Genomic DNA, 57,671 nt, shown 5'->3' with positions numbered 1-57,671 from the left:
CGTTGCTTAGAAGCTTCACAGCTTTCTTTTTCTCGATTGTCCAGTAGTTGTCAAACTCATCGGCGATGAGGTCGGAATCGCGTACCAATGGTAAATTTTCTTCAATAAAGCGTTCAATGAGTTCTTTTTTGCTTCGTAACTCGCTGTTGGATGCTAGTATGTCGGAAATGGTTTTCTTTTGTTGCGCCTGGTCTTTTGGTTTCTTTGTGCTTGTTAGCTTGGCTAATAAAGTCAAAATGTACGCTACATTGATTTCATCGCGGCGTATGAGTTCTACTTCAAAGTCGATGTCGTTTAAAATGGAAACTTTTTCTTTTTTTTGTTTTACATCGTCGCGAATGTCTAAATATTTGGTTTGATAGTCGGCAAATTCCTGTTCGGTAATGTCCAAATCGTCAAAGCTGAATTCAGTAAACGTTGACAATACGTTTTTGAGTCGTATTAACTGTCGAAAGGTTTTTACAAACTCCAATATTTCGGTTTCCGATGGCAATTCGTTTACACTGTCCACCGTTGGTGCTATTTCTTTGAGTTTGTCAATCGCTTCGGTAAATTTTTCCGTGTAATCTTCATACGGTTGCATGATGATTTCTTCAATGGCTTCTTTGTTTGAAAATAGCGTAATGGCTTCGTCGGTAGCATCTTTTAGGTTTCTGAAACAAACGACGTTTCCTTGCGATTTTACCTCGTCCAATATTCGATTGGTACGCGAAAACGCTTGTATCAATCCATGATAACGCAAGTTTTTATCAACATAAATCGTATTTAAGTGTTTGGAATCAAAACCCGTTAAAAACATGTTTACAACTAACAATATGTCAACGTCTTGATGTTTTACACGTTGTCCGATGTCTTTATAGTACGAATAGAATTGCAATGTATCGTAATTGGTTTGAAACATATCGTTATAGTCGTCAATAAAGCTTTCTAACTTTTCGCGCGTGTGTGAATATACGGGCGTTGGTTCTTTTACGACTTTAAAATCGTCGTAATCTTCATCGGGAATATATCCTTTTGCATCTTCGGGCAATTCATTGGCGCGATACGAAAATATCGTCGCTACGTTTAACTCGTGTTTGCCTTGTTCTTTTTTGGTTTTAAAGAGTTTATAGTATTCAATTAAGGTTTCCACACTCGATACGCAAAAGATGGCTGTAAACTTCTTATTGTGCGTTTTACGGCTATGATTGGCAATGATATATTCTACAATAGTGTCGAGTCGTTGCGGTGCTTCCATGACTTCCACTTTGTCAATACTATCTACATCAATGTCTATGATGTCGTTTTCGTCTTTGCTTTTAAAGGTGCTGATGTATTCAATGGAAAATTTTAATACGTTTTTGTCGCGGATGGCATCGGTAATGACGTATTTGTGTAAGCATTTATCAAATAAATCTTTGGTGGTGCGTTTTCCTAAGTCATTTTTTACAGAATTGTCCGCAAATATCGGCGTTCCTGTAAAGCCAAATAGTTGCGAGTTTTCAAAGAATGCTTTGATACGATTGTGCGTTTCTCCAAATTGGCTTCGGTGGCATTCGTCAAATATAAATACAATGCGCTCTTTTTTAAGTCGCTCCATCTTTGCCAAATACTTTTGTTTGTAGATAGCGGTATTGAGTTTTTGTATCGTGGTTACGATGAGTTTTGTATCGTCGGAAAATTGTTTGACTAAGTTGTTGGTATTGTTTGTTGCGTCGATACTTCCCTCGCTAAAACTGTTAAACTCTTTGATGGTTTGGTAATCCAAATCTTTTCTGTCTACTACAAAAACTACTTTTAGTACCTCGTCTAAGTTTGTGAGTATTTGTGCGGCTTTAAACGATGTGAGCGTTTTCCCCGAACCTGTCGTATGCCATATATAGCCAAATTTGGTACTGTTTTTAACCCTTTCTACGATGGCTTCGGTGGCGTAATATTGATACGGACGCAAAACCATCATAATTTTTGAGGTGTTGAGAACCATATATTTGGTAATCATTTTTGACAAATGACACGGTTCTAAAAATAAGTTTGCAAACTCGTTGAGTTGCGTGATGATTTTATTTTCTTTGTCCGCCCAATAAAAGGTTTGTTTGAATGTGAGTGCGCCAATAGGATTGTTAGCGTAGTATTTGGTATTTACGCCGTTACTGATGATAAATAACTGAATGAATTGAAATAAGCCTTTTCCCGAACTATATGAATGTCTTTTGTAACGTACGGTTTGGTTAAACGCTTCTTTGAGTTCCAAACCGCGCTTTTTGAGTTCTATTTGTACCAATGGCAACCCGTTGATTAAGATGGTTACATCATAACGGTTTTCGTATTTGCCTGTCATGGTGACTTGATGCGTGACTTGGTATTGATTTTTGCACCAATGCAATTGGTTAATGAGTTCCAAATAGCCTGTACTACCATCGTCTTTGGTGTAACTTAGTTTTTCGCGTAGGGTTTTGGCTTTTTCGTAAATGTTTCCTTTTGACAACACGTTGAGTACTTGCTTAAACTCATTTGCCGACAATGTACAGTTGTTATGCTTTTCTAATTGCGTACGCAAATTGGCTATGAGGTCGGCTTCGTCTTTGATGGTTACTTTGGTATAGCCCGTTTCCGTGAGTTGCTGAACTAAGTTTTCTTCTAAAATGTATTCGGGTTGTGTGGTCATTTATACTTACTTATTTTGTATTTTATACTAATAAATATTTTTCATGTGCCTTCACAAATTCTATAATTTGCTCTACAACACTGTTAGCAATAGCTTCCATATTTGAACGATTACTCAATGTTTTTAATAAAGCTAAATCCGATAAGTTAAGTTCTTCATCATTGTAAGTTAGCGCTTTATAGTGTAGCCACCATTTATTTAAACGGTTGAAAGTTTCTTCCCTTTTAAAATTAGGGTTGTCAGAATAAATTCCAACATATAGTATTCCATTTTTATTTCCATAGCCGCTAAAACTTTCTACAGCAAACCATGTTGCATTTTTAGCACATGTAGGCTCATTAAACCAAATACTTGCATAAGTTTGATTGATGTCTTTTGGTCGTTTTAAGCTGTAATTAGGAAACTTAGGCACGAGAAGTTCATAAACTTTAACCCTAAAATCATTTTTAATTTTTCTAATGACCTGTTGATAGGTAGTTGCAATTTGTGAAGCTTCTTCTAAATGTTCAACAATTGCTACTTTTAATTCTTTGTCTTGCTGATTTCCCAAAGTATGTGTGATTTTTTGAATTAGAATTTTGTATTGCTTGATACTTTCACGAACAATTGGCTGATCGTACGCCAATGCTTGACAGGTTTCTAACCATTGAATGATTTCTTGTTGATAACCAATTACATAAAAATCTTTGTTCATTATTAGCTTGCCTTTGCTTTCTTTATTAGGTTCGTCACCATACTTGGAAAGATAAATGACCTTATTCTTTTGTGTATTGTAATTGTAATACCGAATCACCTGATTTTTTTGGTCACCTGCATCTATTTTGTTTTCTATGGAAATAGAATTACCCTTAGCATCTTTTAGTAAAATATCAATACGTCCGCCCGTTTTATTTTTGGTATCAATAGTTCCAATATGATATTCAACAATTACCGTTGTATTTTCTACATCTAAATAATTTTCAAAAATATCTTTTGGTAATATATCTATAAACGCTTGTAAAAATGTAGTTCCTAGTAAGTGTGTGCCGTTTGGATTCAACAATTCAGCAAGAAAAGCAGAATGTGTACGGACTTCATTGGTCGTAAGACTTAAAATATCATATATATTAAACAACTCACCTTTAGCTTTTGTCAGCTCTCTATGGTGTGCAATAATGGTTTTTACCTTTTGTAAAAGTTGTTTATGTTGGGTTGTTGGTATGGTAGTTTCTTTTTTAGTCATTTTACACAAACATCTGCTGCAACAACCCTTTTTTAAACTGTTGCGTGTTTTCTATTTGGATGGCTACTAAGGCTATTTTGTTGTCAATAGCCGATAAAAAGGTAGCGATTTTGGTTTGCTCTTTTAAAGATGGTATTTGTATTTTTTCTTTTGAATAATCTTTAAAATAGATGTGTGGAATTGTACTTCCAATGATATATTTCGTAAAATTAATATTGTTCAATAATGAATATATAAAGTAAAGATTAGCGTTTACTTTAGGTTTGATAACATCTAAAGTACCTAATACAGATGATTCTGCATCACAAAGTAATGTTCTTCCAACACCTGCGCCGTCTTTTACAATAGAAATATAAGGTTGTTCTTGTAAGTAGAAATCTATTTTTTTAATAAAACCAGATGCACCATAAATTTTATAGTTTCCTGTATTCTCTTCTATAGAGTTTGCAGAAATATTAGATGATTCTTTTACAGCAATATCTCCCAAACGTTTTTCTTCCCAATCTGCAAAGCTGCTACCATCATCATCAGTAAAACGCAATTGCTGACTAAAGATTTGTTGCATGACACCTTTTTTGTATTGCTCCAAACGTTCTTTTTTTTGTTGTAATAAGTTGAGTTTGGTATCTACAGACGAAAGAAAGGACGCTATTTTTTTTTGTTCTTTTAGGGATGGAATATGAAGTTTAATTTTTCCTAATCTACTTGTTGCAAGTCCTAATACTTTTGTTCCCTGTGCTATCTTCATTACTTGTTTTCGCACATTCCAATTTTGAAGCATAAAACCTGAAAAACCAATTATCATTTTATGTTTGTTTGGTCTTGCATGAAATGTATGTAAACCTGAAATTACTTTCTCATTATTTAGATTTACTACCTCGATTGTTTTACCAATATCGTTGTAATCTTCGGAAGCATCAGCAATTAATAAATCTCCATTTTTCAGATAACTTTCTTCTTTTATCTTAGTTAAATCAACATCAGAATCAATAAAAGGAACTAATTCATTTGTAATATCAAAAAGCGTCGAAAATTTAGTATGAATATCTCCATAATGTATATTTTTTACTTCTCCTTTTTCATAATTTAGTTTATCTCTCGACAATGAATTCGTTGAATAAAAAGAATAAATTTCATTATACTTTTTTCTTTCCCAATCTTCCGTAAATTCTGAAAACCGTAACTGCGGTATTTTGTTAATATCTTTCTGCATCCTAAAACGGTGTTTTAATGTTCAGTTGTTGGCAAAAGTCTGCTATGGTGCTATCTACTTCGGCAATGTCCGTTTCAATGGCTTGTAAGGCATTGGCAACTTCGTTTAGGTCTATGGGTTCTTCTTCTTCAAAGGTATCTACATAGCGCGGTATGTTTAGGTTATAGTCGTTTTCTATAATCTCGTCCATCGTGGCTACATAGCTAAATTTATCTATCGTGGTACGTTCTCTAAATGTGTTTACAATTTTGTCTATATGTGCTTCTTGCAGTTTGTTTTTGTTGCCGTCTTTTTCAAATTCGTTACTCGCGTCAATAAAGAGTATGTTTTCGCTATGTACGCGGCATTTACTCAATACCAATATTGCCGTTGGGATGCTTGTACCGAAAAAGATATTCGGCGGTAAGCCAATGACCGCATCTAAATAGTTGAGGTTTTCAATTATGTATTGGCGTATGGTGGCTTCTGCCGAACCTCTAAACAACACCCCATGCGGCAATACGCACGCCATTGTGCCGTTTTCTGCCAATTGGTGTATCATGTGTTGCACAAAGGCAAAATCGGCTTTGCTCGTCGGTGCAAGTCGCCCGTATTGGCTAAAACGGTCATCGTTTTCATTCAGCGGATTGTTTTTCCCTTTCCACTTTGCCGAAAACGGCGGATTGGCTACAATGGCTTCAAAACGTTGTTCGGTGTGTTGTGGCTTTTCTAAGGTGTCTTCTTGGCGTATGTCAAACTGACGAAAATGCACATCGTGTAAAATCATGTTCATACGTGCCAAATTGTACGTCGTTCGGTTCAGTTCCTGCCCGTAAAATTCGCCAACCTCAACTTCACGCGCTACGCGTAATAATAGCGAGCCACTACCACACGTCGGATCGTACACATTTTTAAGTCGTTTTTTGCCTGTCGTGACAATTTGTGCCAATATTTTAGAAATTTGTTGCGGCGTGTAAAATTCGCCTGCCTTTTTGCCCGCGCCACTTGCAAATTGTGAAATTAAATATTCGTACGCATCGCCTAGTACATCGGCTTCGGTGTCTTCTAAGGCAAAATCTATTTTATCTAAGTGAAACAATACTTTTGCAATGAGTTTGTTTCGTGCGTCTACGCTTCTGCCTAATTTGGTACTGTTTAAGTCGAGGTCTTCAAAGAGTTTATTAAAATCGTCTTCGCTTTCCGTTCCCATCGTGCTTTGTTCGATACTGTTTAAGATGCTTTCTAAGTCTTCCAGTATAAAATTGCTTTCCACTTCGGTATTGGCATTTCCTTTTTTGGCGATGGCACTAAATAGTTCGTGAGGTGCTAAAAAGTAGCCTAATTGCAATAAGGACTCCTCTTTAATGGCTTCCAAATCGTCTTCATTGGTGACGAGCGCGTAATCTTTGATGTCTTCCGTTTCCAGTAGACTATTGGCGTATAAGTATTGCTTTTCAGATAGGTATTTGTAAAAGATAAACCCAAGTATATAATCACGAAATTCGTCGGCATCCATTTTGCCACGTAGTTCGTTGGCAATGTTCCATAGTTGGGTTTCGAGTAGTTTTTTTTGTTCTTCTGACATGTATATGAATTAGTAAGAATTTTAATATTTCCGAAAATACTAAATATTAGCGATTCGTACCTATTGGATTTTAAAAAACGTATTGCAATAGTACATTTTAGAAGTTGTTTGTTTTTACGGGAAACCTCATCTTTTAAAATAGATGGTCATATTTACGTATTGTTTTTTGCAATGCTACACAGCGTTGTATGTCATAGTATTGCATCCTTTCTTTGAGTTCTCGCAATCTTTTAAAGTGTTTGGTTTCCTTACCTTGATAGGTGCGTTTCCATTGCTTAAACGTACGTAAATAGGCTTCATGCGTTGTTATTTGTCTTTGGAAGTTAAAGTACATCGTGTTGTTGTACCAATCTTTAGCGGCTATTTGCGAATTGTAAAACAATCGTTGCCCGTAATGGTCTTTGTAATAGTCGCGATGTACAAATACATCATTTCCATACGCTGAATATAAAACCCGTGCGCGTTTTGCTGTTTTAGGACACTTAAAATATAGAATCCTTCCTTTGTTTAGATTGCTAGAAACTGAAACCAACTGTATTTTGTAATCGTGTTTTGTGGTAATTCCGTAACGGTCGGTTGTGGTGTACATTACGTGCAAGTATTTATCATTTTCAAACACTTTACTTTCAAAAGATATTGCGCCGCCGCGTTGCCAACTAATTGTGCCGCCTAAGTGCGCATTTTTTTTGATGCTACCATCTTTTAGCATGATGCGTAAATCTAATTTACACGCGCCTTCAGTGCTTTCTGCGGTGGTGGTTTTTCTTCCCATAATAACCTTAATCTTTAGGAGAACTTTTAAACATACTTTGTGTAATGAATAACGCTATATATTGATAGGTTAATTATTACACAATTTCACTTTTAGAAAGTCGGTTAATCGTTACACACTTTTGTATGATGCTTTCTCTTATTTGTTGTTTCAAATTCTTTGATTTGTGCTGTATCATTTCAGTTAATTTTTTCTTTTCTCTATATCTGTGATTTGATTGTAAATCGTCCATCCAGTAACTTGGATTTGCATACCTTAGAATGAGCCTTTTTTCGTGCTTTGTAAGGCTGTTTTTATCAATTGTTTTATCAAAGTACATAACCTCATCAAAACGTTTTAAAAGTTGGTCTTTTGCTTTGCTTAGTGTTGAGGTGTTTATATCTGCAAATGTTTTGATTCCGCATACTTTTAAGTCTTCCATTCTTTTATAATGCAATTCCACCCGCAAACTATGTGTTGGCATTCCGTATTGCAAAGACTTGTTGTATAGTTTTAATGTGTATCTATCGTGTGGTACACATGCGAAACTTCGATTGTATTTGTTTTCAAACATAGTACCGTTGTGATATAACAATCCTTTAATAAATTGATTCGGGTTAAAATCCAACGTTGTATTTACGCCAAACTCAATGTTTTGAAATATCATTTCATGCGGTTTACAACCTAGTAAAAATTGCAAATAATTTCTAATCTCAATAATATTGTCAATCGTAAATTGATTCCCGTTAAATCCTTTGTATGTGGATTTCTGCCTTTTGGTTAATTTATCGTAGTTCGGTGCTTTTATTCCGTGTATAGAATTCCACATTTTGTGGATGCTTCCCGAAAACTGAACAAAGCCGCTATCATATACTTTGATTTGGCAAAAGTGGTGTTTTGCTACTACGTATTTTTGATATTCGCCAGTAGTTTCAGAAATAACTCTATTGAAGTCTAAAAAGCTGTGTGTAGTCAGATAGTTAATATCTGCATTTTGGACTGCTATTTTTATATAGTCGATCACTTTTGAAGCTTGAAACATGGTGAGATTATTTCTTTTTATTTGCTAAAAAGTTGTCGGCTTCGGCTTCGATTTCGGCGGTGGTTTTGACTTTTCCCTCTTTAATCCAGTTGATAATACTAGACTTTAAAAACATTAACTTTCTGCCATGTTTAAAAAACGGAATTTTGTTTTTTTGAGTGTAAGTGTAAAGTGTAGGAATTGATAAGTTTAAAAGCTTTGAACATTCTTTAATAGTTAGAATTTGTTCCGAGTCTTTTTCGGGTGTTGTTTGATGCAGTAATAAGCTTTTTAGCTCGCTTATTTCATTTCGTAATGAAGTAAATTCCTTTTGTAAATCCATTATAACAAGTTTTAATCATTGAACTTGTTACAAATGAACTTAATAGTTATTACCTACTATTTCCTTGATTTACCAAAGGTAATTAGGTAACTATTTCTAGTAATACGTCTTTGTAGTTGTCGTTATATTTTGGTGAAAAATTATCAAATGTTTTTCCGTCTTTTCCAATATTAAAATCTTTGATTTCATTGTTACAAACTTCAGCTAAAATTTGTCTGTTATATTTACCGCTAATTATACCTTTCGTTTGTAGGTCTTTAATCCAATTGCAAACAACGCCTTTACTGCCTTTTTGTTTCCCTGTGAAATTCCAATTTTCATCTATTACAGGGTTTTCAACTTGATGTAGTGCATTGATGTATTTTTCGTAGTCGTTAACGGTAAAAATTTCTTTGAAAGTATACGCTTTTATTTCTTCTTTATTTGTTTTTTTGGGTTTATCTGTTGGGATACTTTGTTTTATTTCTTTAAGCTCTTTTTTGATAGATTTAAAATAACTCTTTTCATTTTCTAGCCATTTTTTTATTGTAGGTATATATTTTTTTTCTCCTAATTTAAATTCATCCAATAATGTTTTTTGCTTTAGTTCATGGGTTTTATTTTTTATATCTAATACAGTTTTATAAGCAAGGTCAATTCTTTTTTCTTTGATTAGTTTAGTAGTATCAACTAAACTTAATATCTCTTTTGTCTTTTTACCTAAGAATTCGATCAGTTCTTTTTCAGTAAATATTTTATAGAATCCCATTCCTAAATATCTATTTCCTTTTATTTTTTCTTTCATGATAGGAAATGACTTTGAAAAATGACTTTTCAAATTGCCAAATATTTCTAATTCAAAAGGAAAATACTTTAACCATTTTTGATAAATAGCAAATAGTCTATTAAAGTTAGTTTCTGTTTTTTTTGGATTGTAGCTTATTTGTTGATCTAAAAAAATCAAAAGTATTTGCTTTTTGTTTTTTGGTATCTCTTTAAATTCATTTTTTATAAAAGAATTTATTGAACTGTGATAAAATTGGTAGCCAATAGCAGGACTTCCTAAGCTCATTAAAACATATTCATAGTATTCTGTAATATCTTCATACCAATCATCATTATTTATGACATTTCGTATTTTAAAACGTGTAAATTGATCAGCTTTCATGACTCTTATTGGCATTTCTCCGTAGACTTTATTTTTATCAAAGCTGAAATTTTCAAAGTGCTTCATATGCATATCACAGCAAAAAGGAAACTTATCTAAGTATGTATTTAAGTTTTCAAATATTTCCGAATGCATAGCACAACAGTTAGGAAACTTTTCGGGATATTTATATCCGCTTGGTTCTGGAATCGAAAAAGGATGCATGATATAATCTTTTGCATTTATTTCTGAGAACGGTTTATTCATAATCAAAAATCCATTAAATTATTTGAAAACTCTTTTTTGGCTTCATCTTCAAAACCTGCAAAGTAATTTTTTGTAACATTCATGTTACTATGATTTAAAGCATCGCTTATAAACTCCATAGAAACGCCTTTTTGAATTGAAAGTGTTGCAAATGAATGTCGCGCCCAATACGTAGAAATATTAAACGTAAAGCCATTGTTTTTGGCTAATTTGTTAATATGTAGATTTACAAAGCTGGTAAAATTTTTAATTTTTCGTTTTTGTTCTGCTGCATCATCATCTATTAGAACTATTGGAAAAATGAATTGTTTTTTGGTTTTGGTTTTATGACCGTATTTTTTAATGATACCTTTTGCATACTTATTTAAAAATACTTCAGTTTCTTTTAGGTTTCCTTTCTTAGTATTTGTGGTTTTGGCTCTGAAATATTTGATAGTGTTATTAGTAAGATTTTCGTATCTTAATAAAGTAATATCTTTCATATTCATACCATAACAAGCGTAGCTGAAAAACCAAAAATCTTTTGCTTTTACCTGTTCGGGGGTTTGTGGCTCTGCATTAAAAAGAGCCGTTATTTGTTCTTTAGAAAGAGCCTTTTTACTTTTTGTAGTCGTTGGTATTTGATATTTTCCTTTCCCAAATGGATAAATTTCTTTCTTAATCTCGTTTTCTCGAATGGCATCATTAAAAATAGTACGTAAGGTTCGTAGATAAATAGAAACGGTGGTAGTGGTTCTATCTTTATCATTTATCATATACTTTTCGTACTTATTCAACCAATCAACGGTAATATCATAAAAAGTAAGATTTTTTAAAATGGTCTTTGTTTTCAGTTTAAGGAAAGCATCAAATGTTTTTAAAGCTAAATCGTAGTTACTCGCACTTGATAGTTGTTCATTTTCTTTAAACGCTTTTATTTTTTCTTTGTAGTGATGTTCAATATTTATGGAAGCATTTTTTGCCCTAAACATTTTCTTTTCAAAAGTTTCAAATGTAAAAGGGTTTAGGTTTTTTGCAATATCCTCTGCATTACTATGGATGCGCCTAACATGAAATTCAATTTCCTTTTTATTTCCGCGAAATTTTTTATCGGAATTAAAAATATCTTCAAAATCTTCAATACTTAAATCTACGCCAGTAGGGTAGAGTTTCTTTTTTTTCGTAATAGTTGAGTACACTCGAATTTTTACGGGGAAAAGATTATTTGTTTTTTTACTTGATTTTCTTTTATCTAAATAAATAGAAGTATTATACTGCATTACCCTGTCTATTAGTTAGTTATAAAGTTAAGAATTTGCACAAAATTTGCACAAAAATGTTATTAATAAACTACCAATATCTATTAACAACTATAAACTAAATCTTTGTAAAGTACTGTAAATACTAAGAAACTGATAATTGTAATAAATATTGATAGTCAAATAATTACGACTTCTAAGCAGACGGTCACAGGTTCGAATCCTGTCGCGATCACCAGAGCGGACAAATTAACATTTTTGTTTTTTGTCCGCTTTTATTTTTACTAAAACTTATTGATAACGAACGTGTTAATTCAAATACTGAATTTGCTTTTTGGGTTCGAACTATATCATTTTTTCGATTATATACGATTCTATTGTGAGTAGTGGATTCGAGTTAATATAAATTAATGCTAATTAACGTTTTAGCTTTTGTGGTACTTAGTATTTATTTTCCAATGAATCAATCTTTGCTTTAATATTAACTATTTCTTCTGGAATCCAATCAAAGGATGAATCTAATTCATATGCTTTCTGTTTCAATTTCAATGCCTCTTTATATTTTCCCAGTAGCAACATTAAATCTGCTTTTGAATCATAAGGATTTCCATTATTCGGTTCACATCTTATAAAATTGTCAAAAGCTTTTTCGGCTTTATCCAACTCATTGTTATTTATATAAGCATATCCTAAAATATTATATCCAGAACCGTAATTATTGTCTAGTTTTACTGATTGTTCACCTGCAATAATAGCCAATGATGGATTTTTTCTAAAAAGTAAAAAGCATATTGTATGGTGTAGATATTTATCGGATGGACATAATTTCGACAATTCAAACAATTTCTCTTCATTTTTATCATTTGGATGATTCAATCTATATTCTGTTGCATCAATTAATAGTTGTTCTTCTTTAGATGATAGATTCTTGTATTTTTTTGCAAGTTCATGATTATGCCTTTTTATTGAATCATTTGGCGAGTACATAGATATAAAATTGTACATTCTAACAAAACTGCTATCTAATTCAATTGCTTTTTCATAGTGTTCTATTGGGTTGCCATTTATTCCATTTTGAACTAAAAATCGTGCTTTTTCAAAATGCTCTTTTGCTTCTTTAGAAGATGTTGTAATTGGAATAACACCTGACTCATTTTCCTTATTTTTCATTTTGTCGTTTTTGCAAGAAAAAATTAGTGTGATAAAAATTAATATTGTTATTCTCATGTTCGTTTTTCGTTTTTTATTGTTATTAAGGTCTCGGCTATGAGTAGTTACGTGGTTTTGTGCAAAACTTAGTAAGTACACACCGAGTTGGAAATTCCGAAGGAATTTTCCAAATAAGCGAGTAGAAGTAATTACTTATAGCTATTGTTGTGGTTAGTCATTTTCTTTAGATTTAAAATAGTCCTCTATTATTTTCTTGCTTTTTTCAGAGATTTCTTCGTTGTCCGAAACAAACACTTCTTTTTCAAAGTATTTATAATGGTCAATAATCGTTAAAGAAGACGAGTCTTTATTATTTTTTTCTGTTTGTAATATTTTTTCTTCAATTTTTCCTTTTACAATTTGTTTTCCAGTTTTGAGTCCAAAAATCCCAAAAAAGGGTTTCAAAGTTCCATCACTAAAAGTATCTTTTTTAATGGTATTATCGGCATATTTATTTTCAATAATTACAGATAAAAGCCTCTCATCAACATTTTTAAAATTGCTGACATAGTTTTTTACGAATGCTATATTTTTACCCAAAATAATAGTGTCTGGAATTTCAAGTTCAAAAAAAGTGCTTGGTTCCATTTTTAGCTTTCCATTATTGTCAAAAACTAAACTTTGATTTTTGTAAATGGTGTCATTTCCTTTTGATTTCCATTCAATTTTTTCTTTTAGTGTTCCGTTTTCTCTGAAGTAAACCCACCAACCATCTCGCAACCCATTTTTTACGAGTCCTTTTTCTTTTATTAGACCATTTTTATAATAGTAAAAAAGTGTGTCAATTGGTTCTCCATTTTTAAAGAGCGACAATGATTTTAAATTCCCATTTAGATAATGTTCTCCTCCATAACCAGAAAAAGTAGAGTCGGTTTTAGAATCATCAAATTCCACTTTAACTAACTGCCCATTATATTCTTGAAAAATTTCTTTTTTTTCCGATTTGCAATTGAAAAGTAGTAGTAAAGTTAGTATGTATGTCAGTTTCTTCATAATTAACCACAACGGTTTGGCTAAACTGCGTTTTAATGCAGTTTAGGTTTTGTTGGTGGTAGTTTTTTTAAATCTAGTTTGTAATAAAGGTCGTCAATCGGATTATTCATAAAATCTGAAGGAAGTTGAGCTTTGTCAATTTTGAAAAATCCATTTTTGAGGTAGAAATTCTGGGCTGCTTTAAACTGTGTCATTGTCCCAAGAAATAGATTTTGAATTCCTTTTTCTTTTGACCAATTAATTGCAGTGGTAAGCAACAACTTTGATACTCCCAAATTTTCGCCTCTAAACTCTTTTTTAACAAACATGCTCTTTAAAATACCATTGTTCTGAGAAAGACTCACGATCCCAATAGTTCCCAGTAAAGAGCCATTATCTCTCGCTAACCATAGCTTATCAACAGTAATGGTCTTATGTGTTGAATCTGGAGATGATATAGGTTCGATAAACTCAATAGATATCTCCTTAATCAGAGAATTTATGTCTGATTGGTCGTTCTCAGAGTATTGATCAATCTTAATCATCTTCTGTTTTTTCAATTACCACCAACGTATGTATAACGGGAATTCTTATAAATATTATTATAATTAAACCTTTCTATTCATCAAAAAAAATAGTTAGTTTTAAAGCTACACTATTCTCATTCAAAGTCAAAGTTATCCAAAGGATTTTTTATGTTTTCAATACCAGTTTGTATAAGAGTTTCTAAAATTTCTGTGGTTTTTGAGTTTTGCTGTCTCAGTATATAACGTAAACTTATACCTTTTCCAATAAATGTATTTCAAAGCTATGTTTTTAGTGTGTGCGGAGTATTTTTTTAGTAATCCTAGCATTGAAGATATATTTATATCCTTTTCATCGTCAAGAAAAAATGAAAACAATATATGAATAAGAGATGACTCTAGAAAAGTACCTCTCAAAATCGCAATTAATTTTCCGTTAACTTCTTTAAGATTAAAAAAATAAGAAATTCAAACAGTGACTTTTCATGGCTAAACTATCTTATATAGGGATCAAATTAAGTTTTATTTATTACAATATTTCAAAATCGTTTTCTCGTTTTTCAGGAGCTAGAAAACCTACAGTTTAAATGTTAATTTATGTCTGTTTTTTCTTTCGTTATTTTATTTTCAGTATATTGTTTTTTATTAACATTAAAAATCATTTAATTATGAAAAAAAAGAATTTAAAATCATTAAAGCTTAACAAAGAATCTATTTGTGATTTGAATCAAATGAAAGGAGGAAAAGAAGCTGGCTCAGCAACAATTATTCCTTTCTGTTTTACCACATTATCCTGCGTATTGATTTGCGTAACAAAATTAGGATGTGATCAAGAATAACTGATTTCTTATATCATAGAACAAGCGATCTTCGGATCGCTTTTCTTTTACTAATATTTCTACATTTTTAGTGTAAGTTTATTTTTTTCGTACCAGAAATGGACGTGTCTATCTGCTTCAACTCATTCTTTTACTGTTTAGATGTTAATTACGGGGTTACCGTAGCTAGTTAGAATTCAGTATTTGTATTTTTTGCTTTTATTAATTTTAAAACCATTTAAACATGAAAAAAAGAGAACCACTGAAAAAATTATTAATTAAAAGAAAAACTGTTTCTAAATTTACTTCAACGACCTTAAAAGGAGGGGCTGGTTGTCCAGACGGCTATACAGGTTTATATCGAACATGTTCTTGTGCATGGGAATAATTAATTAAGGGCGATCTTTTAGATCGCTTTTTTTTCATAATACAACTTGGTTTTAATGTTAAATAATGAATTCATATAAAAAAATAATAATTGTTAAATTAAAATAGTTAATAAGTTTCATTTTGTAAGTACGTTATCTTTTTGGTGGTTAAAAAGTGTAAGAAAATGAGAAAATAATTTCATTTTTATACTAAAACAAGTAAAATGGTAACATTTTTTTCTTACATTTATATACAAGTAAAGTATAAAAAATCCTCTTTTTTTCTTTAATAATACTGTGTTGTTTTAACTAATAAAACAACCGCACATGAAACATTATTACTTCCTATTGTTTGTTTTTATAACAACATTGGGATGGAGTCAACATTCAAAATCTTTGCGACTCCATATTACCCACGATAATTTTGAAACTGATTTTAGAACAACACCTAAACCCTCGGAATCAAAAAAAAATCAACAGCAATACATAAACTTTAATCCAGTAATTTCATTTAGAGATAAAACAGATTATGTTGAGATTTTTAAAGAATTAGGAGATTTATCACAAGCTACCATTTTTACAGTATATAAAACGGATGATTCTATAAGAGAAAGAGAAATTTGGGGATTGTATGGAGAAGAGTCATTAATAACTTTAACAACTAAAATTGCCTCAAATACAGATTTGAATGCCTCTTACGAAGGAGGAAACAGTTTCGTTCCAATATTAAATACATATACACAACGATACAAGTCAAAAAATAAAGTGCCCTTTCAAACCAAGTCGAAAGCTGTGATTGGAAAATTTTCACTAAAAGAAGATACAGGTTTTCAAGGTACGATTGCAGAAATATTAGTATTTGATCGAGTGTTAAAAGGTAAAAAACGTCAAATAATAGAAACGTCATTGGCTCTTAAATATGGAATTACACTAGTAAATAATCAAAATTATATTTCTTCGGCAAAAACTGTTGTTTGGGACAATGAAGAAAACCAGCATTATAATTTTAATATAGCAGGAATCGGAAGAGATGATGCTATGAATCTCTACCAAAAACAGGCCTATGCAACAAGTCAGGAAAAACTTTTGGTATTAGGATTAGGGACAATTGAAAAAACGAATTCAGAAAACAATAATGAGTTGGGAGACCATAACTTCTTGATATGGGGAGACAATAACCAGCCACTAGCAATAGAGAGTTCTACTAAAAATCTTAATAGATTAGCACTGCTTCAGCGTAAATGGTTGATTGATGTTACTGGGGAAGAGATAAAAAACAAATCATTTACTCTTGAATTTGATGCTAATCAAGGATTCCAAAAAAGAACTACAAACGCTAAATATATTTTAGTAATTGATACTTCTGGGACAGGCGATTTTCTTCCAGAATATACTAAATATAAAATGTCAGATGAAATTACGGACGATGGAATTCTAAGATTCTCTAATGTTCAATGGGATACAGACAGTTCAGGAACAGATATTTTTTCGTTTGCAGAAATATTACCACTAACATTAGAAATTTTAGAAGGAAAACCTTTAAAATGTGAAGGTTTCAATAATGGAATTATCACTTATAAAACTTCTGGAGGAGCTTATCCATTGCGTTATGAACTTACTTCAACAAAATTAGGATATACAAAGCAATGGGAAAGTACCAAACAAGTTCATGAATCAGAAGTTATTGAAGGTCTAGAAGGAGGATTATACTCATTAAAAATTACTGATGCTTTAGGAACTATTGTAGAAGAATCATACCAAATAGAAAGTCCGACACCAATTGAAGTTAATTTAGGAGAAGATCGTCATCTTTCATTTGAAGGAACTGTGACTATAGATGCTTCTATATCTTCTGAAGAAGCGATAACCTATCAATGGACTTCTGATACAGGCTTTACAAGTAAAGAAGCACTCGTTACGGTGCAAAAACCAGGAACATATAAAGTAACCCTTACTTCAGAAAATGGCTGTACTGCTAGTGATGAAATCACAATTTTAGACAGCGTTATTGAAGAGTTCACACTATATCCAAACCATACAGATAACGGACGTTATGTTCATAAAATTCAATTAGCGACACCTCAAGATGTACATATCAAAATATTTGATATGTCTGGACGAATAGTAGCTACTATTGATGGGAAAAATAAAGCCATGTATGAGTTGCCTGGAAATATACAGCAAAACTCAGGAATCTACACTGTAGTTTTAGAAACTACTGGAGGAACAGCAACAAGAAAACTAGTTGTTGAATAATTAGTAAAAAACGCATCCAACCGTAATAACAATTCATTCTATCATGAAAATAAAAAATATACTAATTGTCATGAGTTTCATGTTGTTGCTTCATACAGTTTTAGCATCAGAAACTCCAATTAAAAACAATGATAATAAAGAACTTACGACTTATTATCCTTCTTCTTTAAAAGAAGGGCAAATAGGTGTTACAAAAGTGAAGCCTATAGACACACCAAGAGATAACGTATTTGAAATTGAATTAGATCAAAAACCATCACAAAATGATGAGGTTTGGTTAACCTACGAATTGTATGGAATAGAGGATCATACAGGGATTTCTAGAAGTATCAATAATCAATTATCTATTGGAGGGTTTCTAGTAAAAGAAAACTTGGTGTGGACCCAACAAAAAGAAAAGATTCAAGGAACTTGGTTGAATCAGGGAAGAAATATTATTCGTTTTACCTTACCAGAAAATGTAACATATAGTTATAAAATTAGAAACTTAGGAGTTTCTATCACAAAAAAAGAGGTAGAAACAGTAAGAGATATTGTAATCAATCAACCTGAATCTTTAAAATATTTTGATAAAGTTGGATATGTAAAAGGATATGTATCTGGTAAAAATAGTCATAAAGCAAAACTATACATAGGCGAAAAAGAAATTGCTACAAATGCTACAGAATTTGAAGCGCTGTTAAAAAAACAGCAAGATGGAGCGCAATGGAATGTCACACTTAAAGCTGTTTTTGAGGATGGAGAAACAATCTTTAAGACGATAAAATTTACCACTTTAGATAATGTTACAATTACAAATAATATTGACACGCACATAGCTAAAGGAGCATACAAACTATACCAACCTAACACATTATTTGAATTATCTTATCAAGGAGCCACTATAAAGGCAGATGGAAATGCATTGATTTCTCAAGAAAATATATCAATAAATGCATTAAGAACAGTAGATATTCCTGCTTTAGGTGGAGGAATGGTAAATGTAACCAAAAACAATAGTGGATATCGTTTTTTACCGCATGGAACAACGTTTTCGAATGAGGTAACAATAGCTATGGAGTATGATGTTACTAAAATACCTGATGGATATACAGTAGCAGATATTAAAACGTATTATTTTGATGAAGAATTAAAGAGGTGGATTGCCTTACCAAAAGAGTCTATCGAAAATGGCGTAATAATATCTAAAACGACTCATTTTACAGACATGATTACTGGAGTAATAAAAGTTCCAGAATCTCCTGAAACTACAGGATTTACTCCTACTTCTATAAAAGATATAAAAGCAGCCAATCCAGCAACAGGAGTTACGACTATTGAGCCTCCTTCTGCAAATAACATGGGAAGTGCAAACTTAGGGTATCCAATTAAAATTCCTGCTGGACGACAAGGAATTCAACCTGAACTAGGAATACAGTACAATAGTGAAGGAACAAATGACTGGCTAGGAATGGGGTGGAACATACAAATTCCATCTGTGCATATAGAAACCCGTTGGGGAGTTCCTAGGTATGATACGGCTATGGAAACGGAAACATATACGATGAATGGTGAGCAGTTGGCGCCTGTAGCACATAGAAATGCATTAGTAGCTAGAACCAGTGAAAAACAATTTTATCCAAGAGTAGAAGGAAGTTTTAATAGAATTATTAGACATGGAGATAATCCAACTAATTACTGGTGGGAAGTAACCAATAAATCTGGTGTTCGTTATTTTTATGGAGGAACTCCTTCATTAGGTATTGTTGACAATTCAGTATTAAAAGATAGTGAAGGTAACATTGCACATTGGGCATTGGTAGAAACCCGTGATTTGAATGAAAATTTTGTCAGATATCATTGTGTAAAAGTAGAAGATACTGGTGTACAGGGAGGAACGGTTGCTGGACATAATATTTATGTAGATAGAATTACATACACAGGACATGGAGAAACGGAAGGGAAATATGAAGTTTTATTTTCTAGAGATCGTGAATTAGGTGAAACCAAACGTACGGATATAACCATTAATGCACGATACGGTTTTAAACAAGTAACCGCAGATTTATTACGAAAAATAGAAGTGAAATTTAATGGGCAAAACATACGTAGTTATAAATTGAGCTATGTAGAAGGTGCTTTTTACAAAACGTTATTAGAAAAAATAGAAGAATTTGATGCTTCAGGACAATTATTTACAACACATGAGTTAGAATATTATGACGATGTAAAATCGAATGAAGGATATCAACCGTTGAGTACAGCTGAAAATTGGACACCACAATCTGACAATGTAAAAGGGAACTTTATAAATCCGATTAATTTATTCAATGATGATGCTTCTGCAATTGGAGCAAATAAATCAAGTGGAGCAGGAGCTGGACTAGCAGTAACAGCAGGTCCTTTTGATGGAAATCTATTCGCAAAAACCAATACTGCCGGAGTCTCTTTTGGATATGCAAGTTCAAAGAGTGAAGGTTTATTAGCTTTTGTAGATATTAATGGTGATGGTTTGCCAGATAAGGTTTTTAAAAATGGAAACAGTCTATTTTTTAGACCTAATACTTCAGGGCCTTTAGGTACAACTGTTTTTGGTGATTTAAAGCCAATAAATGGGGTTTCAAACTTTAGCAAAGGAAAAAGCAGTACTAATGATTTTGGAGTAGAATCACACTTTGGAATATTTGCAGGAGCACAATTTAGCACCTCAAAAAGTACTACATCTACATATTTTTCAGATGTAAATGGTGACCAGTTAGTTGATATTGTGAATGAAGGAGTTGTATACTTTAACCATATTGATGCCAATGGTAATCCTACATTTACCGCTTCTAGTGCAGATACACCAAGCCCTATAATAACCTCAGGTTCAATAGATCCAGCTATCGTAATTTCAAACCCATTAGAACTTGAAGAAAGTATCGATAAAAATCCTTTACACGATGTAATAAAAGTTTGGGAAGCTCCGTATACAGGAACAATATCTATTGATGCTCCAGTACGGTTAATAGCTCCTGCGAATCCTTCAGGAACAGCTGATGGAGTACGCTTAGCAATCCAAGTTGCCAATACAGAGTTATGGAACACGACAATAGCTGCGGATGATTTTAGTACACATACACCTACTGGTGTATCAGGGATTTCAATAAATCAAGGAGATAGAGTGTACTTCAGAGTGCAATCTGTTTTTGATGGAACTGATGATGAGGTACAATGGACGCCAATCATTACATATGCACAACATACGACATCAACCACAGATGCAAATGATTTAGGAGTGTACCAGTTTCATGCATCTGATGATTATATTGTAACTGCACCTATGGCAACAGGAATGCCAATTAATGGAACTATAAACATTGAAGGAACATTTACAAAACCCATTACTTCAGACGATGTGGTAGTAGAAATAATAAAAGAAGTTGGCGGAACACCTCAAGTGTTATGGCAGCAATCATACACTTGGAATGTTACTGCTAATCAGAATATTTCATTAAGTGAATCTGTATCACAAGGAGATAATATTTATTTCAGAATTAAAGCAGATACCAATATTAACTGGGCAGCTTTAAGTTGGATGCCAAGAATTTACTATACAGCATCTAGCGATCCTAATGTGACTCAAGTAACAAATGCGCAAGGAAATCCAATATTTGATTTTTATCCAACAGTAGAACACACATTCTATAATAAGTCATTGACACCTTCATTAGTTTGGACAGCCCCGCTAACAGAGTCTATTACTATAACTCCACAACTTACTCTACCACTTGGAAATACAGAAAATGGAGAGGTTATTTTTAGCATCAAAAAAACAAATGAACTCTTACACAAACAAACCATTCAAGTGACTAATGGAGTTGTAGGAACTATTGCAACTATACCACTTTCGGTAACTATGGATGATGAATTGTATTTTGAATATCATATAAGAACTACAAATTTAGCATCTTCTCTCACAACAGCAGATGTAGTGATTACTGCGACAACACCAGAAACCGTTGTCACAGGGTTACATACTACAATAAATACTGAGCTATTATTTGGAATGATGTATCGCCATTGGGGACAGTTTGCCTACAATGGTAATAGAGATCGAGCTACACAGCCTATTAATGAAAGTGATTTAGTATTTGATGACTCACTTACAAACCCACAAGAAATTGATTTAAGTGGAGCTATAGATGCAGATGATATGATGAATATGTATGATGCTCAAGGAGGAAACAATCCGTCAGAAAGTAAATTTATCTATATGATTCCGTATGCACAAGAACAAGCATACAAAGGATATGATGAGCTTACGTATGTCAAGAAACAAGTCATAAGTTCTTCAAGAATGGGAGAAGATGATATATTACCAGTAGTGCCTCTAGTTGATGATGTAGGAGGTCCAAGTGGAACTGGAGCTGTTGCCATAAAAAAAATTAGTAAATCTAAAAACACGAGTTTCTCTGTAGGAGTTGGTCCAGCGGGAGTTAGTTACAGTACAGGAAGCACAAGACAACTATATGATTACATCGACATGAATGGTGATAGCCATCCAGATATCGTTTCAGAAAACAAAATTCAATACACCTTACCAACAGGAGGATTAGAACCCAATGTTACCAATCATGGTTTTGGAGATGTACACCTTTCCGAGCATGAAGCATTCGGGTTTACACTAGGAGGAACATTCTTAAAATCAGGAGATCAAAATTCTAATCAAAAAGGAAAAGGTTCTAAATCTAGTGATGCTGAATCTGAATCGAGAAATGCTGCAGGAATAAGCGGAAACTTTAATACTAATAATGATAAGGTTGAATTTGCTTGGATGGATATCAATGGAGATGGTCTTCCAGACAGAGTATATACTGGAGGAGAAGTAGAATTGAATCTGGGATACAAATTTGCTCCAAGAGAACAATGGGGATACGTGGGTATTAGTGACGGAAAAGCATTGAGTTACGGAGCCGGATTAAATATCAACTTATTTAACTACAGTTTGTCGGTTGGTGTTGGGTTATCTAGAAGTGAAAATGAAGTTGAAAAAACACTACAAGACATTAACGGTGATGGTTTATTGGATTATATAGAAGATGCTTCTCCACTCAAGGTAGCAATTAATACAGGAAATGGTTTCGCGCCTCCTATTTTATGGGATGGTGCCAATAGTATCTCCGAAGGTGTATCTACTGGAGAATCTGCTAATGGGGCATTTACAGCATGTATTCCATTAGTTCCTCCAATAATAGTTGCCAAACTATGTTTCAACCCTTCTGCAAATATCTCACATGGTGTGAGCAGAGAAAAAGTTCAAATAACCGATGTAGATGGTGATGGATATCCAGATTTTATACAATCTGATAAAGACAACGATTTAACGGTAAAAAGATCTACAATAGCGCGTACAAATAAATTAAAACGAGTAAAAAGACCTTTAGGAGGAGTTTTTGCGTTGGACTACAATCGTATAGGAAACACTTACAATCAGCCTAGTAATGTATGGGCAATGAGTAAATTAGAAATTCATGATGGTTTTGAAGGAGATGGGGCTGATACAATGTTAAGTACATTTGAATATGAAGATGGGAAATATGATAGACATGAACGTAACTTTTATGGCTTTGCAAAAGTTAAAAACAATCAACATGACACCGAAAACAATAATCAAATATACAGAAGCGTAGTTCAAGAGTTTATCAACAACAACTACTATGAAAAAGGATTATTGAAACGAGAAGTGATGCAAGATGGAAACGAAAATCCATATACTGAAAGTATAAATACCTATGTGTTACAAGATGTGAGTTCAGGAACCATCTTACCGAATACGTACAAGCAAACAGATGACGGATTGGCTTTCCCTTCAAATACAGAAATGGTGAAAAACTTTTATGAAGGAGGAGCTACTGCAGAAAAAAGTACACGAATGCTCTATAACTATGATATTTTAGGTAATGTGACAGGATTTACAGATTTTGGAGATAATGGTACTGAAGACGATTTATCTGCCAATGTAACGTATCATAACATAACATCATCGTACATTGTAGGCATGCCAAAAAGTATAGTTGTTACAGGAAATGGGCAAATATATCGTAAAAGGCAAACTGATATAGATGCGAAAGGGAACGTAACTCAAATCCGAAAATATATAGAAAATGGAGGAATTGCTGCGTATGATATGGAATACGATACCTATGGAAACATCTCAAAACTTACTCGTCCTGAAAACGCTACAGGAAATCGTTTGTTCTTTCAATACGAATACGATCCTGAAGTAGCTACCTATGTAACAAAAGTAATGGACGGGTATGGATATTCATCATCATCTGAATACGATTATCGTTTTGGACGAATGTTACTAAGTACTGACTTGAACGGACAACAAATACGATATGAAATAGATGATGTGGGTAGATTAGAAACCATTACAGGACCATTTGAGTTGGCTGCGGGATTACCGTATACAATTGCTTTTGATTATAATATAGATGCCACTGTTCCATGGGCGTTAACAAGACATTATGACCCAGAACATTCAGGAAATGATCTTGAAACAGCTACCTTTATAGACGGACTTAAAAGAGAAATACAAGTAAAAAAAGACGGTGCTATACATGTTGGTCCCGAAGGAGTTGCTGATGAAGAAAAAATGATAGTCTCCGGAAGAATTACGTACGATGCTTTAGGTAGAATTACGGAAAGTTATTATCCTGTAACAGAAGCTAAAGGTAGTACAGGAGCATTTAATGCTACGTATGATAATACCTTACCTATAACTACAGAGTATGATATACTTGGTAGAGTTACCAAAGTGACATTGCCAGATAATACCACTACACAAACAGTATATAGTTTTGGGAATGATAGAGACGGAAATATTCAGTTCAAAACTAGAATCACAGACGCAAATAATATATGGAAAGAAAGCTATACCAATGTTAGAGGGTTAACAAAATCAATTTTAGAACAGTATAGTCAAGGAAGTGATATATGGACAAGCTATAACTATAATGCTATCAATGAGCTTGTTGAAATAACAGACGATCAAGACAATACAATCACTTCAAGCTTTGATTGGTTAGGAAGAAGAATAGGAATCACTCACCCTGATGCTGGTACAACAACCTATGAATATGACTTAGCAAGTAATTTGACCAAAAAAGTTACAGCAAATCTAGAAGCCTTAGGTGCAGGAATTACATATCAATATGACCATGAACGTCTCATAGGAATAACTTACCCTGAAAATCCACAAAATAATGTGTATTATACATATGGAAATTCAGGCGACGACCACAATAGGGCAGGAAGAGTAGTAATACAAGAAGATGCTACCGGAGCACAAGAGTTTTTTTACAATCAATTGGGAGCGGTTACTAAAAATATCCGAACTATTGTAGTTCCAGATAGCGAATTGCTTACCTATACTACAGAGTGGACGTATGATACATGGAATCGTGTCATAGATATGAAATATCCCGACCAAGAAAAATTAACCTATACCTATAACGTTGGTGGATTATTGTACAGTTTTAGCGGAATAAAAGATGGAACAACTTATGAATATGTTACTCAATTAGGATATGACAAATTTGAACAGAGAGTTTATTTAAGTTATGGTAATGGTACAGAAACGTTCTATAATTACGAACCAGATCGTAGAAGACTAAAAACTGTTATCGCTGAAACAGCCGACAATAGAAGAATGATGGATAATGTATATACGTATGATAATGTTAGTAATGTACTACGTTTACAAAACAATGCAGAAATTCCTTCAAGTAATCTAATGGGAGGTCAAACAGATTATAACTATAATTATGATGACTTATACAGATTGACTTCTGCTTCAGGAAGTCATCTAGGAAGTAATCATGAAAACAAGTACGACCTTTCTATGCAATATAATTCAATTCATAATATCATTAAAAAAGAACAATTGCATGAGTTTAAAGGATATGATGAAACAGAATGGAGTCCAAGAAATAAAACAACGTACACGTATGACTATGAATATGGAGACTCTCAACCACATGCACCTATTCATATAGGAAATCAAACATATACGTATGATGCGAATGGAAATCAAACAGGGTGGAATCATGATGTGAGCGGACAACAACGACAAATTTTATGGGATGAAGAAAATCGCATTAAAGCAATCGCAGATAACGGAGCGGTATTTAGCTATGTATATGATGCTGATGGCGATAGAGTACTAAAAAATAATGGCGGAGGACTAACTGTAAATGTAAATGGGGCAGTTACAGGAGGAAATGGAAGTATAGGAAACTATACAATTTATGTAAATCCATATGTCGTTGTGAGAAATAGTCAAGTAACGAAGCATTTCTTTATAGATAATCAACGTGTGGTAACGAAACTTACAGAAAGTAATGACGTGTTATTACAAGAAAGAGCCGGAGGAGAAAATACTACACGAATAAATTATAAAGTAAAAGAAGCACAACTCAAAAGTAGTGTTTATAGCTCGTACGCTGATTTAGGATTAGAAGTGGAAAATATTGGCAACAAAAAAACTGAGAAAAGTAATAGAAATACTCCAACAGATACACCTCCTCAAAATGGCAACAATGGAAACGGAAATGACAATTCTACAGGAAATACAAATGGAAATGGAAATGGAAACGGAGGAAACAACGGAGGAGGAAATAATGGCGGCGGAAATGGCTCTGGAGGAAATGGAGGCAACAATGGTTCGGGAGGAAATGGAAACAACCAAGAAGCCTTTGTTTACTATTATCATCCAGATCATTTAGGAAGTTCTTCCTACATAACAGATTCTAACGGAGAAGTTACACAGCATATAGAATACTTTGCTTTTGGAGAAACATTTGTAGAAGAACATAGTAATACTGAGCGAACTCCTTACTTATTTAATGGAAAAGAATTAGATGAAGAAACAGGGTTATATTATTATGGAGCAAGGTATTATGATGCTAAAACAAGCGTGTGGCAAAGTGTAGATCCCTTGGCATTATACGATCCTGTTTTAGAAACAGAAAGTTATTTAGATGGTCAACACAATAGAGGATATTTTAATCCTAAAAACATGGCTGCATATGGTTATTGTTATCAAAGCCCTGTAATGTTTATTGATCCGAATGGAAAACAAGTATGGTTTGTTAACGGTCAAGAACAAACTACAGCAATGCCTGGCTGGAGAACTAATGCTAGATCTGTTGGATTTGCGTTAAGACATCCTATAGCAGCAACAACTATTGGATCAGTAGAAAGAGGGTCTACGAACATCTCATCTGTTGCAGGAAGACTAGCGAGACACGCAGCAGAAAATGGAAATATGACTGTCGGGATAAATCAAGAAAGAAACGCTCTAAGACACGGAATTTGGTCAGCTATGATACGTTCTGAATTTAGCAGAGGAATTTCCAACAGAGCGACAAATGCCCATGAAGGAGTAGGTATTGGAGAAAGACACAATATAGATTTTTCAAAACCATTTAGTAGTACAGATGCAATGTTGGCAGATCATGTAGTAGATATTTTAAATAACGAAATAGGAACTAGAATCGCTGAAGCAAACCCAAATTCTACAGCCATAGAATTAGCAGAATTAGTTCTTAAAGAATTTAAAGATAATGGCCTGTGGACAGCTTCTGCCGACAAAAACGGTAATTATACACTATCAAAAACAACGATCACTCAAACTCAATATGATACTGCTATTAGGACACTTGGTACACTCAATGCGAATGGTTTTACAGCAGCCGAGCAACAACAAATTGATGCAGAAAAGGCGAAGAGAAACCGACGAATAACTACGTGTTTTGTGGCAGGAACAAAAGTGCTAATGGCAGATGGATCAAGTAAAAATATTGAAGAGGTAAAAGAAGGAGATGAAATCATGAGTCTTAACATGGAATTGAATAAATTAGAAAAAGATTTCGTTCTTGAAATTCCTTCTGTTGTAAAAGAATATCGATTAATAAGAATGTCTTTAGACGATGAAAACTCAATTGAATTTTCACCAGCGCATCCATTTTGGGTGGTAGGAAAAGGATGGTCTGTATACGATCAAAAAGAAGCTTTAACAGAATTGAGTTTTTCTGTAAACAAAATAGAAGTTGGAGATAAAGTACTAAAATTAGTGGATGGAGAACTTAAAGAGTTTACAGTAAAATCAATTGAAGACACCAATGAATATGTAAAAATGTACAATGTAGAATATGTTAAAAATAATAATACATTTTTTGCAAATGGTATATTAGTACATAACAAAAGATTAAAAAATGAATACGAAAAACAATAAAATATCATTAAGGATTTTATACTGTTTTACATTTCTTTTTATTTCTTGTAGTGATTATTGTGATGAAATCATAAACTATGCTAAAGTCAAATTTGGAAATGATTTTGAAGAAGCAGAAATAGATTTAAAAAAAGTGTATGATTTTGATTGGAATAAACTATACATATTTCAACCGCTACAAGATCAAAATGAAATATCGGAAGCGATAGGTTTTGATTGTGAATGTGCAATTGTGCCTGATGGGAAATGGTTGTACCTTTTCATAAAGAATAATACAATTGTCAATGAAAAATACACAACCTGTTCGAATATAAATTTTCTAGACTCTCATAATGGGAAGGGAAACTATCAAATAGACGTTTCTAATTCTAAATTTAAAATAAGTAAGAGTAAAGAAAACAAAAACTATTACGTATTAAAAAATATAGAACAATAGTTTTTAAGTGTAGTCTAACAATTAAGAAGGCACCTCATTATTGGGGTGCCTATTATGTGTAAAAGAGTAAAAAAAAATTACTCACAGAGCAAAGGTCTTGTGTCAATGCGTTCTCCACAAGGGACATTAATCGTAAATGCGCCTAACAATTCAAAATTTAGATCCGATTCATGTGCTGCATCCCAATCTGTATTGGAAGTGTCGTATGGAGTCATGTCGTATACTTTTGGTTGATCAAACTTAATATTCCATCCAGTTGGATTAAATATTCTATTATACAAGGTATTTCGCATATTTTGAACCTGTTGAACATACGCTAAAATTTGCGGAATTAATTGTATACTCCACGGAATGGCATTGATAGAGGCTAATAACTGTAAAGCTTCTCTTTCCTTTCCTGATTGCATTGGTAGAAAAAAATGCAAACATTTTGCGGTATATAAATTTACGGGAAATGCTTTTTGACAACCTTCACCAAACTCATTCCAAGTAGGCAACAAAGAGTATCCCATTGAATCAAAATCAAATAGTTTACGTAATCGAGAAATCAATTTACAACAATCTTCAATAACTGTCACCCCAAAAAAATCTTCCATAATGCGACGTTCTACAGAGGCTCTTGCTTGATCAGTAGCTAAGTATTGAGTTAATTCTTCGATATGTTTAGCAATAAATGCATCTATTTCTTTCTGAGTTTCTTCATCTCTCCACGCTTGTACTTTGGTATCCCACACTATTGCTGTATCAGGAACTATATTAAAACAAACACTAAAAACAACTTCTTCTCTTTTTCCCCAACGATTATCTAAAATCACAGCAGCATTAAACGAAACTCCGCCACGTGCACCAGCACTAGGTTGTGTATATACAAGTTTTTCTTCCACACCAGAACTATTACTTAGTATATTTACAGAAGCACTATTGTGGTCATATGACCAACCGTTTGGAATGGTATACTGAAAATCTTGCCTAAATTTAGAAACTCCTGTGTGTAACGGATGATTATAATCTCTAAAAGCCGAAGTGCAAACTTTTTTGCCTTTAGGTCTAGGACCAAATTCTGCTGGTGCAGTAGCTTGCTGCCATTTGTCTCTAATAGCTTGAATATCTGTCGCATGTCTTTCTTCTATAGTATCCAGAGTGCATAAATCTCGTGCAGGATTATCGATACAACCTTGCCAAGCCATTTGTACATTGTGTCGTCTGTGTAAGACACTAGTTTTACAATAGCTTTTTCTTTTTACATACGTTTGAGGTGTACTTGTGTCGTTTTTCCAGATGCGATTATGTGTGTATTCATTAGTAGAGGTAAGGCTTCTACTAGATTTTTGAATCGATTCTATAGTTAACTTTCTAATCACTTCATTAAATCGTGTACGTGTATTGGTATGACTCGATTTATTTACTTCTTTAATAATTTTGTTGAAGTCAATAGCTCCTGAAGTACTCGAACTCAAATCCAAATTCACAACTTTTAATGGAATTTTAATTTTAAAACTAGACTCTTTAGACAACTTGATATCTGTTTCCTTTTCTAGTGTATTTTCATACGATTCTGTAAACGTATTAACTTCTTCTTCTTTATCTGTTGAGGTAATACTTTGCGTGATAGTTGTATTTTCTGAATCTTCTTCTTTAATTGTAGTTGTGAGTACATTACTTTCTTTAATTTCTTCTCCTGGCATAATGGTCACTTCTTTTCCGCAAGGAGCGTATGTAAATCCTTCTGGTCTATAACATACAGATTCTTTAAAAAACAATCCGAGCCCTTCCAATTCATAAGTTTGGTGTAATGGAATAGGTTGATAAACCATTTTTTCTTCAGGAACATCTGAAATCATTTTAGCAATTTCATTCTCTTTAAATTCAATAGCTTTTTGAGGATTATTTAAGTCCAAAACTCCTTTTGAGTCGTTTATAATTTCTTGAACAGCTTCTTTATAGGACTGTTTGAGTTTTTGTTCAAGCTCTTCATCAATAGCTCTAAAAGTAGAATGTTTAAAATCTTGCATAGATATATTTAACCCTTTTTGAGTAGAGGCGTCTATTTTTTTACAAGATTTGTCTAGCGCATTGTCTATAGTTTCTTTAAGTTCCATTTCAACCTTTCGAGAGGTTTCTTTAAGAACATTTTGCCGATCAATTATTTTTTGATCCAATTCCTCTTTGATTAAATTTTTTATCCCTGTTTTTTCAGGAAGTTTTTCCCATAAATGTTTTGAAACGACTAATGGCGTATAACTATGTTGTTCGTGACAAAACTCTACGTGACTTGTCAATGCAGTGTTGCATATTTTCTCTTTGTGTGACATAATTAAAAAGATTAATGAAATACCTACTCTAATTACAGTTTTCGGTTTCCCTGTGTACAGTAACAAATTTATTGAGAGGTAAAGCCTCAAATGATGCGCATTTAGCGGAAATATATATGGGGAACTAACGATTTTTTTTAGGTTATTTAACCCTATAAGATTGGGGTTTCCTACTTAATAAAATGAATAATTCTAGTTGTTTCTTTGTCAGTGAATTACAAAAATATTTAGTAACTTAAAAAAAATAGAATTATGGAAACAATCATGATATTAAGCGTCATTATAGTTTTACTCTTTGGAGCATTAGTGTATACATTAACTAAAGAACAAAGGCAACTCATTGATGATTCAAAAGCCTTTTGTAGCGATTATAGTCAATATCCGTATGATACTTTAAAAGCAGGATTAATAGGAGATATGATTTCTATTTATGAAAATTATCAATTAAATGCAATTAAGACTGTTCAGCATATTGACTCTGAGTCAATTATTTTAGATTTAGATAAGGTGCAAAAGTTTCTTTACCATATAAAGCAAGGAGTGAAAATTCATTCTAAAAATTTAGAAAAAGAGAAATTAGGACTGCGATTCTACTATGCTGCTTATCCTAAAAAAAGTACTTGGGGACAAGGTTTATATGAAGAATTGGGAGATTTACTAGAGAGTCCTATAACTCAAAACTACGAAGATAAACATACATTGGTGATTGTTCCGATACGAGAAAATGAACAAGGAGAAGTTGTAGATTTTCACCCTTATTTTCCTGATACATACGAAAATGGGTTGAATAAGTATAGAAGGCCACAAGAGCTTTTAGGAACTCAAGAAATTGACCAAAGTGTCTTCGCAGAATCAGAAGTAATGGCGCTTACAGGGACTTCTATTGACAACTTAGAAGCAATCAATCATGGAGGTCTTTATCCGCCACATAATAGTAGAAAATTAGCTTTCAAAAATTAAAAATGGAAGAACTATATGCTTTCTTAAAAAATACACTTCTAATAACTCAATTTATAGCTGCATTTGTAGGGTTACTATATCTGCGTGAACTTAAAAATAGTTATTGGAAGTGGTTTTCTATATACTTGATTGTCATTTTTTTACTGGAATTTTTTCTAACAAAAACAACTCTTATTCATAGGAGTTATAGACAAAGCTGTTATATTTTTTTTATACTTCCGTTAGAGTTTATCTTTTTCTATTGGTTATATGCGGTTAAGTCTCTTCACAATAGCAAAATATTTCTTCTGGCAACATCTACATTTATAATGGTATTAATGGCCTTAATTTCTGTTAAACCGAAAATGGAAGTCTCCTCATTAATAATGAATTACGGCTCTCTTATTTTGATATTACTACTCATTTTAGAGTTTATAAAACAAATTAAAACGGATGACATTTTAAATTTTAAAGAGAACAAAATGTTTTATATCAATCTCGGTTTAATAATTTTTTATGTTGGTAGTTATCCGTATCATGTTTTTAGTATTGAACTTTATAAAAATCATTACGAAGTTTGGAGTATCTATTACACTTACTTTTATGTATCTAACTGTATTATGTATGTATTATTTACAGCATCGTTTATATGGGGGAAAGCACAGTCATAGCATCATTAATTTTATTCAATATTTTCTTTGTCGCTTTTATTGGTGGTATTATTGTTTTTGTTCGTCAATACCACATCAAGAAGAAAATTCATGAAGAAGAATTGAAAATGATAGATCTTTTACATAAGCAGGAACTATTACAAATGCAAGCAGAAATTCAAAAAGAAACAATGAAGCATATTGGACGAGAAATCCATGATAATGTAGGGCAAAAACTAACCTTATCTAGTTTGTATTTACAACAGCTAAATTATGAAAATAAAGCGCCAAATATTGAAGAAAATATCAATACAATTAACGAAATCATTAATGAATCTTTAAATGACCTACGGCGTCTTTCTAAGTCGCTTACAGATGACGTAATTGAACAGAGTACTATATTTGAATTGATAGAAAATGAAATCTCTAAGATTAATGACTTAAAGCCATTTAAAATTGTATTGAAGAATAATGTAAAACAAGATGATTTTACATATCAAACAAAAAGTATCTTACTGCGTGTCGTACAAGAGTTTTTACAAAATAGTATAAAACATGCAAAATGTGAACAAGTAATAATTGAATTATCAATAATAAAAAGTGATTTAGTAGTATTTTTAAAAGATGACGGGAAAGGTTTTGATACAAAGGCAATACAATCTAAAGGAATTGGACTTAGAAATATGAAAAAAAGAATAGAAATGCTAAAAGGTACTTTTGACGTAAAAAGTAATTCCGAAGGCACGTCACTAAATGTAAAAATTCCATCAAAATGAAATATACCATAGCTGTTGTTGACGATCATGTTTTAATCGCAAATGCTTTAAAAAGTATTATTGCAAATTTTGAGCAATTTGAAGTAGTACTCATTTGTGAAAATGGAAAAGATTTTCAAGAAAAGCTGAAGTCCAAACCTGTGCCAAATATCGTACTGCTTGATATTAGTATGCCAGTGATGGATGGTTTTGAAACTGCTAAGTGGTTAAAAACAACATATCCAGAAGTACTCATTATGGCATTGAGTATGCAAAGTGATGAACAAAGTTTAATCAATATGATTAAAAATGGAGCAAAAGGGTATATGCTTAAAAATATACAACCTTTAGAGTTAGAAAAAGGGTTAGAAATGCTTGTAGAGAAAGGATATTTCTTTCCTGATTGGGCATCGAGTAAAATACTTACATCCATTAGTGAAGATACAATTAATGCCAACTTAAAAATAAATCTTTCTGAACGAGAGATTGAATTTTTAACATACACAGTTTCAGAAATGACATACAAGGAAATTGCAGAATGCATGTTTTGTAGCCCTCGAACGATAGAAAACTACCGCGATAGTCTTTTTGAAAAACTAGAATTGAAATCGAGAGTCGGACTAGCAGTATATGCTCTTAAAAATGGGTATGCAGAGTAATTAGAATTGTGTATCTAATATTTCACTGCATCAACTAACATTTCCTTTTCTTTAGAAACAAAATCTAATAAGTAGCTTTTTTAATTGGGTCGTCTTTATAAAATAGTATCATTAATTACTCTTCAACCCAATCAAAATATTTAGTTTTAATACTGTGTTTTTCTGCATGTAAATAGTCGATAAAAGCTTTGGCTACGGGAGATAGTGACTTGTTTTTGAGCCAAACAATATTCCACTGCGTATGAATGGGAAGTCCTTTGTGTTCAATAATCTTAATATCACCTTTATCCACAGCATTTTTTATACCTAAAATAGGCATGATAGAATATCCTAAGCCTGCAATGACAGCTTGCTTAAGAGCTTCATTTGAAGTAAGCTCAATTTTTTTTTGAACAGAAACATTTTTTCCATCAATAAAAGCTTCCATAGCATTTCGGGTAGCCGAACCTTTTTCTCTATATAATAAAGGTTGTTGTTGGAAAATAGCCGAAACTTTCCCTTTTCGATTGGCTTCTCGCTCTTTCCCGCCAACCAAATACAAACTATTTTTTAACAAAGGCAATGTTTCTAAGGACAGATTATTGGGCAATACAGAAACCAAAGCAAAATCTACTTTATTTTCTTCCAAATCTTTTACTACTTTTTGTTTATTGGTCACATCAATAGTAAAATCAATTCCAGTATGTTGATTCACAAAACCAGATAAATAATAGGGCATAACATATTTTCCTGTAGATACAGAACTTACGGTTAATTTACCCGCTAGTTTTCCTTGATATTGCTTTGTTTTATGATCAATCGCTGAGACTTCATCTAAAATTTTTTGCGCTGTAATCGCAATTTCTTTCCCGAAGTTGGTGATGTATAATTTTCTACCGATGACTTCCGTAAGAGGAAGAGGAAATTGATCTTGAAACTTTTTTAATTGAATAGAAACAGCCGGTTGTGTTAAGAACAAGGTTTCTGATGCTTTGGTAATACTTTCTTGTCGAACAATTTCTACGAAAACTTTGAGTTGATGCAATGTATAATTCATAAATATTACTTATGTTTTTCATAATAAATATAAATAAAATTATATGAATATAAAATATAATCTTTGCATCGTAAAAAAGAAGTAATGGGAAAAACAGTTACACTTAGCAGTTCGTTAGAATCAAAAATAACACCGATTCGTATTTATAACAATACTACTTTTTTTTCAATCAAAATTCATAAAAAATGGCTTTTTAAATGGATAAGATATGTTGCAGTAGCATTACTACTAGTTGCTTATGGTAGTACAATATTTATAAGCTATCAATCCAATTCAGAGCAATTTTGGACACTTTTAAAAGTAGGAATGATTTTAATATTCATTTCAATTATAGCATTAATACAAAAACAGTAACAATAACAAACATTATGACAACTACAGAAGTAACACACAAAGTAAGCTTGGTAAACGGAACGTTTACAGCAGTAGAAGCTAAGCAAGTAATTAACTCACTTTTAGATGAAAAAATAAATTTTCATAAAATTCACCGTTTGTCCATTTGTGAAGGAAATGAAAAAAGTAATACAGACTTTGATGATAGCCGATTAGGGCAATTAATGCGAGAAAAAGAAAGTTTTAAAAAAGTGTATCAGTCAGCAAAAAAAGAAGGAAAACAAATTAGAATCAATGGCATTCTAGAGATTGAAATTCTAGACTAACAAATGATAAGCATTTTAAAAACCAATAATGGATTTACATTTAGTATTTGATAATTTAACGAATCCAGCGTTATTATTCTTCGCTTTAGGAATCCTTGCCTCACAAATAAAGAGCGATCTCGAAATTCCTAAAAATTCCTCTAAATTTATTTCACTGTATCTCTTGCTCGCTATTGGTTTTAAAGGCGGGCAAGAGCTTGCTCATAGTAGCTATACGGCAGATATAGGTTGGTCTTTAATTACAGGAATTACATTGGCAATTGTTGTACCTGTATATACATACTATATTTTACGACTCAAATTTACCGTTGAAAATGCGGGTGCTATTGCCGCGGCATATGGTTCGGTAAGTGCTGTGACTTTTGTGACTGCAATTAGTTTTTTAGAAATGAAAAATATAGAATTTGGAGGTCACATGGTTGCTGTAATGGCATTGATGGAAGCTCCTTCCATAATTGTTGGAGTTCTACTAATGCGAATTCACTCTAATGGTAAAAAGTCGCATAAGGAAATGTTGAGCTTAGTGAAACATGCAGTCACCAATGGAAGTGTAGTTTTAATTTTAGGAAGTTTGCTAATAGGTTTTATGGCAAGTGATGCTCAAGCAGAAGGAATTAAGCCTTTCACAACTGATATTTTTAAAGGTTTTCTAGCTGTTTTTCTATTAGATATGGGAATTACAAGCGGGAAAAAAATCGGAGCATTAATCAAGAAAGGATGGTTTGCTCTGCTTTTTGCAATCTTTATTCCTCTTGCCAACGGAATTACAGTGGCGTACTTATCTTCCCATGTATTAAACAGTGATGGCGATCGGTTATTACTGTCAATTCTAGCAGCAAGTGCCTCGTATATTGCTGTTCCCGCAGCCATGCGAATTGCAGCTCCAAAAGCAAACCCAAGTTTGTACTTGCCGATGGCATTAGCAATTACTTTTCCATTTAATATAACACTAGGAATGCCAATATACATGTGGTTTATACAATATTCGTAGAAATCACATGCGTTTTCATAGGTGTATTCAAAAGGTTTGCAATTATGCAAGCCTTTTGTTGTTTAATTAAGTTTTATTGTAAAGTATGGTTTAACCGTACTTTTGTTGCTGTAAATTTTTCTAATTTACCTGTTCATTTAAAACATTAACACATGAAAAAACAACATTTAAAAAATTTGAAATTGAACAAAAAATCAATCTCAAATTTTGCAAAACTAATAGGAGGAAAAAATACTGTTGAACCGCCAGCAAGACCTATTGAAGCTTCAGATATCATCAATTGTTATACACAACAAGACGCATCTTGGTGTTGGGAATAAAAAAAAACGACAGTTGTCAAGAAAAGAGCTTGTTTTAAAAGTTTAACTTTTAAAACAGGTTCTTTTTTTTAACTCTGAAAATTAAACGTCACTTTCTCTGATGATATTTCGAATCCACTCATTTGGAATCATATCAATTGTTAAATTGACACGCTCAGTATCACCATTGTTTAAAACTCTATGCGGATCTGTGAGACGTAAATACCAACATTCTCCAGGTTGCATGCGTACTTCAGAATTATTTAGAAAAAATTGAATTCCTTCTTTATTTAGAATAGGAACTGTTAAACGAATTACTGATTTGTGCACTTCCAAGCCCAAAGTTGGGTCTGTGTGTTCTTGCACTATCGAATGTGGAGCCAAGCGTAACAACCGAACAAGAGTTACGGTAGTATTGGCCTTAAAAAAATCAATAACTTCATTCAAATACGGTGAACTTTGTAAATAGTTTGTGTCCATCCAATCACACCAAGAACCATCCGCATAATCATCTGCAGGAGGAGGAAAAGGCAATGAAGTATCCACTGTATGTGCCGGCGCACGTAGCGGAATGACATTGTAATATTCAAAATTATTCAATTTTAATGCTTCAAATTCTGCTACCATTTTTTCTGCATCAAAAGTAAAAGGTAATTTTACACGATCGGTACTTTCTGTTTTAGGTGCTGCGTGTGCCATTAGATGATGTATTTTATAAAATTCTAAAGTACAAAAAAGTAATATATGACACGAGGAAAAACCTATGTTTTACATTAATTCGGCAATTTTTACGTAAGTTAAATCGTATAAAAAAAGCTGCAAAAATAATATTTGCAGCTTGAGTAATTTTATGGTGTTGCTCTAAATCCGCCATCATCTCCATCATCATCATTGTTATTTCCTCTGTTGCGTTCATTTTTCTTTTTCTGATTAAAACGATATGTAAAGGAAAGGTTGAAGGTACGCTCTCTCCATTGAAATTCTCCTTCACTAAAGAAGGTATCAGTAAAAGATTCTGAACGTCTTTTTCTGGAATTGAAGACATCACTAACATTGAACGCAATTGAAGCGTTTTCATCAAATAAGTCTTTGCTAAAAGCTAAATTAGCTGAAAACAAACCTTTACGAATATTTTGAGCATCTTCATTAGGACCGCTATAAAATAAACGGGTTTGCCAATCGATACTTCCAGGAAGCGTTACTTTATTATTTACACGAACAAACCAACTTAAATTGTCAGCATCAAAATTTGTTCCGTTAAACTCTCCTCGATTGTAAGATTGAAAAAGGTTAAAGTTTCCGTTCAACCGCCATTTTCTAGAAGGATTATATGTTACAGTAAATTCGAAACCAAAACGATCATTTCTTGCTAAGTTGATTGGAGTTCGTCGTATAATTGGCACTTCCTCACCATTTAGAAGCACCGTTTGACCGGTATCTTCACTGATGAAATTAAAGACATCGGTTGAGCGTTGAAAATACACAGAAGTATTTAACGTAAATTTCCCTATACGATTCAAATATCCAAGATCAACTCCGTTAGAATAGCTTGGGTCAATATCTGGATTTCCTTGAAAAACGTTCGTAATACTCGAACGAGAAGGGAATGGGTTGATAAATCGCGAGCGTGGTCGTCTAATTCTTCGATTGTATCCTAAAGTAATGCTTTGATTTTCGTTAATTTCATATCCTAAATTGATGGTAGGGAAAAAACCAATATAATTTTTTCGATCAAAATCACTACTTGTTAATTGATCAATTGTAATACGAGTACTTTCCATTCGTAATCCTACTAAAAAGGAAAATTTATCATTGATTTTATTACCATATTGAGAGTAAATAGCATTTACATATTCACGGTAATTCAATACATTACTTAAGTTGGCATCAGGAACAAACACATCATTTTCAAGAAAAGCAACTAAATAATCAGTAGTTAAATCTAAAAAGTTTCCACGGTAGCCAAATTCAAATTGAGCTGTTTCACTTGTTGGAACTACATAGTCTGTTTGCAATAATAAACGGTCTTGCTCTTCAATAGTAGCTACTTGCTCAGACAAAATATTGTCTACTAAAATAAAAGAGTTTTCCGCTTCACGACTATTTTCATATTGAAAATCAGCAGTCAATTTATGTCCGCTTTTTTCAAAATTTTTGTCAAAATTCACAGCATATTGAAGTGTAGTATCATCTTCTGTTTCAGGGTCAAAACGGCTACTTACATTTGTGACATTAAAATCGGCATCGTATTGTGTTAAAATGTTAGCTGTTTCACTCTCATCATTACTGTCACGATAAAAAACGGTTGCGGTTAACGAAGTTTTATCATTTATATACCATTCTACACCAAGATTGGTATTAATACCTTTTTGGGTACGGTCAAAATCACGATCTTCATTCAAGAAAGTATTGGGATTATCTCCATTGAAGTATTCGGTAAAAGTATTTGAATTTCCAGGCACTTCACGATAATTGTAACCAGAAGTTGTGAAAAAATTGAAATCACCCGTACGGTAATTGATATTTCCAGAAACACCATAACCTAATGGGTAAGAAACGTTTGTAGAGATTGCACCATTAATTCCCTGCAATTTACTACGACGAAGAATAATATTTAAAATTCCAGCCGTTCCTTCAGCATCATATCGTGCCGATGGAGAGGTAATGATTTCTACTTTCTCTATTGCATCTGCAGGCAGTTGTCGTAATGCATCTGTAGAATTCAATCCAACTAATCCAGAAGGTTTTCCGTTGATAAGGATACGAACATTTTCATTACCACGAAGCGACACATTTCCTTCTACATCAACAGAAACAGAAGGAACATTATCTAATACGTCACTAACAGTTCCACCACGTACTGTTAAATCTTTTCCAACATTGTATATTTTTTTATCAAGTTTAATATCAACAGTTGTTTTCTCTGCTATAATTTCTACGGCTTGCAAACTTTGGGAATCTTCCGAGAGATATATTTCTCCAATAGACATATTTTCATACAGAGGTTTATTTTTTATCTCTTGGGTTTCGAAAGAAATAAATTCGAAGCGAATGTCATACGTGTCAGCATCAACTTCAATAGAAAAAGTACCTTTATTGTTTGTTATACCACCTGTAATTGGTCTTTTTTTTGCAGAATCTTGAAAAATAATTGTAGCGAATTCTAAAGGTTGTTTGGTTGTTTTTTCATAAACTGTTCCAGTAATAGTTACTTTTTTAGAAGTATTTCTGTTTTGTGAGAATACAGTAGAAACAGTTCCTATTAAACATAGGAATAGAAATAGTTTTTTCATGTAGTGAGTAGTTTTCTTAGTATAGCTTTTTGGTTTACTGTACTTTTTGACTGCAAAGAAAAGCTATGGTTTAACCAATGAAGGTTAAAGTTCTGTTAAAAGAAAAAACCAGTGAATTCACTGGTTTTTTCTTTTTTATAGTATGTCATTAATTTTTTCTGGAGGCCTACCAATTACAGCTTTTTGATTGTGAATAACAATTGGTCGTTCAATGAGTTTTGGATGTTCAGCCATTGCTTGAATGATTTCAGCATTTGAAAGTTCTTTTCCTTTATAATTTTCTTTCCATATATTTTCGCTGGTGCGAATTAATTCAATGGGTGAAATTTTTAATAGTTGAATGATTTCTGTTAAATTTTCTACAGAAAGAGGGGCGTCAAGATAGTTAACAATTTCAAAATCTTTTCCTGAGGCTTCCAAAATTGCCAAACCTTCTCTAGATTTTCGGCATCTTGGGTTATGATATATTTTTAGCATGATTTTTTAGTATTTAAAAATAGTTTTGATTTCACCTTTTTCATGTAAAGAATCAATTTGCTTTTGGGTAAAATAGAAAACATCTTCCGAGAAAAAATCAGCTAATTCTTTACGTTTTTCATCAACTTCGTGTTGAGATGGAGCTTTATCAACCGTATAATTTCCATAGTACATATAAATAGTGTCGTTGGAATGTTGCACAACTTCCGCAAAGGAATATTCTTTAGATAATACATCAAAAACAATCACATCTTTTGGTTCTAAATTTTTGACATGTACCATAAGTTGTTCTCTATCTTTGCTCGCATCATAAAATAAATAAGCAATCAAAAATGCTATAAGTACTATACCCGTAAATAAATAGATAGGCGTTTTAAAATGATGTTTTTCAACTTCTAATTTGTCCTTTATTTGTTGCGGCATTTCCTTCTTTTTCAAGACTTGTTTACAGTGTCCACAAATGGAAAAGTATTTTTTTGAATAAGGTAAAATAGGAATCCAAAACACATCAAAATACTTGGAAACTGCTTGAACGTGAATCTCATTCGCTTCACAATTTGGACATTTGGCTCCTTGTAATTTTCGAGTTCCTAAATCTTTGGAACCAGTTCCATAAATAATCATTTTTTCTGAATTAAGTTAGCTGTTACAAGTATAGTAAAATTATAGAACACACTCTTTGTTTATAATTCGTTGCTTTCTTTTTGTTGTCCCATCGACATTAAATACGATTTTAGGAACTCATCAATATATCCATCCATTACTGCATCTACGTTTCCGGTTTCATGTCCTGTACGAACATCTTTTACCAATTTATATGGGTGCATTACGTAATTGCGGATTTGCGATCCCCACTCAATCTTCATTTTGCCAGCTTCAATATCGTCACGTGCTTCCATTTGCTTTTTAAGCTCAATTTCATACAACTGTGATTTTAACATTTGCATAGCTCTGGTACGATTATCATGTTGTGATCTTGTTTCAGAGCATGAAATTTGAATTCCTGTTGGCTTGTGAGTCAGCTGAACTTTGGTTTCAACTTTGTTTACATTTTGTCCACCAGCACCACTAGAACGCGCGGTTGTAATTTCAATATCCGCAGGATTGATTTCAATTTCGATTGTGTCATCTACCAACGGATACACATATACAGAAGCAAATGACGTATGTCGTTTGGCGTTACTGTCAAAAGGAGAAATACGCACCAATCGATGTACGCCATTTTCACCTTTTAACCAACCAAAGGCATAATCACCTTCTATTTCAAGTGTTACGGTTTTTATTCCTGCTACATCGCCTTCTTGATAGTTGAGCTCTTTGATTTTGTACCCTTGTTTTTCTGCAAACATTAAGTACATACGCATCAACATGCTCGCCCAATCACAGCTCTCTGTTCCACCAGCACCAGCTGTAATTTGTAATACAGCACTCATATTATCGCCTTCGTCAGATAACATGTTTCGGAACTCCAAGTCTTCAACTTTGGCAATTGTTTTTTCAAACTGGGCTTCTACTTCAGCAGCAGTAGCATCTCCTTCTTTGTAAAAATCATACAATACTTCAAGGTCTCCAATAAGTGTAGCTACTGAGTTGTAATCTTCCACCCATTTTTTTTCTCCTCGAAGTCTTTTCATTATAGCCTCAGCTTCTCTTGGGGTGTCCCAAAAATCTGGCGCATATGTTTTTTCTTCTTCGTTGGCAATCTCAATTCGTTTGGCATCTATGTCAAAGATACCTCCTTAACGCACCAAGGCGATCAATAAGATCTTTTACGTGATCTGAAGTTATCATGTTTATTGTTTTTATTCCTACAAAAATAAGATGTTTTATGTATATTCATAGCGCAAAAATGAAAAACCAAGACAATTCTAACGATAACTTCAAAAAGTAATATGTCTTAGGTTTTTGCAACCTTAAAATCTAGTTCAGATGAAAGCATATATTTTTTTCATTTTCATTTCTTTAAGCAGTGTGTTGTGTTTTTCTCAAGAAAAAAGCAAGCAACATTTTAGGCAGCAATACAGTGGATTTTTTAATTTTTCTTATGAAGAGAAAACAGACAAGATATTTCTAGAGGTAGAAAAGCTGAATGAAGATTTTTTGTATGTGTATTCGCTAGCTAGTGGTATAGGTTCTAACGATATCGGATTGGACAGAGGGCAAATAGGCGATGGAGTGGTAGTACAATTTCAAAAAATGGGCAATAAGCTACTACTAATTCAGCCGAATTTACAATACCGTGCTAATACAACGAATGATCTTGAACGTAAAAGTGTAGAACAAGCATTTGCAAGATCGGTTTTATTTGGATTTCCAATTGTTTCAGAAAAAGATCAAAAATATACGATTGATTTGACCCCTTTTTTATTACAAGATACTCATGGAGTGATTGAAAGTTTAGCCAAATCGAAACAAGGAAAATACAAATTAGATACTACTAAAAGCGCTATTGCTTTAGAACGTGTAAAAGCATTTCCTAAAAATGTAGAGTTTGAAGCACTATTAACTTTTAACGGAGAACCAAAAGGAAATTATATAAAAAGTGTGACGCCAAATGCATCATTAGTATCTGTTATACAGCATCATTCGTTTGTAGAGTTGCCTGATAATCAATACCAGTCAAGAGTTTTTGATCCTCGTAGTGGCGCCATTAGTATTTCTTACTATGATTATGCTTCTCCTATTCAAGAACCTATGTTGAAGCGTTTTGTAACACGTCATCGGTTAGAAAAGAAAAATCCTAGAGCTAAAAAAAGTGAAGCAAAAAAACCTATTATTTATTACCTCGACCCTGGAACGCCTGAGCCTGTACGTTCTGCTTTATTAGATGGCGCACGTTGGTGGAATGAAGCATATGAGGAAATAGGTTATTCCAATGCTTTTCAAGTAAAAATGCTACCTAAAGACGCCGATCCAATGGATGTGCGTTATAATGTTATTCAATGGGTACACCGTTCTACAAGAGGTTGGAGTTATGGAGCAAGTGTAGTAGATCCTCGAACAGGAGAAATTATCAAAGGACATGTGAGTTTGGGAAGTTTACGTATTCGTCAAGATTTTTTGATCGCTCAAGCTCTGATGAATCAGCCCTTCGCGACCAATGATGCTAATTATGAACCTATGTTGCAAATGGCGCTGGCAAGAATTCGGCAATTATCGGCACATGAAGTAGGTCACACGATTGGTTTTGCGCATAATTTTGTAGCGAGTACCAACAATAGAAGTTCTGTAATGGATTATCCGCATCCTACAGTAAAAATTACAAATGGAAAAATTGATTTGTCGGAGGCATATGCTACCGGAATTGGTTTGTGGGATAAAGTAACTGTAGCCTATTCTTATGCAGAATTTCCTTCTGCGGAAGCTGAAAAAGAAGAATTGCAAAAAATATTAAGTGATGCATACAAAGCGGGACATCGTTTTATTTCAGATGCAGATGCACGGCCTGCTGGTGGTGCGCATGCCAAAGCACATTTGTGGGATAATGGAAAGAGTGCTTCAGAAGAATTGGAAAATGTATTGAGAGTACGTGAATTGGCGATTAAGAATTTCTCGAAAGAAAATATTCGCAGTTATGAACCGTATACGGTGTTGGAAGACGTGTTTGTGCCGTTGTATTTTTTTCATCGATACCAAACAGAAGCTACGTCTAAGTTGATTGGAGGATTAGAATATAATTACGCAACCAAAAATGATGGACAATTAATAGTGCAAACGGTTGATGCGAAGATGCAACGGGAAGCGTTGAAGGCAATATTAAAAACGATAGATGCCAAAACCTTAAAAATTCCTGAAGATAAACTGGCTTTATTTCCACCAAGAGCTTTTGGGTATGGTCGTTCTCGCGAATCGTTTAAAGGAAATACAGGAGTCGCTTTTGATGCTTTAGCTCCAGCAACAACAGCAAGCGATATGACTTTACGATTTTTATTTCATCCTGAGCGCATTGCACGATTACTTCAGCAAAAAAGCTTAAGTCCTAATCAGCTAGGTTTTGACGAAATGCTTCAAGAAGTATTGCAAAACACTATATATAAAACATATGCTAATTCATACGAAAGTCAGATTGGATTTGCAATAAATACAAATGTGCTAAAACACTTAATGAATTTAGTTCAACATGAGGCTTCTTCTCCAGCAGTTAAGGCGCAAAGTATTTATGCATTAAATAAGATAGAGAAAACAATCAAGTCAAGGAATTTTTTGGAAACAGAGAAGCCATATCAAGATTATTATTTAGAAACTATAGCTAGATTTAAAAAAAATCCTGAAAAGTTTGTTTTAGAAACATCTCCAAAAATTCCAGATGGTTCGCCAATTGGAACTGATAGTTGCGGATTTTAGATTTACAATTTATATTTACCAAAAACCCAAAAAGCAAAGAATGCGAATTAATTTAATAAGCGATACTGTTACTCGACCTACTTCAAAAATGTTAGAAGCGATGTTTGCAGCAAAAGTAGGTGATGATGTATTTAAAAAAGACGAATCTATCAATCATTTAGAGCAAAAAGTAGCAGAAATGTTTGGCAAAGAAGCGGCACTATTTTTTCCTAGTGGGACAATGGCCAATCAAACTGCGATTAAAATTCATACCAATCCAGGCGATCAAGTGATTTGCGATAAAGATGCTCATATATATAATTACGAAGGTGGCGGCGTAAGTTTTAATAGTGGGGCTTCTTGCAAATTGATTGATGGTCATCGTGGGATGTTTACAGCAGAACAAGCCAAAGCGGCAATCAATCCGCCAGACTTTTATCACAGTCCACTCACAGCCCTGATTGCTATAGAAAACACAGCCAATCGAGGAGGAGGCGCATGCTGGGATTTTCACGAAATAGAAAAAATTCATGCGGTTGCTCGAGCACATGGATTAGGTTTTCATTTGGATGGCGCACGATTGTGGAACGCATTGGTGGCAAAAGGAGAAACACCGGCACAGTATGGAAAACTGTTTGATACTATCTCGGTATGTTTATCAAAAGGGCTGGGTTGTCCTGTAGGATCTGTATTGTTGGGAGATGAAGAAACTATCCATAAAGCACTACGTATTCGTAAAATTTTGGGAGGCGGAATGCGCCAAGCAGGTTATTTAGCAGCTGCTGGAACATATGCATTAGATCATCATATGAATCGTTTGACAGAAGATCATGAAAAAGCAAAAGAGATTGGTAAAATACTTGAGAGTTTACCTTTTATTAAAAAAGTAGAACCGATTGAAACAAACATTATCATTTTTTATTTACAAGATGATATAGACGAACAAATGTTTTTGAAGAAACTTGAAAAGATGGGAATTGATTTAATTGGAATGGGAAGCGGGAAACTCCGAATAGTTACTCATTTGGATTATACAGCAGAAATGCACCAACAATTCTTAAAAAACATTCAAAAAGTGATATAAAAAAAAGCAGCTTCTTTAAGCTGCTTTTTTTATACATATTTTTGGGTTTATTCTGTTAAGTCTTTTACTTCTGCATTTGCTGCATTTTTCTTTACAGATTCAATACCGTTTTCCATTCCTGCTTCACTAGCGTACATTTGGCTACTTCCAATCACTTGTCCGTTTCCTGCTTTTAAATTGAAATGAAACTTTCCGTTCTTAGCGGTTTTACGTTCAAACTTACTATCATCAGATGAATTCTTTTTACAAGATTCAATACCATTCTTAGCACCGCTTTTGTCCTTATATCCTTCACTGGATAAGATAACTTGTCCGTTTTTTGCCTTTAAATTAAAGTAAAACTCATTGTTTTTTTCACTTCTAGAAATTTCAAACATAGGTAATAGAGATTTAATTAGTTGTAGTAAATATATCAAAAATATATCGTAAAAGAAATGGGTGACCGGGCAATTTTTAAAAGTTTTTACAGGATTTTTCCCCTCAAAATACATTTTAACGAAAAAAATTGAACTTAAACTAAATAATATGCTTGCATAATACTTTGTTTACACGAATTGATTTGCAAAAGAATAATTTCGTATCTTAATAAACACTAATAAGAACAATTAAATAATTAATCATTTAAGACATGAGAAAAAAACTAGTATTTGGTTTGGCCTTGATCACAGGATCTTTTGCCTTAGCTCAAGACTTACCAACAAATCCCGAACCTGGAAAATGTTATGTCCGATGTGTAACGCCTGATGTATATGAAAATCAGGAAGTACAAGTTATGGTATCTCCAGCGTACAAGACATTGAAAGTAGTACCAGCAAAGTATACTACAGAAAACGAAACTGTAGTTTCTAAAGTAGCAGGAGAAGAATTGACAGTGGTACCAGCAGAGTATGGTACTGAAACGTTTGAAGTAGTAACAAAAGAAGCTTCACAACGTTTGGTAAAAGTTCCTTCAGAAGTAAGTAGTGATACTGAAACTGTTGTGGTTAAAGAAGCAAGCTACCGATTAAAAGTAGTTCCTGCGGTATATGAAACAAGAACATTTGAAGTGGTAACAAGACCTGCATATCAAAAAGTAGAAATTGTACCAGCAGTATATGAAACTCGCGATGTAGTTATTACAGTAAAAGAAGCTTCTCAGCGTTTAGAAGTAATACCTGCTGAATGGGGAACTGAAACAATTACTTACAAAAAACGTGAATACGGTTCATCTGTAAGCGTAGTTCCTGCATCTTTTACAAGTGATTTTGAAACAGTTGAGGTTAAACCAGCTGCAGCAGAATGGCAAATGAGCGAAATCCCTCCTGCAGATTGTAACTCTTCAAACCCAGATGACTGTAGATATTGGTGTTACAAAGCGATTCCAGCTCAAAATGTTAGTATTCCGATTCAACGTTTAGCAGCAGACGCTTCATCGGTAAGAACTCCTGATTGTGATCCTAACAATAATGGAGGAAAACCATGTGGAGAAGGAACGTATACACGTACAATTATGGTAAAACCACCATCAACGCGTGTAATTACTATTCCTGCAGTTACAAAAACGGTAAAGAAAACGGTAATGGTAACGCCTCCTTCAACTCGTTTAATTGATGTTCCTGAAGAAAGAAAAACAATGAAACGTACAGTAATGGTAACTCCACCAACAACAGAAAGAGTTGAAATTCCAGCAGTAACAGAAACTGTAAAGAAAACGATTATTTCTAGTGAATCTACACGTTCAGAAGAAATTCCAGCAGTAAGTAAAACTTTTACAAAAACTGTAATGACAGCTGCTCCAAGTACTCGTACAATTCCAATTGCACAAAAAGAAACAACTTTAAAGACTACAAAATTAGTTGAAGATGCTCGTGTTGTTGAAACAGAAGTGCCTGCAGTATACAAAACAGTTACAAAAGAAGTATTGACCAAAAAAGGAGGTTTAACTACTTGGACAGAAGTTGATTGTAAATTCTTAACCTATAATGATTTGAACATCAATTGGAATTTAGGGAGTGCTACTTTAACTCCTGCAGCTAAGCGTGAGATTGATGAAAAGTTATTGCCAGTATTACAAACTGGAGTATCTGTAGAAATTGCTTCTCATACAGATTCTAGAGGAACAGCAGAAAGTAACGAAGCTTTATCGCAAAGAAGAGCGCAAGCAGTTACTAACTACTTAATTTCTAAAGGAATTAATGCTAGTAAGATTGTTTCTAATGGATACGGAGAAAGAAGATTATTAAACAGATGTAAAGATGGTGTTTCTTGTACAGAAAGAGAGCACTTACAAAACAGAAGAACACAGTTCAGAGTATTAGACCAAAAAAACTAAGACTCAAAAACCAATAATATATAAATAAAGAAAAATGGCAGCCAAAGGCTGCCATTTTTTTATGCATTGATAAGGATTAACTAGGCTTACACCAAAAAGTTTCTACACAATATCCTAAAGAACAAGATCCATAAAGGCTGTTGTCTGGACAATCTAATACATCTGCTGTTAAAGGGAGTGGTTCACCTGGATCATCTATAGGGCAATTACCATAAAGAAAAGATCTTAATATAGTCTCACAATATCCACCAGTTTCAGCTCCTCCGTTAATTTGATTCGTAAGATTTGAAATAGATTGTTTGGTAAGTTTTAGATTTTTTAAATTTCTTTTTTTCATACTAAAATGTTGTTAATGTTAAAATATGTTTAGTGTCGACAGACTAAACTTAGCATCATTTATAACAATAATTCTCAACAGATTTCTGAAAACACTTTCTCAATTGCTAAAACAAAAAAAAGCCATCATGTAGATGGCTTTTTTTATAGTCGGAATGTACTCTTTAAGAAAATAAATCCATGCCAGGAATAGTAGGCATGCCATCTTTAGCAACTGCAGCTACTTCAGTTTCATGAACTTCGCCTGCGCGTTTAAGGGCTTTATTTAGTGTTAAAATTAAATAGTCTTCCAATTGTTCTTTATCTTCCAATAACTCATCAGCGACTACAATCGATTTGATTTCTCGGTTTGCTGTAACGGTTACTTTTAGTAAGTTGTCAGAACTATTTTCATCAATTAACACTGTATGTAAACGCTGCTTCGTTTCTTCTACTTTTTGCTGGGTTTCTTTCAATTTACCCATCATTCCCATTAAATCTCCAAACATTATGTATATAATTAAAGGTTACTATTTACAAAATTATTAAATTGTGAGCTTTTAAAATATCTTTTATATGAAAAAAAGAGTTGTAATAGCTCTGATTGGTTTCGCACTTTTAAATTCTTGTAATACGCATACTACTAACATGAAAGAAACGATTACAGCACCTACTGCTGCTAAAAAGGCTACCAAGCTTGAAAAACATGGTGATGTCAGAATTGATAACTATTACTGGCTAAACGACAGAGAAAACCCTGAGGTAATCTCATATTTAGAAGCTGAAAACGCTTATAATGAAGCAATGACAGCACATACGGAAAATTTTCAAAAAGATTTATTTGAAGAAATGAAAGGAAGAATCAAAGAAGATGATTCTTCTGTTCCATACAAATTGAATGGATACTGGTACATTCGTCGTTATGAAGAAGGAAAAGGATATCCAATTTATTCCAGAAAAAAAGGAAGCTTAGATGCGCCTGAAGAAATCATGTTTGATGTCAATAAAATGGCAGAAGGACATCCGTATTATCGACTAACAGGAATAAGCGTTAGCCCAGATAACAAACTCGTTGCTTTTGGTGTAGATACAGTTAGTAGAAGGCAATACACTATACATATTAAAAATCTAGAAACAGGAGAAATTTATCAAGAAGCAATTGCAAATACAACAGGTAGTGCAACTTGGGCTGCGGATAATAAAACATTATTTTATGCCAATAAAGATGAGCAAACACTGCGATCTGAAAAAATATACAAACACAAACTTGGAGATGATGTAAACAACGATCAAGAAATTTTTCATGAAGAAGATGAAACTTTTGTCACTTTTGTTTATAAAACCAAATCACGAAAATATATTGTAATTGGATCATACAGTACATTAACTTCAGAATACAGAATCTTAGAAGCAGATAATCCTGATGGAGAGTTTCGAGTTTTCCAAGAGCGTGTTCGAGGTCTCGAATATGGTATTTCTCATTACGATGATCATTTTTACGTATTGAATAATAAAGATGCTTCAATTAATTTTAAGTTATCTAAAACACCAGAAAACAAGACACAAATGGAACATTGGGAAGACATCATCCCACACCGTCCAGATGTATTGTTGGAAGATACAGATATCTTTAAAAACTATTTAGTATTAAGTGAACGAAGTAATGGTCTTAATAAATTGCGAATAATTCGTTGGGATGGAACCGAAGATTATTACTTGCCATTTGATAACGAAACGTACACAGCCAATACAACTTCAAATGTAGATTTTGATACGGATATATTGCGTTATTCCTACAATTCAATGACTACGCCAGCTTCTGTGATTGATTTCAATATGAAAACAAAAGAAAAAGAAGTAAAAAAAGAGCAAGAGGTTTTGGGAGGAACGTTTGATAAAAACAATTACATTTCTGAACGACTTTGGGCAACTTCAAGAGATGGGACTAAAATTCCAATGTCAGTTGTTTACCGAAAAGGAATTAAAAAAGATGGAACAAATCCACTTTTACAATATGCGTATGGTTCGTATGGTTCTACAATTGATCCATATTTTTCCTCTGTTCGATTAAGTCTTTTAGATAGAGGTTTTATTTATGTAATTGCGCATGTGCGTGGAGGAGAATATCTTGGAAGAAATTGGTATGATGAAGGAAAATTAATGGATAAGAAAAATACGTTTACCGATTTTATAGACTGTTCCAAATACCTTATTGAGCAAAAATATACCTCTCCAGAACATTTATATGCTTCGGGAGGAAGTGCCGGCGGATTACTAATGGGAGCAATTGTTAATATGAATCCAGAATTGTACAATGGAGTTATAGCTGCGGTTCCTTTTGTAGATGTTGTAACCACTATGTTAGATGATAGTATTCCTTTAACGACAGGAGAATATGATGAGTGGGGAAATCCTAACAATAAAGAATATTATGAGTACATGAAGTCGTATTCACCTTATGACAATGTAGAAGCAAAAGCGTATCCGAACATGTTAGTGACAACAGGATTACATGATTCGCAAGTACAATATTGGGAGCCAGCGAAGTGGGTTGCAAAGCTACGAGAAATGAAAACAGATAATAATATTTTACTATTGCACACCAATATGGATGCAGGTCACGGAGGCGCGTCTGGACGTTTTGAAGCCCTAAAAGAAGTGGCTGAAGAATACGCGTTTTTACTGGACTTAGAAAATATAAAAGAGTAATTAAAAAATTTAACTTAAATTTGCAAGGTTTTGCGTAATTTCAAAACTTACAAAAAATAACCCTGTACCAACTTAATAGTTTTTATGGAACAACAAATTAATGCTTTTGATAATGTACTCGAACTTATCGGAAATACACCTTTAATCAAGTTAAATCATATAACTAAAAATATCAAAGGAAATTTCTATGCAAAAGTTGAGGCATTCAATCCAGGACATTCAACAAAAGATAGAATCGCTTTATATATCATTGAAGAAGCAGAAAAAAAAGGAATCATCAAACCTGGTGATACAATAATAGAAACTACTTCTGGAAACACAGGCTTTAGTATTGCAATGGTAAGTATCATTAAAGGATACGAATGTATATTAGCAGTAAGTTCTAAATCTTCCAAAGATAAAATTGATATGTTGCGTTCAATGGGAGCAAAAGTATATGTATGTCCAGCACATGTTAGCGCCGATGATCCACGATCATACTATCAAGTAGCCAAACGAATTCATGAAGAAACTAAAGGATCTGTGTATATCAATCAGTATTTCAATGAACTGAATATTGATGCACATTACAACAGTACGGGACCAGAAATTTGGAAACAAACAAATGGAGCAATTACCCACTTTGTAGCTTGTAGTGGAACAGGAGGAACTATTTCAGGAACCGCAAAATATTTAAAAGAACAAAATCCTAACATTCGAGTATTAGGAGTTGATGCATATGGTTCCGTCTTGAAAAAATATCACGAAACTAGAGAGTTTGATGCTGAAGAAATTTACCCGTACCGAATTGAAGGTTTAGGAAAAAACCTAATTCCTACGGCAACTGACTTTGACGTTATCGATAAATTTGTAAAAGTTAAAGACGAAGAAAGCGCCCATAAAGCTCGTGAAATATCTAAAACAGAAGGTCTTTTTGTTGGATATACTAGCGGAGCTGCAATGCAAGCCATCGAACAATTAGCCGAAGAAGGAGAATTTGATGAAAACAGCAATGTTATTGTGATTTTCCCAGATCATGGTTCACGATATATGAGCAAAGTATACAGTGATGAATGGATGAGTGCACAAGGATTTTTTGATAGTAAAAATATTGAAGAAGCTCAAAAAATAGAATATATTAAATAAACAATTTTAATATAACATGCTAAAAAGCAGTATACTAATAAGTATGCTGCTTTTTTTATAATACATAAAAAATACCGCAACAAATTCTTAAAAAAATTGGTAAAACAACATAAAAGAATAATTATTATGATTGGCTCGTAAAAATATTTATTTTTGCGGTTGAAGTTTTCTAAAAAAACTTCCTATATTACAAAAACCCGAATTGATACAATAGATAAACTTAGATAGATGAAGGATTTATTTGCTAAAATATACAAGGATAAAGGACCACTAGGAAAATGGGCATCACAAGCAGAAGGATATTTTGTTTTTCCAAAATTAGAAGGCGAAATTTCAAACCGTATGAAGTTTCAAGGAAAAGATGTCATTACGTGGAGTATCAATGACTATCTAGGCTTAGCCAATCATCCTGAAGTTCGTAAAGTTGATGCAGAAGCAGCAGCACAATATGGTTCTGCTTACCCTATGGGAGCACGAATGATGTCTGGACACACTGATTTACACGAACAATTGCAAAATGAATTGGCTGCATTCGTAGGAAAAGAAGCTTCCTACTTATTAAATTTCGGGTATCAAGGAATGGTTTCTACAGTGGATGCATTAGTTTCTAAAGATGATATTATTGTATATGATGTAGATTCACACGCATGTATTATTGATGGTGTGCGTTTACACATGGGAAAACGTTTTACGTTTAAACACAATGACATTGAAAGTTTAGAAAAAAATCTTGAAAGAGCCACTAAAATGGCAGAGCAAACTGGAGGTGGAATTTTAGTAATCTCCGAAGGTGTTTTTGGTATGCGTGGAGAACAAGGAAAGCTGAAAGAAATAGTAGCCCTTAAGAAAAAATTCAATTTCCGCTTATTTGTAGATGATGCACACGGTTTTGGAACATTAGGAGAAACAGGAGCAGGAGCAGGACAAGAACAAGGAGTGCAAGATGAGATTGATGTGTATTTTGCTACATTCGCCAAATCAATGGCTAGTACAGGAGCATTCATCGCGGCAGACAAAGAAATTATTGACTACTTAAAATACAACTTGCGTTCACAAATGTTTGCCAAATCATTACAAATGCAATTGGTGGTTGGTGCTCTAAAGCGTTTGGATATGTTGCGCACCATGCCAGAATTAAAACAAAACCTTTGGAAGATTGTAAACGCTTTACAAAGCGGACTTAAAGAACGCGGATTTGATATAGGTACAACCCAAAGTTGTGTTACACCTGTATACTTAAAAGGAAGTATCCCAGAAGCAATGGCTTTGGTAAAAGATTTACGTGAAAATCATGGAATCTTTTGTTCAATCGTAGTATACCCTGTAATTCCAAAAGGATTAATTCTATTAAGAATGATTCCAACCGCATCACATACCTTACAAGATGTTGAAGAAACTTTGGAAGCCTTTTCAGCCATTCGTTCTCGTTTAGAAGATGGAACCTACAAAAGATTATCTGCTAAATTGATGGCCGCAATGGGTGAATCATAGATTTATTCAAAAAAAGATATAAATAAAAAATCCCTGTAACCAATTGCGTTACAGGGATTTTTTTATGATGTTACTATAATATCGGGTCAATTTTTGAGCGGTTTCTATAGCTTTTTTCATTGTTACATCATTTTGATTGATGAATGATTGTATGTGTAAGAGATACAAGAATAATGCTGCTTCATAAATTGATTTTCAATCAATTATCTTTTCAAATTAACTATAAATAAAGATGTTACTATTTAAAACGTTGAAAATTAATTCATTGGATATTTTTTTATCATTTTAATTAAGATTAAGTCTAAATAAAATTTGTAATTTCAGAATCCAATAATATATTTGCACCGTTAAATAACAATACAAAAAACAAACTATCAAAAAATGAAAAAGATATTCGTAGGTTTACTAGCGGTTTCAAGTATAGCTTTCACAGCTTGTTCAGACGATGACACTAGAATTATTAACATTAATGAAGTAACGGCTCCTGCTACATATGCGTTTAGTAGAAATGGAAATTCTACTGTAGATTACAATGGACAAACAACTCGAATCCTAATGGGCGAAGAATTCATTACGGCTTTAAAAGACAATACAAAAACAGAAGCTGACCTTGATGGAATGTTTGCGCATGTAGAAGGGGATAACGATTTTAGCGCTGCCAACTTGAATGCTTCTGACAAAAATATTCGCAGTAAAACAGCAGCTTCAACTGACTATTTTTCGGCGAATACTACCGATGCCAATGCAATCAAAGCTGACTTTGATACTTGGATTTCGGCTCAAGTTTCTGAAGTGTTTCCAGCTTGGGCAACAACAGCAACAGCAGGTAATCCTGGAAATTTACAAGAAGCTGGTGGTGGATCTACACGTTATATTAGTGGAAAAGGATTGGAATACAATCAAGCGGTCAATAAATCTCTAATTGGAGCTTTAATGGTTGACCAAATGTTAAACAACTATTTAAGTATTTCTGTATTAGATGCTGGTACAAATAGAGCTGATAATGATGCAGGAATACTTGCAGAGGGCAAACCATACACAAATATGGAGCACAAATGGGACGAAGCATTTGGATATTTGTACGGAACAGACAATGCAACGGCTCCATTATTAAATGAAGATAATTTTTTGAATAAATACTTATCAAGAGTTGAAAATGATGCAGATTTTGCTGGAATTGCTTCTGACGTTTACGAAGCATTCAAATTGGGTCGTGCAGCGATCGTAGCTAAAAATTATGAAGTTCGTGACGCGCAAGCCAACATCATCAGGGAAAAAATATCTGAAGTTATAGGAATTCGTGCGGTATACTATTTGCAAAGAGGAAAAGCTGTATTGACTACTGATAGAGCTGCTGCATTTCATGATCTTTCAGAAGGATTTGGATTTATTTATAGCTTACAATTCACACGTAAACCAGGTACTAATGAACCTTACTTTACCAAAACTGAGGTTGACGGATTCATTGCACAATTAATGGAAGGAAATGGATTTTGGGATGTTACACCGGCCACATTAGACGAAATTTCTGAAGCAATAGCTGTAGAATTTAACTTTACAATTGCACAAGCTTCAAACTAGAAAAAATTATTTAGAATTAGTTTAAAAAAGTAGTCAATGTATTAGGATGGCATTGACTACTTTTTTATTTTTGCAACGTTTATTTAGAATAAATAGAAATAAGAAGATGATGAAGAAAATTTTTTCAGTATTAGTATTGACTTTATTTATTGTAGCTTGTAGTTCTAGTGATGATACACCTACAACACCTAATGGCGGTGAGTCTTTTGACAGAGCAGGCATGCTTCGAAACTTAGCAGACAATCTTATAATTCCTGCTTATCAAGATCTCAGCACAAAATTAAATGCATTGGGAACTTCTAAAGACAATTTTGTTGCAACACCTAATCAAACAAATCTTGATGCATTACGGTCAGATTGGTTAACAGCATACAAGGCATGGCAACATGTAGAAATGTTCAATATTGGAAAAGCAGAAGAAATTCTATATCACTTTCAGATGAATATCTATCCTGTAAGTACAACAGATGTTGAAAACAATATTGCTAATGGAAACTACGATCTTACACATCCTAATAATAATGATGCAGTAGGTTTTCCTGCATTAGATTATATGTTATACGGAATCGCAGCTACAGATGTCGATATTATTGAAAAATATGATACTAATGCAGATGCGAGTAAATATAAAAACTACTTATCTGACCTTATAGACCAAATGAAATTGCTTACACAAGAAGTTGTAAGCGATTGGACTACTGTGTATAGAGATATTTTTGTGGCAGGAACTTCAAACACTGCGACTAGCGCAGCTAATAAATTCGTAAATGACTTTATTTTCTATTATGAAAAAGGATTGCGAGCAAACAAAATTGGAATTCCAGCAGGAAACTTTTCTACAACACCATTGCCAGAAAAAGTAGAAGCATTTTACAATCAAGAAGTATCTAAAGAGTTAGCTATAGAAGCATTAAATGCTGTACAAAATGTTTTCAATGGAACACAATTTGGAGGAAGTGCCACTGGAGAAAGCTTTAAAACATACTTAACATTTTTGGACAGAGTAGAATTGGCTACAATGATTAATAACCAGTTCAACACAGCTCGGGGAAAAATTCAAGAATTAAACGCCAATTTTTATACTCAGGTCAATACAGATAACACGAAAATGACACAAGCATACGATGCGTTACAAGCGGGGGTTATTCTGTTAAAAGTAGACATGCTACAAGCGTTCAACATAAGTGTTGATTATGTAGATGCAGATGGTGACTAAAAATTTGAAACAATAAAAAATACAGGTTGTCGTATGTTGACAACCTTTTTTTATGTATTGCATGAATCGTTTCCTAACATATATTCAACAACAAACCAATGCAGCTCCTTTGGCTGTTTTTCGTGTTGGTTTTGGAGTAATGATGTGTTATGGAATCATTCGTTTTTGGGTACATGGTTGGATAGAAAGCATTTATTTAGATCCAAAATTCCATTTTTCATATTATGGCTTTGAATGGGTACAACCTATCGGGGAGTATACCTATCTAATTTTTGCTATATGTGGGTTGTCTGCATTATTTGTTGCGCTAGGATTAAAATATCGCTTAGCAATCGTCACATTTTTTCTCAGTTTTACATATATCGAACTGATGGAAAAAACAACCTATCTCAATCATTACTATTTTATCAGTATTTTGAGTTTCTTGATGATTTTTCTTCCAGCAAATGCAACGTTTTCAGTTGATAATTTGATACGAAAAAAACGCTATCAACACATTCCACGTTGGACGATTGATGCAATTAAGCTCCTTTTAGGAATTGTCTATTTTTACGCAGGTTTGGCAAAAATAAACTCTGATTGGTTATTCAAAGCGCAACCATTAAAAATTTGGCTGCCTTCTAAATATGATCTACCGTTTATAGGAAATACTTTAATGCAACAAGATTGGTTTCATTACGCCATGAGTTGGTCAGGAATGTTATATGATTTGTGCATTCCGTTTTTATTACTTTATAGAAAAACACGATTATTTGCCTTTGCACTCGTCGTATTTTTTCATGTTTTCACACGTGTATTATTTCCTATTGGAATGTTTCCTTTTGTAATGATTGTTGGAACATTGATCTTTTTTGATGCTGGTTTTCACGAAAAAGTAATCGCTTTTATTAAAACGATTTTACATCGTTTTTTAAACATCAATACAACAGTTATTGATACAATTTCTACTTATAAAATTGCCTATACTAATTTTATAATTCCATTAGTGGTTACGTTTTTTACCATTCAACTCCTATTTCCGTTTAGATATTTGTTATATCCTGGTGAATTATTCTGGACCGAACAAGGCTATCGTTTCTCATGGCGTGTTATGCTAATGGAAAAAATGGGGAATACAACATTTAAAATTATAGACAAAAAGACTGGTGCTTTTTTCTATGTAAATAATGGAGACTTTCTCACACCGTTACAAGAAAAGCAAATGAGCTTTCAA

At 33.3% G+C, this 57,671-nt stretch carries 43 protein-coding genes (2 of these 43 cut by a window edge); 21 read left to right on the top strand and 22 right to left on the bottom strand.

Annotation, left to right across the window (positions count from 1 at the left end):
- The 12 genes from AA088_RS10400 to AA088_RS10345 form a co-directional block, all read right to left on the bottom strand.
- Positions 1-2,644: the 5' portion of a type I restriction endonuclease subunit R gene (locus AA088_RS10400; RefSeq protein WP_046744909.1), read on the bottom strand. 191 nt of this gene lie to the left of the window's left edge; only the first 2,644 of its 2,835 coding nucleotides appear in the window; the start codon lies at positions 2,642-2,644; its stop codon lies beyond the left edge, outside the window.
- 22 nt (positions 2,645-2,666) lie between these two features.
- Entirely contained in the window at positions 2,667-3,866 is a 1,200-nt protein-coding gene (locus tag AA088_RS17670; protein ID WP_052752858.1) for a PDDEXK-like family protein, read from the bottom strand.
- A gap of 1 nt (position 3,867) precedes the next feature.
- Positions 3,868-5,079 (bottom strand): restriction endonuclease subunit S, encoded by a 1,212-nt coding sequence (locus AA088_RS10390; RefSeq protein ID WP_046744908.1) that lies wholly within the window; start codon positions 5,077-5,079, stop codon positions 3,868-3,870.
- 1 nt (position 5,080) lies between these two features.
- Positions 5,081-6,643, bottom strand: a complete 1,563-nt coding sequence (locus tag AA088_RS10385) for a type I restriction-modification system subunit M (RefSeq protein ID WP_046744907.1) — start codon at positions 6,641-6,643, stop codon at positions 5,081-5,083.
- Between the two features lie 133 nt (positions 6,644-6,776).
- Positions 6,777-7,415 carry a hypothetical protein gene (locus tag AA088_RS10380; protein ID WP_046744906.1) on the bottom strand — a complete coding sequence of 213 codons (639 nt, stop codon included), beginning with the start codon at positions 7,413-7,415 and terminating at the stop codon, positions 6,777-6,779.
- A gap of 76 nt (positions 7,416-7,491) precedes the next feature.
- The gene (locus tag AA088_RS10375) at positions 7,492-8,436 is read right to left on the bottom strand and encodes a PH domain-containing protein (protein WP_046744905.1); all 945 of its coding nucleotides are present in this window, start codon (positions 8,434-8,436) and stop codon (positions 7,492-7,494) included.
- Between the two features lie 7 nt (positions 8,437-8,443).
- A complete protein-coding gene (locus AA088_RS10370; RefSeq protein WP_052752857.1) occupies positions 8,444-8,758 on the bottom strand; it encodes a helix-turn-helix domain-containing protein in 315 nt (104 codons plus the stop codon).
- A gap of 82 nt (positions 8,759-8,840) precedes the next feature.
- Positions 8,841-9,905, bottom strand: a complete 1,065-nt coding sequence (locus AA088_RS10365) for a hypothetical protein (RefSeq protein ID WP_157547144.1) — start codon at positions 9,903-9,905, stop codon at positions 8,841-8,843.
- Between the two features lie 248 nt (positions 9,906-10,153).
- Complete coding sequence (locus AA088_RS10360; protein WP_046744903.1) at positions 10,154-11,410, bottom strand: tyrosine-type recombinase/integrase; 1,257 nt, start codon at positions 11,408-11,410, stop codon at positions 10,154-10,156.
- 420 nt (positions 11,411-11,830) lie between these two features.
- Entirely contained in the window at positions 11,831-12,559 is a 729-nt protein-coding gene (locus tag AA088_RS10355; RefSeq protein WP_046744902.1) for a tetratricopeptide repeat protein, read from the bottom strand.
- Between the two features lie 210 nt (positions 12,560-12,769).
- A complete protein-coding gene (locus tag AA088_RS10350; RefSeq protein ID WP_046744901.1) occupies positions 12,770-13,591 on the bottom strand; it encodes a toxin-antitoxin system YwqK family antitoxin in 822 nt (273 codons plus the stop codon).
- Between the two features lie 32 nt (positions 13,592-13,623).
- Positions 13,624-14,115, bottom strand: coding sequence for a GNAT family N-acetyltransferase (locus AA088_RS10345; protein WP_157547143.1), 492 nt, complete (start codon positions 14,113-14,115; stop codon positions 13,624-13,626).
- 647 nt (positions 14,116-14,762) lie between these two features.
- Here AA088_RS10345 and AA088_RS18335 point away from each other — a divergent pair.
- From AA088_RS18335 to AA088_RS10330, 5 genes are all read left to right on the top strand, one after another.
- Positions 14,763-14,933, top strand: a complete 171-nt coding sequence (locus AA088_RS18335; protein ID WP_157547142.1) for a hypothetical protein — start codon at positions 14,763-14,765, stop codon at positions 14,931-14,933.
- A 223-nt stretch (positions 14,934-15,156) separates the two neighbouring features.
- Positions 15,157-15,300, top strand: a complete 144-nt coding sequence (locus tag AA088_RS18330) for a hypothetical protein (RefSeq protein WP_157547141.1) — start codon at positions 15,157-15,159, stop codon at positions 15,298-15,300.
- A 307-nt stretch (positions 15,301-15,607) separates the two neighbouring features.
- Positions 15,608-17,536 carry a T9SS type A sorting domain-containing protein gene (locus AA088_RS10340; protein WP_046744900.1) on the top strand — a complete coding sequence of 643 codons (1,929 nt, stop codon included), beginning with the start codon at positions 15,608-15,610 and terminating at the stop codon, positions 17,534-17,536.
- A gap of 43 nt (positions 17,537-17,579) precedes the next feature.
- Positions 17,580-27,797: a SpvB/TcaC N-terminal domain-containing protein gene (locus AA088_RS10335; RefSeq protein WP_082106685.1), complete on the top strand. Its 10,218-nt coding sequence runs from the start codon at positions 17,580-17,582 to the stop codon at positions 27,795-27,797.
- Positions 27,778-28,233: a hypothetical protein gene (locus tag AA088_RS10330; protein ID WP_046744899.1), complete on the top strand. Its 456-nt coding sequence runs from the start codon at positions 27,778-27,780 to the stop codon at positions 28,231-28,233. Before AA088_RS10335 ends, AA088_RS10330 begins: the two co-directional genes overlap by 20 nt.
- A 77-nt stretch (positions 28,234-28,310) precedes the next feature.
- Here AA088_RS10330 and AA088_RS10325 read toward each other — a convergent pair whose 3' ends face one another.
- Positions 28,311-30,545 (bottom strand): hypothetical protein, encoded by a 2,235-nt coding sequence (locus AA088_RS10325; protein ID WP_046744898.1) that lies wholly within the window; start codon positions 30,543-30,545, stop codon positions 28,311-28,313.
- 252 nt (positions 30,546-30,797) lie between these two features.
- Here AA088_RS10325 and AA088_RS10320 point away from each other — a divergent pair, with 252 nt between their 5' ends.
- The 3 genes from AA088_RS10320 (at position 30,798) to AA088_RS10305 (ending at position 33,548) form a co-directional block, all read left to right on the top strand.
- Positions 30,798-31,505: a hypothetical protein gene (locus tag AA088_RS10320; protein WP_046744897.1), complete on the top strand. Its 708-nt coding sequence runs from the start codon at positions 30,798-30,800 to the stop codon at positions 31,503-31,505.
- 628 nt (positions 31,506-32,133) lie between these two features.
- On the top strand, positions 32,134-32,910 hold the full coding sequence (locus AA088_RS10310) for a sensor histidine kinase (protein WP_046744895.1): 777 nt from the start codon (positions 32,134-32,136) through the stop codon (positions 32,908-32,910).
- Positions 32,907-33,548, top strand: coding sequence for a response regulator transcription factor (locus AA088_RS10305; protein WP_046744894.1), 642 nt, complete (start codon positions 32,907-32,909; stop codon positions 33,546-33,548). The genes AA088_RS10310 and AA088_RS10305 overlap by 4 nt, the downstream gene beginning before the upstream one ends.
- A 115-nt stretch (positions 33,549-33,663) precedes the next feature.
- Here AA088_RS10305 and AA088_RS10300 read toward each other — a convergent pair whose 3' ends face one another.
- Positions 33,664-34,584 (bottom strand): LysR family transcriptional regulator, encoded by a 921-nt coding sequence (locus AA088_RS10300; RefSeq protein ID WP_046744893.1) that lies wholly within the window; start codon positions 34,582-34,584, stop codon positions 33,664-33,666.
- An 84-nt stretch (positions 34,585-34,668) separates the two neighbouring features.
- On the opposite strand from AA088_RS10300, the gene AA088_RS10295 reads away from it, so the two are divergent.
- From AA088_RS10295 to AA088_RS18325, 4 genes are all read left to right on the top strand, one after another.
- A complete protein-coding gene (locus AA088_RS10295) occupies positions 34,669-34,938 on the top strand; it encodes a DUF6095 family protein (RefSeq protein ID WP_046744892.1) in 270 nt (89 codons plus the stop codon).
- Positions 34,939-34,952: 14 nt separating this feature from the next.
- A complete protein-coding gene (locus tag AA088_RS10290; protein ID WP_046744891.1) occupies positions 34,953-35,243 on the top strand; it encodes a hypothetical protein in 291 nt (96 codons plus the stop codon).
- A gap of 28 nt (positions 35,244-35,271) precedes the next feature.
- Positions 35,272-36,234 (top strand): sodium-dependent bicarbonate transport family permease, encoded by a 963-nt coding sequence (locus tag AA088_RS10285; protein WP_046744890.1) that lies wholly within the window; start codon positions 35,272-35,274, stop codon positions 36,232-36,234.
- 152 nt (positions 36,235-36,386) lie between these two features.
- Positions 36,387-36,554, top strand: coding sequence for a hypothetical protein (locus tag AA088_RS18325; RefSeq protein WP_157547140.1), 168 nt, complete (start codon positions 36,387-36,389; stop codon positions 36,552-36,554).
- An 81-nt stretch (positions 36,555-36,635) separates the two neighbouring features.
- Here AA088_RS18325 and AA088_RS10280 read toward each other — a convergent pair whose 3' ends face one another.
- The 5 genes from AA088_RS10280 to prfB all read right to left on the bottom strand — a co-directional run bounded on the left by AA088_RS10280 (position 36,636) and on the right by prfB (position 42,094).
- Entirely contained in the window at positions 36,636-37,232 is a 597-nt protein-coding gene (locus AA088_RS10280; protein WP_046744889.1) for an aspartyl/asparaginyl beta-hydroxylase domain-containing protein, read from the bottom strand.
- A 149-nt stretch (positions 37,233-37,381) separates the two neighbouring features.
- Complete coding sequence (locus tag AA088_RS10275) at positions 37,382-39,826, bottom strand: TonB-dependent receptor domain-containing protein (protein WP_046744888.1); 2,445 nt, start codon at positions 39,824-39,826, stop codon at positions 37,382-37,384.
- Positions 39,827-39,961: 135 nt separating this feature from the next.
- A complete protein-coding gene (arsC, locus tag AA088_RS10270; protein WP_046744887.1) occupies positions 39,962-40,303 on the bottom strand; it encodes an arsenate reductase (glutaredoxin) in 342 nt (113 codons plus the stop codon).
- Positions 40,304-40,309: 6 nt separating this feature from the next.
- Positions 40,310-40,927, bottom strand: coding sequence for a zinc-ribbon domain-containing protein (locus AA088_RS10265; RefSeq protein WP_046744886.1), 618 nt, complete (start codon positions 40,925-40,927; stop codon positions 40,310-40,312).
- Between the two features lie 59 nt (positions 40,928-40,986).
- Positions 40,987-42,094 (bottom strand): peptide chain release factor 2 gene (prfB, locus tag AA088_RS10260; RefSeq protein WP_157547139.1). Its coding sequence is split into 2 segments (ribosomal slippage): positions 40,987-42,030 and positions 42,032-42,094, totalling 1,107 coding nucleotides; the frame shifts between segments, so codons are not numbered across the junction.
- A gap of 138 nt (positions 42,095-42,232) precedes the next feature.
- Between prfB and AA088_RS10255 the strand changes: the two genes are divergently transcribed.
- Together AA088_RS10255 and AA088_RS10250 are read left to right on the top strand one after the other, a co-directional pair.
- A complete protein-coding gene (locus AA088_RS10255; protein ID WP_046744884.1) occupies positions 42,233-44,647 on the top strand; it encodes a zinc-dependent metalloprotease in 2,415 nt (804 codons plus the stop codon).
- 40 nt (positions 44,648-44,687) lie between these two features.
- Complete coding sequence (locus AA088_RS10250; protein ID WP_046744948.1) at positions 44,688-45,710, top strand: threonine aldolase family protein; 1,023 nt, start codon at positions 44,688-44,690, stop codon at positions 45,708-45,710.
- A gap of 47 nt (positions 45,711-45,757) precedes the next feature.
- On the opposite strand, the gene AA088_RS10245 is transcribed toward AA088_RS10250, so the two are convergent.
- Positions 45,758-46,087: a YegP family protein gene (locus tag AA088_RS10245; RefSeq protein ID WP_046744883.1), complete on the bottom strand. Its 330-nt coding sequence runs from the start codon at positions 46,085-46,087 to the stop codon at positions 45,758-45,760.
- A 251-nt stretch (positions 46,088-46,338) separates the two neighbouring features.
- Between AA088_RS10245 and AA088_RS10240 the strand changes: the two genes are divergently transcribed.
- Entirely contained in the window at positions 46,339-48,021 is a 1,683-nt protein-coding gene (locus tag AA088_RS10240) for an OmpA family protein (protein WP_046744882.1), read from the top strand.
- Between the two features lie 76 nt (positions 48,022-48,097).
- Here the strand turns inward: AA088_RS10240 and AA088_RS10235 are convergent, their stop codons facing one another.
- Positions 48,098-48,358 (bottom strand): hypothetical protein, encoded by a 261-nt coding sequence (locus AA088_RS10235; RefSeq protein WP_046744881.1) that lies wholly within the window; start codon positions 48,356-48,358, stop codon positions 48,098-48,100.
- A 163-nt stretch (positions 48,359-48,521) separates the two neighbouring features.
- On the bottom strand, positions 48,522-48,845 hold the full coding sequence (locus tag AA088_RS10230) for a YbaB/EbfC family nucleoid-associated protein (RefSeq protein WP_046744880.1): 324 nt from the start codon (positions 48,843-48,845) through the stop codon (positions 48,522-48,524).
- 139 nt (positions 48,846-48,984) lie between these two features.
- On the opposite strand from AA088_RS10230, the gene AA088_RS10225 reads away from it, so the two are divergent.
- The 6 genes from AA088_RS10225 to AA088_RS10200 all read left to right on the top strand — a co-directional run.
- The gene (locus tag AA088_RS10225) at positions 48,985-51,045 is read left to right on the top strand and encodes a S9 family peptidase (protein ID WP_394332089.1); all 2,061 of its coding nucleotides are present in this window, start codon (positions 48,985-48,987) and stop codon (positions 51,043-51,045) included.
- An 84-nt stretch (positions 51,046-51,129) separates the two neighbouring features.
- Positions 51,130-52,170, top strand: coding sequence for a PLP-dependent cysteine synthase family protein (locus tag AA088_RS10220; RefSeq protein WP_046744878.1), 1,041 nt, complete (start codon positions 51,130-51,132; stop codon positions 52,168-52,170).
- Between the two features lie 228 nt (positions 52,171-52,398).
- Complete coding sequence (locus AA088_RS10215) at positions 52,399-53,661, top strand: aminotransferase class I/II-fold pyridoxal phosphate-dependent enzyme (protein ID WP_046744877.1); 1,263 nt, start codon at positions 52,399-52,401, stop codon at positions 53,659-53,661.
- A 381-nt stretch (positions 53,662-54,042) separates the two neighbouring features.
- Positions 54,043-55,242 carry a DUF4856 domain-containing protein gene (locus AA088_RS10210; protein WP_046744876.1) on the top strand — a complete coding sequence of 400 codons (1,200 nt, stop codon included), beginning with the start codon at positions 54,043-54,045 and terminating at the stop codon, positions 55,240-55,242.
- A 106-nt stretch (positions 55,243-55,348) separates the two neighbouring features.
- Positions 55,349-56,458, top strand: coding sequence for an imelysin family protein (locus AA088_RS10205; protein ID WP_046744875.1), 1,110 nt, complete (start codon positions 55,349-55,351; stop codon positions 56,456-56,458).
- Positions 56,459-56,519: 61 nt separating this feature from the next.
- Positions 56,520-57,671 carry the 5' portion of an HTTM domain-containing protein gene (locus tag AA088_RS10200; protein WP_046744874.1) on the top strand. 216 nt of this gene lie beyond the right edge of the window, so only the first 1,152 of its 1,368 coding nucleotides appear in the window; its start codon is at positions 56,520-56,522; its stop codon lies beyond the right edge, outside the window.

This window comes from Kordia zhangzhouensis (assembly GCF_001005305.1).
Classification (GTDB): domain Bacteria; phylum Bacteroidota; class Bacteroidia; order Flavobacteriales; family Flavobacteriaceae; genus Kordia; species Kordia zhangzhouensis.
This window is presented reverse-complemented; position numbering and strand designations above follow the sequence as displayed.

Excerpts from the sequence above, each read along its gene's own strand:
- AA088_RS10275 (WP_046744888.1), bottom strand. The coding sequence starts at position 39,826 with ATGAAAAAACTATTTCTATTCCTATGTTTAATAGGAACTGTTTCTACT.
- AA088_RS10240 (WP_046744882.1), top strand. The coding sequence starts at position 46,339 with ATGAGAAAAAAACTAGTATTTGGTTTGGCCTTGATCACAGGATCTTTT.
- AA088_RS10360 (WP_046744903.1), bottom strand. The coding sequence starts at position 11,410 with ATGCAGTATAATACTTCTATTTATTTAGATAAAAGAAAATCAAGTAAA.
- AA088_RS10225 (WP_394332089.1), top strand. The coding sequence starts at position 48,985 with ATGAAAGAAACGATTACAGCACCTACTGCTGCTAAAAAGGCTACCAAG.
- AA088_RS10390 (WP_046744908.1), bottom strand. The coding sequence starts at position 5,079 with ATGCAGAAAGATATTAACAAAATACCGCAGTTACGGTTTTCAGAATTT.
- AA088_RS10300 (WP_046744893.1), bottom strand. The coding sequence starts at position 34,584 with ATGAATTATACATTGCATCAACTCAAAGTTTTCGTAGAAATTGTTCGA.
- AA088_RS10265 (WP_046744886.1), bottom strand. The coding sequence starts at position 40,927 with ATGATTATTTATGGAACTGGTTCCAAAGATTTAGGAACTCGAAAATTA.
- AA088_RS10375 (WP_046744905.1), bottom strand. The coding sequence starts at position 8,436 with ATGTTTCAAGCTTCAAAAGTGATCGACTATATAAAAATAGCAGTCCAA.
- AA088_RS10295 (WP_046744892.1), top strand. The coding sequence starts at position 34,669 with ATGGGAAAAACAGTTACACTTAGCAGTTCGTTAGAATCAAAAATAACA.
- AA088_RS10290 (WP_046744891.1), top strand. The coding sequence starts at position 34,953 with ATGACAACTACAGAAGTAACACACAAAGTAAGCTTGGTAAACGGAACG.
- AA088_RS18325 (WP_157547140.1), top strand. The coding sequence starts at position 36,387 with ATGAAAAAACAACATTTAAAAAATTTGAAATTGAACAAAAAATCAATC.
- AA088_RS10230 (WP_046744880.1), bottom strand. The coding sequence starts at position 48,845 with ATGTTTGGAGATTTAATGGGAATGATGGGTAAATTGAAAGAAACCCAG.
- AA088_RS10340 (WP_046744900.1), top strand. The coding sequence starts at position 15,608 with ATGAAACATTATTACTTCCTATTGTTTGTTTTTATAACAACATTGGGA.
- AA088_RS10380 (WP_046744906.1), bottom strand. The coding sequence starts at position 7,415 with ATGGGAAGAAAAACCACCACCGCAGAAAGCACTGAAGGCGCGTGTAAA.
- AA088_RS10330 (WP_046744899.1), top strand. The coding sequence starts at position 27,778 with ATGAATACGAAAAACAATAAAATATCATTAAGGATTTTATACTGTTTT.
- AA088_RS10335 (WP_082106685.1), top strand. The coding sequence starts at position 17,580 with ATGAAAATAAAAAATATACTAATTGTCATGAGTTTCATGTTGTTGCTT.
- AA088_RS10235 (WP_046744881.1), bottom strand. The coding sequence starts at position 48,358 with ATGAAAAAAAGAAATTTAAAAAATCTAAAACTTACCAAACAATCTATT.
- AA088_RS10285 (WP_046744890.1), top strand. The coding sequence starts at position 35,272 with ATGGATTTACATTTAGTATTTGATAATTTAACGAATCCAGCGTTATTA.
- AA088_RS17670 (WP_052752858.1), bottom strand. The coding sequence starts at position 3,866 with ATGACTAAAAAAGAAACTACCATACCAACAACCCAACATAAACAACTT.
- AA088_RS10320 (WP_046744897.1), top strand. The coding sequence starts at position 30,798 with ATGGAAACAATCATGATATTAAGCGTCATTATAGTTTTACTCTTTGGA.
- AA088_RS10255 (WP_046744884.1), top strand. The coding sequence starts at position 42,233 with ATGAAAGCATATATTTTTTTCATTTTCATTTCTTTAAGCAGTGTGTTG.
- AA088_RS10210 (WP_046744876.1), top strand. The coding sequence starts at position 54,043 with ATGAAAAAGATATTCGTAGGTTTACTAGCGGTTTCAAGTATAGCTTTC.
- AA088_RS18330 (WP_157547141.1), top strand. The coding sequence starts at position 15,157 with ATGAAAAAAAGAGAACCACTGAAAAAATTATTAATTAAAAGAAAAACT.
- AA088_RS10305 (WP_046744894.1), top strand. The coding sequence starts at position 32,907 with ATGAAATATACCATAGCTGTTGTTGACGATCATGTTTTAATCGCAAAT.
- AA088_RS10345 (WP_157547143.1), bottom strand. The coding sequence starts at position 14,115 with ATGATTAAGATTGATCAATACTCTGAGAACGACCAATCAGACATAAAT.
- AA088_RS10355 (WP_046744902.1), bottom strand. The coding sequence starts at position 12,559 with ATGAAAAATAAGGAAAATGAGTCAGGTGTTATTCCAATTACAACATCT.
- arsC (WP_046744887.1), bottom strand. The coding sequence starts at position 40,303 with ATGCTAAAAATATATCATAACCCAAGATGCCGAAAATCTAGAGAAGGT.
- AA088_RS10365 (WP_157547144.1), bottom strand. The coding sequence starts at position 9,905 with ATGAAAGCTGATCAATTTACACGTTTTAAAATACGAAATGTCATAAAT.
- AA088_RS10310 (WP_046744895.1), top strand. The coding sequence starts at position 32,134 with ATGGGGGAAAGCACAGTCATAGCATCATTAATTTTATTCAATATTTTC.
- AA088_RS10245 (WP_046744883.1), bottom strand. The coding sequence starts at position 46,087 with ATGTTTGAAATTTCTAGAAGTGAAAAAAACAATGAGTTTTACTTTAAT.
- AA088_RS10350 (WP_046744901.1), bottom strand. The coding sequence starts at position 13,591 with ATGAAGAAACTGACATACATACTAACTTTACTACTACTTTTCAATTGC.
- AA088_RS18335 (WP_157547142.1), top strand. The coding sequence starts at position 14,763 with ATGAAAAAAAAGAATTTAAAATCATTAAAGCTTAACAAAGAATCTATT.
- AA088_RS10370 (WP_052752857.1), bottom strand. The coding sequence starts at position 8,758 with ATGGATTTACAAAAGGAATTTACTTCATTACGAAATGAAATAAGCGAG.
- AA088_RS10325 (WP_046744898.1), bottom strand. The coding sequence starts at position 30,545 with ATGTCACACAAAGAGAAAATATGCAACACTGCATTGACAAGTCACGTA.
- AA088_RS10250 (WP_046744948.1), top strand. The coding sequence starts at position 44,688 with ATGCGAATTAATTTAATAAGCGATACTGTTACTCGACCTACTTCAAAA.
- AA088_RS10215 (WP_046744877.1), top strand. The coding sequence starts at position 52,399 with ATGAAGGATTTATTTGCTAAAATATACAAGGATAAAGGACCACTAGGA.
- AA088_RS10385 (WP_046744907.1), bottom strand. The coding sequence starts at position 6,643 with ATGTCAGAAGAACAAAAAAAACTACTCGAAACCCAACTATGGAACATT.
- AA088_RS10205 (WP_046744875.1), top strand. The coding sequence starts at position 55,349 with ATGATGAAGAAAATTTTTTCAGTATTAGTATTGACTTTATTTATTGTA.
- AA088_RS10280 (WP_046744889.1), bottom strand. The coding sequence starts at position 37,232 with ATGGCACACGCAGCACCTAAAACAGAAAGTACCGATCGTGTAAAATTA.
- AA088_RS10220 (WP_046744878.1), top strand. The coding sequence starts at position 51,130 with ATGGAACAACAAATTAATGCTTTTGATAATGTACTCGAACTTATCGGA.